Here is a 55,936-nt window from a genome sequence, read left to right on the forward strand (position 1 = left end):
AGTTTTCAAAGAGCAATTTTATTATTCTGCCGCTCAGAAGCGACTTTCATAATATATCATGTGTTCAACTTGATGTCAATCACATTTTTTATTATTTCCACCGCTGTTTAATCGTTTTTTTGATTAGCTCAGCAGCGACGTTTATTAATATATCAGGATAACTCATTTGCGTCAACCATATTTCTAAAAAAAATATTAAAAAGCTTTTGAGAATATGTAATTAGCCTTTATACATACTTTTCTTCGCTGGCATATATTTAAGACACTCCTTAGGAGAAGCTATTCTTTTAAAGAGTGAAAACAGGATTTGGTATCTTTCTTTCATTGATCTTTTCACAACATGGTCAATCCGATCATCCTTTAAATCGAAAAGGATTTCGTCCATTTCTCTTTTGATTAAGTATTCAAGTTCTTTTAATTCTTTTTCATTGATCAGAACACCAAGCATACATACACTCCTGTTCATTTTCTCATAGTGATTGTAGTGTTATCTTTTTTGGGGATTTTTATAATCTTATTTTTTATTATCATATCTTTTGAAAATACGAATAAAAATTAGACAAGGAGTGCATTGGACGAGGTGGTGAGAAAATGAATTTCTTTTTTGTATTAAATGCGAAATCGATTAAACAGATTTTAGTCATCATGATTGCTGCTTTTTTCACAGCATGGTTCTTTTTCATGGAAAATATGATTCAAATCCCCGCTTTCTCTGCGAAAGATGAACCGAAAGCTATTTATAAAGGCGAAAAGGATATAGCCTTGACCTTTAACATTGGCTGGGGGGACGAAAAGGCTGAACCCATTCTGGACATCTTAAAGAAAGAAAAGGCAACAGCTGTAACCTTCTTTTTATCTGGATCCTGGGCTGAAAGGCACCCTGACCTAGTTAGCAGAATGGTAAAAGAGGGATATGAAATTGGGATGCTTGGTTATGAATACAAAGATTATACCGAGTTGGAGGATGACAAAATAAGGCGTGACATCATGAAGGCCCAGGAAGCATTCAAGAAACTCAATGTGAAAAACATTGAATTACTGAGGGCTCCTACTGGACATTTCGACCAGCGCACTTTAAAAATCGCAGAGCGCCTTGGCTACACAGTAGTCCATTGGAGTCTCGATACGAAGGACTGGACTAACCCGGGAACTGCCGTTATAGCTGAAAATGCTGCTAAAGCAAAAAAAGGTGAGATCCTTTTAATGCACGCATCGGATTCTGCCAAACAGACAGCTGATGCACTTCCGCTTGTGTTAAAGGATATTCGTGGGAAAAATTTAAAAATGGTCACCGTTTCTGAAATGATCGCAAACGGAGACTCTAAATCAGCTGAAATAAAATAACCTTCTAATTTGGCATTAAACGGTCAGTGTGTCACAAAAAAATTCGGTTCAAGAATCAGTTAATATACCCTGTTGATTGGAGTGGAAGGCGGCGCGCAGACTCCTCCCGAAAACGCTAACGCATTTCCATCGTGACTGGGTCCATTCGAGGAAGCTCTTCAGTATCCTACGGGCTCACACCCCGCGGAAAGCGATGCGCCTGGAACGAAATCAACAAACCCATTTTACATTCAAACCAGAAAAAAGACTGTAGCCAATTGATCTTGGCTACAGTCTGAACTGTCCAATTAAGCATTGGACGGTTTTTTTTGTGCTTTTTTATTCGCTTTTATGTTCCTATCAAGGGCTTTGCGCTCCTCAATCGATTTTTGATTTAACTTGTGAAGGACCAGCAGCTGATAGGCGTTACAAATTAACAACGGGAAGAGCATAAGGTATAGCCAGCTATGTTCGTTAACCTGCAAAACCGGAACCCATTCTATCACGGTTACAACCACCATGAAAAATAATGCAGGGATAAATGCCTCTTTGTTCGTTTGCTTTGCTTTTATTAAAGCTGTAACAATACCTGCAATTAAAACAATCCCTGCAAGTCCCAAGTATGGCAGGATGTTGTCCCCTTTTTCAGCAAATGAATTAAAACGAAAATAAACAAGATCAAATAATACAAAGGCAATCAGAACTACCTGGACCGCATTCCAAAGAGATTTAAAAACGCCAAGTCCAAAGCGGTGGACAGTCAGATAAGCAAAGAATCCCATTTGGCTAAGAATGCTAAATATAAGTCCTACACCCATTAGCCATAATAAGATTGAAAGTAGCTCCATCATGCTAAAATCACTTAATAACTGCTGGAACTCATCCCAGCGGACAATAAAACCAACCACGCCTGTTGTCACTGCTCCTACAACAAGGGTGGTGAAAAATAAATGAACCCAATTACGGCTTGTCACGATTTTTTCCCCCATAAAAAAAATAACTGCTCTCCTTGATTGTACCAATGCATGTATGAAAAATCTAGGTGCTCGCTTGGTGTATAACATTTTGCCTTTTAACTCATTCTAAGATTAGGGCTTTCTATGTGAAAGGGGAATGAATATGGAGAAGATAATGAAATTTTTAATCCCCGCCGCCTTTTTACTCTTGGCTGCCGGCTGTGCTCCAACAGAGTCAGGCGGGGGACAAGTTGATTACGAAGAAACAAAGAAAATGGTAGTCGACATCCTTAAAACTGATGATGGCAAAAAGGCGATCCAGGAAGTGATGGGCGACGATGGCATGAAACAAAAATTAATAATGGACCAGCCGGTCGTAACCGATACAATCGAAAAGACATTAACATCTGAAAAAGGAATGGATTTTTGGAAGAAGTCCTTAGAAGATCCAAAATTTGCCGAAAGTGTCGCAAAAAGCATGAAGAAAGAAAATGAAAAACTGTTGAAAAACCTGATGAAGGATCCGGAATATAAAGGCATGATGATTGAGGTCATGAAGGATCCGGAACTGGAAAAAGAATTGACTACTCTTTTAAAAAGCAAAGAGTATCGTGAACACTTACAAAAAGTCATGTCAGAAACCTTTGAGAGCCCGCTTTTCAAGGCTAAACTGCAGGCCCTGATTGTAAAAGCAGCTGAGGAACTCCCAACTCAGAAACCTGAAGGCGGCGGAGATGGTGGCGGTGGCGGTGGAGGATCCGGTAGTTCTGGCGGAGGATCTTCTGGAGGACAGTAATTCACAAGAGGACAACACTATAAAAGCAATAATTAACAAGCCTCTCCCTTATGTTTAACGGGAGAGGCTTCATTTTTTAGCATGGATTTATAGCCCATAGAAAGAAAAAGCTTTACTTGTCGAGCATATGGACGATTTCCTGGGCGATGTTCGTATAAATTGCGCCAATCTGATCATCTTCCTGGTAAATTGATGGAGCAAAATCTTCCTCGTTCCAGGTCGGCTGACCTAATGGAAGCTTGCCTAAAAGCTTAGTATTCAGCTCATCAGCTAATTTTTCCCCGCCGCCTTGACCAAAGACATACTCTTTTTCCTCAGTCAGCTTGCTTTCAAAGTAAGACATATTTTCAATAACGCCAAGGATTTCATGTTCAGTTCTTAATGCCATAGCACCTGCTCTGGCAGCGACGAATGCTGCAGTCGGATGCGGTGTTGTAACAATTATTTCTTTACATGTCGGCAGCATAGTATGGACATCCAAAGCTACATCTCCTGTACCTGGCGGCAAATCAAGCAGCAGGTAATCAAGCTCTCCCCATTCAACCTCATTGAAGAAGCTGTTCAACATTTTTCCGAGCATTGGCCCGCGCCAGATAATCGGTGCATTGTCTTCAACAAAGAATCCCATAGAGATTACTTTTACTCCATGTCTTTCAACTGGGATAATCCTTTCTCCTCTTACAACCGGACGCTTCGTGATGCCCATCATGTCCGGAACACTGAAACCGTAAATATCAGCGTCGACTAGTCCAACTTTTTTACCAAGGCGTGCAAGTGAAACGGCAAGGTTCACAGAAACAGTCGACTTACCGACTCCGCCTTTACCGCTGGCGATAGCAATGAACGTCGTTTTGCTATTTGGTGAAAGCAAGCCTTCCTCTTCAGGTGCCGCTGTCTGGAATTTCGAAAGGATCTCGGCAGGAAGTTCAGTGAATCTTAATCCAACCGTTTCAACCCCTGATTCTTTTAAAAGGTTAACGATTTGCGTCTGGAGCTGCAACTGTTCCGCTGTACCCGTTTTAGCAATCCCAATTTTAACGCTTACATGGTTCTTCTCTTCTTTGATCTTAATTTCTTCGATCGCATTTATTTCTTCGAGTGTTTTATGTAAAAATGGTTCCTTAAGGTCTTTTAAAAGTTCACGTACCTTAGCTTCAGATAACATAATGACACCCTCCTCTGTAAATTTTCATTTCAATGACAGTATAACACATTAGAATAATTACTAAGTGTTAAACCTATCACACATTTCTGAAAGATTATTCTTGCCTGATTAATGTAGTATAACCCCCCTACATAAAAAAGAAGGATCCATGACCCTTCTTTAATTGTTCCAGAATTTTTGTTCATCAGTAAAATAGCGAAGCATTCCTTCATAAATAGAGGCTGCAACCTTTTCCTGGTAAGCCTCTTGTCTGAGGTTCGCTTCTTCTTCAGGATTGGACAGGAACCCGATTTCTACTAACACCCCAGGTTTATTCGTATGTTTTAACAGATAGATTTCATTTGCTGGCTTGGCTTTTCGGTCTGTATTTTCCAGGTTCCGGCGCAGTTCATCCTGGATCAATTTCGCCGCCCTTTTGTTTTCTTTAAAATGGGTAGAGTAAAACGTTTGGGCTCCCTTCCATTTAGGCGAAGGGATCGCATTCAAGTGGATGGTCGCAAAAAAGTCTGCCTCTGATTCATTAATCAAATCCAGACGCCTTTTTAAATCCTGGACCTTTCTCTTGCTGTATCCCTTTAGGCCTTTATCGGCAAGATCGACATCTTTTTCACGAGTCATGATGACGAGTGCTCCCTGCTGCTGAAGGTAATCCCGTAATTTGAGAGCCACATTTAAGGCAATATCTTTTTCAAATGCTTCCTCTTCCCCCGCTCCCGGGTCAACGCCGCCATGGCCAGGATCAAGGTAGATGATTTTTCCGGATAAAGGAAGATTCCATGATTCCCAGGAATCGTTTTCAGCAAAATCGTACTGCAATATAAGGAACAGCACGGCCAGGCCGGCTGCAAATAAGATTATTTTGAATTTTTTCAGCATTTCTAAACCATCCTTCCCAGCTAGTCCCTGTTAATACACTATATGGGACAGGACAATGGTTTAGAACTTTAGTCAATTCTCTAATGCAGCCTTAGTTTATATTTCTTTTCACCTTTCATAAAACCCTCCCGCCACCAGCCGTCGACATACTGCTCGCATAAATAATATAGCTCCTCCGATCCTGTACCTTCTTCACCCTTCCCCCAGAATAGGAAAAAGTTATACAAGGTATCAATCAGGTGCCGCTCCTCTTTATCACAGCGGTACTTAACGGATTCAACCGATTCGCCAAAATAACCAAACCGGCTGAATTTCGCGCCAAGCAGGTATGCTTCAATCGCGACGTCGTAGCAGGCTTCTTCTATTCCTGAATTCATCACAAGATTGGAAGTCAGCCTTGATGAACCAAAATATTGTTTCACCCTGTTCTGCAGGATGTTAATTGATAATTCACGAAGCATGGATCGTTCATATTTAATTTGTTTTTCTCTTCTCTTATCTACAAAAGTCGTTACGACGTTCAATGTATTCTCACCCCTTAAGAAATAGTGTTCAACCTTCCCGCAGGTGTAATGCAATAATAAGGGACGTTTCCTTTTCCAGTTTTCTCAGTCGTTTACTGTATAAAAAAAATTAAAATCAAATATAGCAATTAGGATAAAAAGCCCAGAGTCGGATCTAATTGTAAAAGAGGAACTATTAAATAACCCTACTATTGATACTGTTCATTAATATTCTGAATTGTTAGAATATATATTACAACCAGAACTCGCTTCAATTTTATCTCTGAGGAGGGAAAGAAATGGAGCAATATGTTCGCGTTATTCCTTACAAATTAATTGAGGAGAATGAAGAAATCAATGAAGTTCCAAAGGGTGTCGAGTTAATTCAGGCACCTCAGATCTGGAATAAGACGAAAGGGAAAGGCATTAAGGTTGCTGTACTGGACACTGGCTGCGACATTACCCACCCTGACTTGAAGGACCGCATCATTGGCGGTCGGAATTTTACCGATGATGATCGAAGCAACCCTGATATTTTTAATGATTATAACGGGCACGGCACACATGTATCGGGTACGATTGCAGCCACAGAAAACCACGCTGGTGTCATTGGAGTGGCACCTGAGGCTGGATTATTGATCGTAAAAGTCTTGAACAAAGCTGGCTCCGGCAAATATGAATGGATCATTAAAGGGATTCATTATGCTATTGAACAACAAGCAGATATTATCTCGATGTCACTTGGCGGTCCTGCAGATGTCCCTGAACTACATGAAGCCATTCAAGCCGCTGTTGAAAAGGACATTCTGGTCGTTTGCGCTGCAGGCAATGAAGGGGATGGGGACGACGCTACCAATGAATTTGCCTACCCAGGCTGCTATAACGAGGTGGTCAGCGTTGGCGCGATCAACCTTGAACGTGGTTCTTCCGATTTTACAAACTCACACAATCAAATAGATGTTGTCGCACCTGGAGAAGGTATACTTTCAACTTATCTGAACGGAAAATATGCAAAATTGAGCGGGACATCCATGTCAGCTCCGCATGTTTCTGGTGCGCTTGCTCTTATTAAAACATATGCAAATCAGCAATTTGAACGGCCTCTTACCGAACCTGAGTTATATGCCCAATTAATCAGACGGACTGTTCCACTTGGGAATTCACCAAAACTCGAAGGAAACGGCCTGGTTTACTTGACTGTTCCAGAGCATTTAGCCAGCATTTTCGACCAGAACTTCAAAACCATGGTCGCTAATGCACTATGATTAAGCTCAAAACCATTTTAGAGGAATGGATATCGGCGAAGGATACTCATATCGAAAGCATCAATAACAAAGTGTACTATGATTGTGCGCTGGATCAAAAAACGCGAGAGGAGTATTACAGCAATATCCACTTTGAACAGATTAATCTGGCGGATGAGATGAATATTCTTTTAGTGAATTCCCATACCAATCCTTTAAGGTATTCACCCCACCAATATGTGTATCCATGGGTGGACCTGCAGGAGAATCTTCAGTTAAAAAGTTTATACTCCGGACAGAATCTTGATCCGCTAAAAACCATTGAGGAGGATTTAAGGCAGTTAAAAGCATTTCAGGAAGCTGAATTTTTTTCGAACAGGAGAATGATTTATAACTGCGAGCATGTTGTCCCTCAATCATGGTTTGGCGGAAACGAGCCGATGAAAGGAGATTTGCACCATTTGTTTGCGTGTGAACCGGCCTGTAACAGCATGAGAAACAACTTTCCATATCATGATTATCAGTCATATACTCCTGAGCTGGCTGCTAACGGAATTAGAACAGGCTGCGGCATGGCGGAGAATGGAGGCTTTGAACCCGAATATGGCAAGGGCATTTCAGCAAGAGCGGTGTTTTATTTTACGCTTCGATATAAGGGAGTGATCTCACTTGAGGATCTCACGGATTTGGAGCTTTTGCATAAATGGCATCAAGAAAATCCTGTGACACTATACGAAAAGCACAGGAACGCCGCTATTCAAGAGCTGCAGGGAAATCGCAATCCGTTTATTGATTTTCCGGAACACGCCGAAAAAATGCTTTGGATGTAGTAGACCGCCTGTAAACAGGCGGTTTTTTTTGCTTGATGCTTTACCCTGGGTTCCTTCACTCCTGGAAATGCCGCCAGTAAGTTTATCCTTACCGTGCTCATTACCTGTTATTACCTCCTTATGTTACTAAGGAATTTTACCCCAAAGGGCAAACTACTCCAGAATACTGATGAAGGGATGGATAGCTATGTCAATGGAATGGTTTGACCGTGTAGTTGGGGAATTGCAGGATCATCTTGAATCTATATGTGAAAAATATGAGCAGGATGGCCAGATGGCTGTTGAGCGGGGATCCAAGCATCCAAGAATCGAGTTTTTTGTTGACTATGAGGATGGTGAACGAGAGTATTTTTACTCCCTATTCTTCGATCCGCACAATGAAGAATTCTATACCGAAAAGATTGATGATGAACTGGAGCAGCCTGCCCGGGTCATCCTTTCTGATATAGACGATATAGTCGATGCGGTTCATGAAGGGTTTCATGACTACACTAATGATGCCGACGAAGATGTAGATATCTTTTACGCCACCCATGAGGATGAAACAGAATATATGGATGTCTATGATGATGGCGATTTAGAAGAACTGGATGATGCGGACGAATTCTATATCACTGAAATCGCAGATGATGATGATATCCTTGAGCAAATCGATGTGGAATGGGAAACTCCTGAGGTGACTGCATTCTTCCGGGAGGATGAGGTCGAAGTGACATACCAGTTCGGGGTGGTACAGGAAACAGGCGACGGAGTACTTCGCCGGATTAACCGCTTATGGACAGAGGATGACGATATAATTAAGGATGAGACCAACTTTATCTTCACAAAAGAAGAAGCTCCTACCATCATTGCAATGATTGCGAGTCATATGAATTCCATGCAGGGATACGAAGATTAAACAAAAAAAGATGGATGCAACCCATTTCTGTGGTTACCTCCGTCTTTTATTTTTAATTGAGTACAACTAAAGAAATTCGCGCATTGAGGTTTTTATCCCCGCCGATAACGCCCCGAACAACTACGATGCCGCTGTCATGTGGAACGACGTTATGAATCTCCATACTTGCAGCTCCCTGGAACGGTTTCATTTTCCCCTGGATCAATCCTATTTCTGAAATTGAGGCAAACACCTTACTTTCCGAATTCACAATACCTCCCAAATTCAATTTCTTCTCGAACCCTTGATGGTCAACAATGTCAAACGAGAATGCTTCGCTTTTTCGAGATTGACCTGCTTCACGCGGTTCATAAGTTTGCTCGTCTTTTTTATATGCCAGTTTTCTACTGTTATGAGAATATGGATTATAATAAGCCATTTGTACACACTCCCCCTTCTATATTTTCCTTATAGAAGTATTCACAGTGTCCTTACAATATGCCTTTCCGTTTCTAAAATGGATCATAAGTCCTTTTTTGCTAAAGGCTGAGTTAAATTAGACTGTTGATTTCCGCTCCACACACTCGCCTTTCGCTCCAATCAACCGATGCCAGAATCCGCACTTGCCATTAATACAGCATTGTTTAAAAAAGATTATACAAATATGGCATATCATTCTTGCCTGTCTGCTCCCAATACCAACATGATAACCCTTCTTTTAAATATTGAATTTTAAGATGCAGCCTAAAATGGTCAATAGAATGTGGTCAGAAAGCTTTTTTTACATTAAAAAAGACCCCCAACCAAATAGGTTGAGAGCCTTTGAAGCGTAAAAATTAACGCTTTGAGAACTGAGGTGCACGACGAGCGCCTTTAAGACCGTATTTCTTACGTTCTTTCATACGAGCGTCACGAGTTAATAGTCCTGCACGCTTAAGCGTTGGACGGAATTCTGGGTCAGCTTGAAGTAACGCACGAGCGATACCGTGGCGGATTGCGCCAGCTTGACCAGTGTATCCACCGCCATTTACGTTTACAAGGATATCGTAGCTTCCTACAGTTTCAGTAGCAACAAGTGGCTGCTTAACTACTTCACGTAATGCTGCGAATGGGATATAGTTTTCAATTTCACGATCGTTGATTGTAATTTTTCCAGTGCCTGGTACTAAACGAACTCGTGCAACGGAGCTCTTACGACGACCAGTACCGATATATTGAACCTGTGCCAAGTCAATTACCTCCTTATTAATTATCCGCGAAGTTCGTAAACTTCAGGTTGTTGTGCTTGATGTGGATGCTCGTTACCAGCATATACATGAAGCTTTCTAAACATTTGGCGTCCAAGAGAGTTCTTTGGAAGCATACCTTTGATTGCAAGTTCAAGCATCTTTTCAGCGTAGTTCGTACGCATTTCAAGAGCTGTTCTTTGCTTCAATCCACCTGGGTGCATTGTGTGGCGGTAGTAGATTTTGTCAGTAAGTTTCTTACCAGTAAGTTCGATCTGAGAAGCGTTGATGATGATTACGTGATCACCAGTGTCAACATGTGGTGTGAAAGTTGGTTTATGTTTACCACGTAGAATAGCTGCAACTTCAGTTGAAAGGCGACCTAGAGTCTTGCCTGCAGCGTCAACTACGTACCATTTACGCTCGATATTGTTGGCATTTGCCATAAACGTTGTACGCATGAGTTTCCCTCCTAAATAGTCAAAAAAAAATCAATTTCATTTGTGGTATATTTTCAAACACGATAAAGCTCTTCCGGGGCTGATCGTGGGTTTAAAATACATACATATGATATATTAACCTGTGGTTGAGAGATTGTCAACACCAGGAATAGTTGTCATAATGATTTTTTCAAATTTATTTCCTATTTTCTAATGAATCATCTTCATAGAAAACCTTCCAAAGATAGAGTCCGTGCCCAGGTGCTGTCTTGCCCGCGAGTGTGCGGTCTTTTTTTTCAAGGAGCTCAGGAATTGAATCTGCTGCTCTCTTGCCTGTGCCGATCTCCAAAAGTGTACCTACGAGAATCCTTACCATGTTGTAAAGAAAACCGTTCCCGACAAACCTGAAGACAAACTGGCCGTTCTCTTCAAAAAAATCGATTTCCTTCACTGTCCGTACCCTGTCCTCGACTTCTGTTTTAGCCGAGCAAAAACTAGTAAAATCATGAGTCCCTAGCAGGTGACTGCGAGCTTCCTTCATCGCCTCTAAATCAAGGTTAAAAGGAAACTGGTACGCAAAGTTTCTTTGGAACGGATCTCGATGTTTTGAAAGCAGTATAACGTATCGGTATTCTTTGCCGACAGCGTTAAAGCGCGCATGGAAGTCAGGCGCTGCCAATTCAACCGTATTAATGGCAATATCAGAAGGCAGCAAGGAATTTAGCGCAATCTGCCACCTGGCAGGCTCAATTTCGAGCATTGTATCAAAATGGACAACCTGCCCCCGCGCATGCACTCCTGCGTCTGTACGGCCCGATGCGCTTAGCCTGATGCGTGTACCTTTATTAAGCTTCTCAAGAGCCTTTTCAATTTCTCCCTGGACCGTCCTTTTGCCAGGCTGAACCTGGTAGCCGGAAAACATCGTGCCATCGTATGAAACTGTACATTTTAATCGCGGCATTTTATACCCTACCCTCTTAAAACAATCAGTAGAATCGTAACGAGCGCCAGAAATAGAATCATGCTTGAATCTGCAGGTCCCCATTTCAGCTGACGATACTTTGTCCGGCCTTCTCCGCCTTTGTAGCCTCTGGCCTCCATGGCAACAGCAAGCTCCTCAGCACGCTTGAATGAGCTGATGAACAGCGGAATCAATAACGGAACGATTGCTTTGATTCTCTCTTTGACTGGGCCGCTGTTATACTCTACTCCCCTAGCCGTCTGGGCTTTCATGATTTTGTCTGTTTCCTGCATAAGCGTGGGAATGAACCGCAATGAAATGGACATCATCAAAGCCAGCTCATGAACAGGGAAATTCACCTTTTTCAAAGGATTAAGCAACGTTTCCAAGCCATCTGTTATTTCGATCGGAGTCGTTGTCAGTGTCAAAAGTGAAGTGATCAGAATCAGCAGGAAAAAGCGCAAAGAAATAAATATACCTTGTCTGATTCCATTTTCATAGATTTTCAGCCAGCCTAAATCTAAGACGAGCTCTCCACCCTTTGTCATGAAAATATGCAGCAAGAATGTGAAGACTACCAGCAGCAAAATAGGTTTTAACCCTCCGTAGAGGAATCGTACTGGTATTTTTGACATACCTACCATCAAAAGTGTATATATTGCTAAAACGCCATATGTCCATGCATTATTTGCAATGAAAACAACACAGACAAAAAGAAATACAATAATTAGCTTCGAACGGGGATCCATCCGATGCAAAATGGACTCTCCTGGCACATAGCGGCCAAAAATCATATTCTCTATCATTTCCGGCTGCCCCCTTCCAAAAATTCCGCTACCATCTCGGCTAGCTCTTCCTCGGAAAGACTAATCCGGCTGAATTTAGTCTGAAAGGCTTTTTCAATTCTTAACTGCAGACCGACTACCTCAGGAACATCCAAACCTAAATCTATCAGTGCTTGCGGATTTGAAAAAATCTCTTCAGGTGTCCCTTTTGTTAACACCTTCCCCTGATGCATGACAACAATTTTATCGGCATAACGCGCAGCATCTTCCATGCTGTGTGTAACCAGGATCGTCGAAAGGTTTTTCTTTTTATGAAGTGAATAAAATAAGTCCATTATTTCTTTTCGGCCCCTGGGATCAAGTCCTGCGGTCGGCTCGTCCAATACGATAACCTCTGGTTCCATCGCCAATACTCCGGCAATCGCAACGCGGCGCATTTGGCCGCCTGATAGGTCGAACGGGGATTTTTCAAGGATATCTTCAGACAGGCCGACCAATTGGATGGCTGCCCTTGCACGTTCCTTTGCTTCGTCCTCCGAGACACCAAAGTTCATCGGTCCGAAGCAAATATCCTTTTCCACTGTTTCTTCGAATAACTGGTGTTCTGGAAACTGAAAGACAATTCCCACCTTTTCACGGACACCCTTTAAATTCTTTTCTTTACGATTTCCCTTGATCTCCCTGCTGCCAATCACTACAGAACCTTTTGTCGGCTTCAAAAGAGCATTCAGATGCTGCAGCACCGTAGACTTGCCTGAACCAGTATGGCCGATGATGGCTAAATACGTTCCTGAAGGGATGTCGATGGATACATCAGAAACGGCAAGACGTTCGAAGGGAGAATTAGCCTGGTAACGATATTCTACATTTTTGAGTGAGATGTCCATAATTCTGTCACCAGCTCTTCTTCTGTTAAATATGATTTTGATAGGCCAATCCCTTTATCCCGCATAATTTTGCTCATTTTCACGGGAAAAGGAATATCCAGTCCAAGTTTAATAAGTTCTTCATCCATCTGAAAAATTTCTTCGGGTGTTCCTTCACGGTACAGCTTTCCTTTATTCATGACGAGGATTCTGTCAGCTTTGGCTGCTTCCTCAAGATCATGTGTAATTGAAATGACCGTGATATTTTCCCGGCTTTTTAATTCTCGTACAGTTTCAATGACCTCTGCACGGCCTCTAGGGTCCAGCATTGAGGTAGCCTCATCAAGTATGATGATTGAAGGCTGCAGGGCAAGTACACCTGCAATGGCTACACGCTGCTTTTGGCCGCCGGACAGATGGTGCGGCTCTTGATTTAGAAAGGTTCCCATTTTGACTTTTTCAAGTGAATTTTGGACACGCTCTACCATTAATTCTCTCGGCACGCCGTGATTTTCCAGACCAAAAGCCACATCATCCTGAACAGTAGTTCCAACGAACTGGTTATCAGGATTTTGAAAAACCATTCCGACATTTTTTCGTACATCCCAGACTGTGTCCTCCGATAGAGTAATACCGCATACGGATATTGACCCTTCCTGCGGAAATTGCAGTCCGTTTAACAATTTGGCAAGGGTTGATTTGCCTGAACCATTATGTCCCACTATGGCTAGCCATTCACCTTCAAAAATATCAAAGCTGATATTATTTAAGGCAGGAGCATATTGTCCATCATAGCTAAAAGATACATCTTTGATGCTAACAAGGAGCTTTTTCATCTCCGTCCTCCTCTCAACTCTTCTTAACTAGCTCTTCTCTATTTTCATTGTTTCAGGATCAAAAATTTTTGGATATAAAAAAAGCCTGCACCTCTTCCCGGGCGGAAACGTTCCGCTAATTGCCGGGTCCTTAAAGGACTGGGAAGAAGTGCATGAGCTAGACGAGACAGGCAGGAAAAGCTCCGCGAGTGAATCTGGCATCAGATCCCCGCAGCAGGACGTAAAAATGTATCCTGGCGTTCCTGGCCTAATGGACAGTGAGCAATCCCTCTTTTAAAGCCTGCTCATCATAACGCTCGTTTTGGCTTGTGCTGCTTTTTTCATTTTATCGTCAGAGACATGCCCTGAATGTAAGAAAAAAAGGGGATGAAACAAGTTTGTATAAACTGTCCATCGCCCTTGCCCGAGTGTTTAAAGATATTAAACTAACTCGATAATTACCATTGGCGCACCGTCACCGCGGCGTGGTCCAAGTTTCATAATACGAGTGTATCCACCTTGGCGCTCAGCATAGCGTGGAGCGATGTCAGCGAATAATTTTTGAACTGCATCTTGGTTTGTTTCAGCGTTTGCAACTTCGTGGCGAACCCAAGCAGATGCTTGACGGCGAGCATGAAGGTCTCCGCGCTTTCCAAGAGTAATCATTTTTTCAACAACTGAACGAAGCTCTTTCGCACGTGTTTCAGTCGTTTCAATACGCTCATTGATAATCAAGTCTGTTGTTAAGTCACGTAGCATTGCTTTACGCTGGGCACTTGTGCGTCCTAACTTTCTGTATCCCATGAGTGTTTCCCTCCTTTGTTGAAGTCATAAGCTGGCATTTTCAGTCTGACAGCAAAATGCCTAGTTAATCTGCAATTAACTAGTCATCTTTACGTAAGCCTAAGCCTAGCTCTTCTAGTTTTGCTTTTACTTCTTCTAATGATTTTCTGCCTAGGTTACGAACCTTCATCATGTCTTCTTCTGTCTTATGAGCAAGCTCTTGGACAGTGTTGATTCCAGCACGCTTCAAGCAGTTATATGAACGAACAGAAAGGTCTAATTCTTCGATAGTCATCTCAAGAACTTTTTCTTTTTGATCTTCTTCTTTCTCAACCATGATTTCAGCATTTTGAGCTTCGTCAGTCAGACCGACAAAAATATTCAAATGCTCAGTCAGGATTTTAGCACCGAGTGCAATAGCTTCCTTAGGACCAGTGCTGCCATCTGTCCATACGTCAAAGACCAGCTTGTCATAATTCGTCATTTGCCCTACGCGAGTGTTTTCTACCTGATAAGATACACGTGAAACCGGTGTATAGATTGAGTCGATTGGAATAACTCCGATCGGCTGGTCTTCCCGCTTGTTCTGATCAGCAGGAGTATAACCACGGCCTCTGCGGGCAGTCAAACGCATACGCAATGATCCTTTGCTAGAAAGAGTCGCGATGTGAAGATCCGGATTAAGGATTTCAACATCACTGTCATGCGTGATACCAGCTGCAGTAACAGGACCTTCTCCCTGTAAATCGATTTCGAGTGTCTTCTCTTCGTCAGAGTAGATTTTCAATGCTAATTTCTTAACGTTTAAAATGATTGATGTAACATCTTCTACGACGCCTTCAATTGTTGAGAACTCATGAAGTACTCCATCGATTTGAATCGATGTAACAGCTGCACCTGGGAGTGAGGATAATAGGATACGACGTAAGGAGTTACCCAAAGTTGTACCATATCCACGCTCAAGCGGTTCTACGACAAACTTGCCGTACTTGGCATCATCGCTGATCTCAACCGTTTCGATTTTTGGTTTTTCTATTTCGATCATCAAATATACCCTCCTTCAAAACGTCGAAACCCCGGCTGGTTGTTCACCACACCGAAAGTCCCCCATGTATACGTTCCCGTCTGTGCACAACAACTGGATTAATGATTTCTGTATACTAGAAAATATTTGTATCATATCCCATTATAGACAGGACTACAAATTCTATACAGAAAAATTAAACACGGCGACGTTTTGGCGGGCGGCAGCCGTTATGTGGAACTGGAGTTACATCTTTGATCGCTGTAACTTCAAGACCTGCTGCTTGTAGAGCACGGATAGCTGCTTCACGGCCAGCACCTGGTCCTTTAACAGTTACCTCTAAAGTTTTCAAACCATGTTCCATAGAAGTTTTAGCTGCAGTTTCTGCTGCCATTTGTGCTGCGAATGGAGTTGATTTACGTGAACCCTTGAAACCAAGCGCACCAGCACTAGACCATGATAATGCATTACCATGTACGTCTGTAATTGTTACGATAGTATTGTTAAATGTTGAACGAATATGCGCAACTCCACTTTCAATATTCTTTTTGACGCGGCGTTTGCGTGTATTAGTTTTACGAGCCATTTAAATGTTACCCTCCTTTACGGATTATTTTTTCTTGTTAGCTACAGTCTTACGAGGACCTTTACGAGTACGTGCGTTGTTCTTCGTGTTTTGTCCGCGAACAGGCAAGCCACGACGATGACGCAAGCCACGGAATGAACCGATTTCCATTAGACGTTTGATGTTTAATGAAACCTCACGGCGAAGGTCACCTTCAACCTTTAACTTGTCGATAATATCACGGATCTTGTTAAGTTCTTCTTCAGTAAGATCGCGAACACGAGTGTCTTCAGAAACACCAGCTTCAGCAAGAACTTTCTCAGCAGTTGGTCTGCCGATTCCGAAAATGTATGTTAAAGAAATAACTACACGCTTTTCACGTGGAATATCTACACCAGCAATACGTGCCATCTAGATGCGCACCTCCTTTTTTATTAACCTTGTTTTTGTTTATGTTTAGGGTTTTCACAGATCACCATTACTTTGCCTTTTCTGCGGATAACTTTACACTTTTCACAGATTGGCTTAACAGATGGTCTCACTTTCATTACTCTAACCTCCTTGATAGTACGGAGTCACGGTTTATTTAAAGCGGTAAGTAATTCTTCCGCGAGTCAAATCATATGGAGAAAGCTCTACTGTTACTTTATCTCCAGGCAGGATCCGAATGAAGTGCATTCTGATTTTGCCGGAAACATGAGCCAACACTGTATGACCATTCTCTAATTCTACCTTAAACATTGCATTAGGCAAAGTTTCAGTTACTGTGCCTTCAATTTCAATTACATCATCTTTCGCCATAAACTGGTCTCCCTTCTTAATTCAATTACGTATTTAAATCTTATGCCTCGCATTGACGAAGCTTAGCTTTCCATTTTTGACACGGCCTATACAGCAAAACAATTGAGATAATGCTGAGAAAAATACTCAACCTTATGATTATATCATATAGCTGGCATCCCGTCCGCATAGAAATTACATTTTGGCCTATTTTTAGACTAAAAACAGAATCAGGCGTCCGAACACTTTCGATCAGGCTTTCGTTAAAATTTCAAAACCAGTTTCAGTGATCGCGATTGTATGCTCAAAGTGAGCACACACTTTACCGTCAACCGTTACGACAGTCCAATCATCGGCTAACGTGTTAACATAGCGGCTTCCTGCATTCACCATCGGTTCTATACATAGAACCATTCCAGGCTTCAGCCTTGGACCCTTGTTAGGAGGGCCGTAATGAGGAATTTGCGGGTCCTCATGCAATTCTTGCCCAATTCCATGGCCGACATACTCGCGAACAATAGAAAAACCTTCAGATTCCACATACGTTTGAATAGCATGGGAGATGTTCGAAAGACGTTCTCCTGGCTTGGCTTCTTTCAAGCCCCTGAACAAAGACTCTTCGGTCACGTCTAATAGACGCTGAGCTTCTTCATCAATTTTGCCTACCGGATAAGTCCAAGCAGAGTCCCCGTGGTATCCGTTGTACTTCGCACCGATATCGATACTGATGATGTCGCCTTCTTTAAGAACCCGTTCACCAGGAATCCCGTGAACTAGTTCGTTATTGACAGATGCACAGATGCTGCCGCGAAAACCATTATAACCTTTAAAAGAAGGAGTAGCACCTTGTTTGCGGATAAAATCTTCGGCAATGGCATCCAATTCTTTAGTTGTAATGCCAGGAGCAACATGCTTCTTCAACTCCTGGTGAGTTAACGCTACAATGCGACCTGCTTCTCGCATAATTTCTATTTCACGAGGGGTTTTACAAATGATCATTAATTTAAGCCCCCAAGCAAATCTTCGATATCAGCAAACACTTTATCAATGTCCTGCTGACCGTTGATATTGCGTAAGTAACCTTTATCTTCATAGAAGTTTAACAGAGGCTTTGTTTGCTGGATATTGACATCCAGACGATTTTGAACTGTTTCGGCATTATCATCAGCACGCTGATATAGTTCTCCTCCACAACGGTCGCATACGCCTTCCTGAGAAGGTGGATTGAACACGAGGTGGTAAGTAGCTCCACAGTTTTTGCAAATCCTGCGTCCTGTTAAACGCTCCATTAGGATACTTTGATCAACATCGATATTGATGACAAAATCGATTTTTTTATCAAGATCAGCAAGCATAGAGTCCAGTGCTTCAGCCTGAGCAACAGTGCGCGGGAATCCATCTAAAAGGAACCCATTGCCACAGTCATTCTTGCTTAAGCGCTCACGGACGATCCCAATTGTTACTTCATCAGGAACCAGCTCTCCCTTGTCCATAAACGATTTTGCTTTTAATCCTAGTTCCGTCCCTTCTTTGATAGCTGCACGGAACATATCTCCTGTTGAGATATGAGGGATGTTGTATTTCACAACAATTTTATCGGCTTGCGTGCCCTTACCGGCACCCGGAAGCCCCATCAGAACCAAATTCACAAGATTTCCCCCCTCAGTCTCTATTTAAAGATTCAGGGAACAAAGTCCCCTAAATCTTATTTAATAAAGCCTTTATAGTGGCGTTTTACAAGCTGAGCTTCAAGCTGCTTCATTGTTTCAAGCGCAACGCCGACAACAATCAGCAAACTTGTTCCGCCAATCTGTACGGATTGAGGCAGACCAGCAAATTTAATGAAAAATACTGGCAGCACAGAGATAAGTGCAAGGAAGATCGCGCCGACCAATGTCAAGCGATACAATACCTTTGTCAAGTAATCCTGTGTGTTTTTGCCAGGACGGATGCCTGGAACATATCCACCTTGCTTCTTCAAGTTTTCAGCAACCTGTTCAGGATTCACCTGGATGAACGCATAGAAATACGTGAACGCAACGATTAATGCTACATAAACGACCATACCGATCGGCTGAGTATAATCAAACGTCTTCTGAATCCAGAGTGTCACATCGTTGGTGCCGAAGAACTGAGCGATTGTCGGAGGTGTAACGACAAACGAGATTGCGAAGATAACCGGGATAACACCAGCTGCATTCACTTTCAAAGGAAGGTGAGTGTTCTGGCCGCCAACCGAATTATTTCCCGCACTCATGCGTTTAGCGTACTGAATAGGTATTTTACGTGTTGCCTGCTGAATGAAAATAACACCAACGATAATAGCGATAACAGCGATAAGAATTAACAGGACAGTAACGATTCGAAGGAATAGTGCCTCACCTGCATCTTCAAATTGCTGAGCATATATCTGGTTTGCCATAGTCGGAATTCCAGCAGCAATACCTGCAAAGATAATGATTGAGATACCATTGCCTACTCCCTTTGCCGTAATCTGTTCACCTAACCACATTAAGAATGCAGTTCCGGCAGTCAAGACCGTAGCGATCAGCAAGTAAGTTCCGATACCTGAGCTTTGGATTAATAATCCGCCAGCCATATTATTAAAGCCATAAGACATACCGAGTGCCTGGATAAAACCAAGAACGATCGTGAAATAGCGGGTAAACTGAGCTAATTTACGGCGTCCGACTTCTCCTTGTTTGGACCATTCAGTAAACTTAGGCACAACATCCATCTGTAATAGTTGAATGATGATGGAAGCAGTGATGTAAGGCATGATTCCCATTGCGAAAATGGAGAAATTCTTCAGCGCACCGCCGCCAAATGTATTAAGCACTCCGAAAACACTCATGTCATCTTGTGCTCTTAAAATATCTGCATTTACGTTCGGTACAGGAATAAATGAGCCGAGACGAAATACAATCAACATTAAAAGGGTGAAGAAGATTTTATTTCTAATTTCACCCACGCGCATAAAATTGGAGATTGTCTGGAACATTAAATCACCTCAGTTTGACCGCCAGCAGCTTCGATAGCTTCTTTGGCTGTAGAGGAGAACTTATGAGCTTTAACAGTTAGTTTCTTTTCAAGACTTCCTTTAGCAAGTACTTTAATACCTGATAATTCCTTCCTGACAAGACCTGTTTCAATTAAAAGTTCTGGAGTCACTTCAGTTCCATCTTCGAATACGTTTAGAGCATCAAGGTTAACGACTGCATATTCTTTGCGGTTGATGTTCGTGAAACCGCGTTTTGGCAAGCGTCGGAATAAAGGAGTTTGACCACCTTCAAAACCAAGGCGAACACCGCCGCCAGAACGTGCGTTTTGACCTTTATGACCCTTACCAGCAGTTTTACCTTGGCCAGAACCGATACCACGTCCTAGACGTTTACGTTCTTTACGAGAACCTTCTGCAGGCTTTAATTCATGAAGTTTCATGTTGGCACCTCCTTATTTTAAAGAAGAATAAAATTATTTTTCGTTTACTGTAACAAGATGAGAAACTTTGTTGATCATGCCGCGGATTGCTGCATTATCAGCTTGCTCAACTGTTTGGTTCATTTTACGTAGACCAAGAGCCTTAACTGTTTCGCGCTGATCTTGCGGACGGCCGATCAAGCTGCGAGTGAGGGTAATTTCTAATTTGTTAGCCATTTGATTTCCCTCCTTATCCTAACAGTTCTTCCACAGATTTACCGCGTAACTTTGCTACGTCTTCTGCACGCTTAAGTTGCTTTAAGCCGTCAAGAGTTGCACGTACCATGTTAATTGGTGTGTTAGTTCCTAATGATTTAGAAAGGATGTCAGCAACACCAGCTAATTCTAGAACCGCACGAACTGGTCCGCCAGCGATAACTCCTGTACCTTCAGAAGCAGGCTTCAGAAGGATTTCACCAGCACCAAAGTGTCCGATAACCTGGTGTGGAATTGTAGTACCAACCATAGGTACTTGGATTAGGTTCTTCTTCGCATCTTCGATAGCTTTGCGAATCGCTTCAGGTACTTCTTGTGCTTTACCAGTACCCATGCCGACATTACCGTTTTTATCTCCTACTACTACAAGAGCAGAAAAACGGAAACGGCGTCCACCTTTAACAACTTTCGCAACACGGTTAATCGTAACTACGCGTTCTTCAAGTTCAAGTTTGTTTGGATCAATACGACGCATCTTTTTGTGTCCCTCCTTTTTTTATTAAAATTCTAAGCCGTTTTCACGAGCAGCATCAGCAAGTGCCTGAACGCGGCCATGATAGAGGTATCCGCCTCGGTCAAATACTACAGATTTGTAACCTTTTTCAACAGCACGCTTAGCGATAAGTTCACCAATTGTCTTAGCTGCTTCAAGGTTATTGCCTTCAACATTAACTTCTTTATCTAAAGTAGAAGCACTTGCTAAAGTTACTCCCTTTACATCGTCAATTAATTGAGCGTAAATGTGCTTGTTAGAACGGAACACATTTAGACGAGGACGAGCTTCAGTTCCGCTAAGTTTCGCACGAACACGACCATGTCTTTTACGGCGAGTAGCGTTTTTATCAGCCTTCGTAATCATTTACGTCACTCCTTTCGTTAACCTATGCGGCCTTACTTACCTGTTTTACCTTCTTTACGGCGTACAAATTCGCCTTCATAACGAATACCTTTACCTTTGTAAGGCTCTGGCGGACGTACGTCACGGATGTTAGCAGCTAATGCGCCAACACGCTCTTTATCAGTTCCTTTTACAATTACCTTAGTGTTTGCAGGAACTTCGATCTCGATGCCAGTTTCTGGCTCGATTTCTACTGGATGAGAATAACCTACGCTAAGTACAAGCTTGTTGCCTTGCTTAGAAGCACGGTAACCGACACCTACTAGCTCAAGAGTTCTTTCAAATCCTTTAGATACACCTTCAACCATGTTCGCAAGGACCGCGCGAGTCGTTCCGTGCAATGCACGATGTTCTTTTGCGTCAGATGGACGAGAGATGTTGATTACGTTATCTTCAACCTTAATTTCGATATCAGCGTGAAAAGTACGAGACAATTCACCTTTTGGTCCTTTAACTGTTACGTGGTTGTTATCAAGAGTAACAGTTACACCAGCTGGAATTTCAATTGGTTTTTTACCTACGCGTGACATTTGTTGCACCTCCATTCATTCAGAAAATCTATTACCAAACGTATGCTAAAACTTCTCCGCCTACTTGCTTTGCGCGAGCTTCTTTGTCAGTTAAAACGCCGTTTGAAGTTGAAACAAGAGCAATACCTAAACCGTTAAGTACCTTAGGTACTTCGTTTGATTTTGCATAAACGCGAAGACCTGGCTTACTGATTCTCTTAAGACCAGTAATAACACGCTCGTTGTTTGCACCGTACTTCAAGAAGATACGGATGATACCTTGTTTGTTATCTTCGATATATTCAACATCACGTACGAAACCTTCACGCTTAAGGATCTCAGCGATTTCTTTTTTCATGTTAGAAGCAGGTACTTCTAATTTTTCGTGACGTACCATATTCGCATTACGAATACGAGTAAGCAAATCTGCAATCGGATCTGTCATGACCATTTAATTTACCTCCTTCCAGAGCTTTCAGTTTTACCAGCTAGCTTTTTTCACACCAGGAATTTGTCCTTTGTATGCTAATTCACGGAAACAAATACGGCAAAGCTTAAATTTGCGGTATACAGAGTGCGGACGGCCGCAGCGCTCACAGCGAGTGTACTCTTGTACTTTATATTTAGGCGTGCGTTTTTGTTTCGCAATCATTGATTTCTTAGCCACGTTTTCGCCTCCCTCTTATTAGAGATTACTTTTGAAATGGCATTCCGAATTGTGTTAATAGTTCACGAGCTTCTTCATCAGTGTTAGCAGTCGTTACAATAACAATGTCCATGCCACGAACTTTATTTACTTTATCGTAATCAATCTCAGGGAAGATCAATTGTTCTTTAACACCAAGTGTGTAGTTACCGCGTCCGTCGAAAGACTTCTTAGAGATACCGCGGAAGTCACGTACACGTGGTAAAGAAACTGAAATTAACTTGTCGATGAATTCGTACATGCGCTCTCCGCGAAGAGTTACTTTCGCGCCGATTGGCATACCTTCACGAAGGCGGAAACCAGCGATTGATTTCTTAGCGCGAGTCACGACTGGCTTTTGGCCTGTGATCGTTGCTAATTCTTCAACTGCAACATCAAGAGCTTTCGCGTTGGCAACAGCTTCACCAACACCCATGTTGATTACGATCTTTTCAAGCTTTGGTACTTCCATAATTGATTGGTAGTTGAATTTGCTCATAAGAGCAGGAGTAATTTCATTGTTGAACTTTTCTTTTAGGCGGTTCATCGATTGTACCTCCCTTCTTCAATAGACTATTTATCTAGAACTTCACCGGATTTTTTAGCAACGCGTACCTTCTTGCCGTTTTCAACTGTGTAACCAACTCGGGTTGGCTTACCAGACTTCGCATCGATAGGCATTACGTTTGATACATGGATTGGTGCTTCCTGGTTTAAGATTCCACCTTGTGGATTCACTTGTGAAGGCTTAGCGTGCTTTTTCACGATATTGATTCCTTCAACAAGAACACGGCTTTGCTTAGGATAAGCTTCAAGGATGATCCCTGTTTTGCCTTTGTCCTTACCAGAGATGACCATTACTTTGTCACCTTTTTTTACATGCATCTGTGTGCACCTCCTTAAAGGCATTTGAAATAGATTATAGTACTTCTGGTGCTAATGAAACGATTTTCATGAAGTTGTTGTCACGAAGTTCACGTGCAACCGGTCCAAAGATACGAGTTCCACGAGGACCTTTATCATCACGGATGATTACACAAGCATTCTCGTCAAATTTGATGTATGAACCGTCTGTACGGCGCATACCAGTCTTTGTACGAACAATTACTGCTTTAACAACGTCACCTTTTTTAACAACGCCACCTGGTGTTGCTTGTTTCACTGTGCAGACGATAATGTCACCAATATTAGCAGTCTTACGGCCAGAACCGCCTAGAACTTTAATAGTTAGTACTTCACGAGCACCTGAATTATCAGCAACTTTTAAACGTGTTTCCTGTTGGATCATGCGAGTAACCTCCCTTCGGAATAAACCTTAATCCGAACAATTAGATAATAACAGCTTTTTCCACCACTTCTACAAGGCGGAAACGTTTTGTGGCAGATAGCGGACGAGTTTCCATGATACGTACTACGTCGCCGATTTTTGCCTCATTTTGCTCATCATGAGCTTTGAATTTCTTAGAGTATTTAACACGCTTGCCGTATAAAGGATGCTTTTTGTAAGTCTCTACAAGAACAGTGACAGTTTTGTCCATCTTATCAGATACTACGCGTCCAGTATAAACTTTGCGTTGGTTGCGTTCACTCATTGTGAGAACCTCCTCTCAATTATCTGTTAACGCCGATCTCTCGTTCACGAATTACAGTTTTCATGCGAGCAATCGCTTTGCGTACTTCACGAATGCGAGCTGTGTTTTCAAGTTGTCCAGTCGCTAATTGAAAGCGCAGGTTGAAAAGCTCTTCTTTTAAAGATTTAACTTTTTGTTCAATTTCAGCAGTGGTAAGGTCACGAATGTCATTAGCTTTCATTAGATTCACCACCAATTTCTTCTCGTTTAACAAACTTACACTTGATAGGAAGTTTGTGTGCAGCAAGGCGTAATGCTTCGCGTGCGACTTCTTCAGAAACGCCAGCGATTTCGAACATTATTTTGCCTGGTTTAACAACTGCTACCCAGCCTTCAGGTGAACCTTTACCTGAACCCATTCGGACTTCAAGAGGCTTTGCAGTATATGGCTTGTGAGGGAAAATTTTGATCCAAACTTTTCCTCCACGTTTCATGTAACGAGTCATCGCGATACGAGCAGATTCGATTTGGCGGTTTGTGATCCAAGAAGCTTCTAAAGCTTGAAGGCCAAATTCACCAAATGTTACTTCTGCGCCGCCTTTCGCTTTTCCGCGCATTTTTCCGCGGTGCTCACGACGATATTTAACGCGTTTAGGCAATAACATATTATTTGCCTCCTTCCTCAGATTTCTTCTTTGTAGGAAGGACCTCTCCACGGTAAATCCATACTTTTACGCCAAGTTTTCCGTAAGTTGTATCTGCTTCAGCAGTAGCGTAATCGATATCAGCACGAAGAGTATGAAGTGGAACTGTTCCTTCGCTGTAATGTTCAGAACGAGCGATATCTGCTCCGCCAAGACGGCCGGATACCATTGTCTTGATACCTTTAGCGCCTGCACGCATAGCACGTTGGATAACTTGCTTTTGAGCACGACGGAAAGATACACGGTTTTCTAATTGGCGCGCGATGTTTTCAGCAACCAATTTCGCATCGATATCAGCTTTTTTGATTTCAAGAATGTTTATATGAACACGTTTGCCAGTAAGTTGGTTTAACGCTTTGCGAAGAGCTTCAACCTCAGTACCGCCCTTACCGATAACCATTCCTGGCTTAGCAGTGTGGACAGTTACATTTAAACGGTTTGCAGCACGTTCGATCTCTACTTTAGAAAGAGAAGCATCGCGTAAACGCTTTGTGATGTACTCACGAACCTTAAGGTCTTCGTGTAAAAGATCAGCGTAGTCTTTGCCTGCGTACCACTTAGATTCCCAATCACGGATGATCCCGACACGCAAACCGACTGGATTTACTTTTTGACCCACTGATTATCCCTCCTTCTTTTCTGATAAAACGATAGTAATATGGCTAGTACGTTTGTTAATTGCACTTGCACGGCCCATAGCACGTGGACGGAAACGTTTTAACGTTGGTCCTTCGTTTGCATACGCTTCGGACACGACAAGGTTATTAACATCCATTTCATAGTTGTGTTCTGCGTTCGCTAATGCAGATTTCAACACTTTATCTACGATTGGAGAAGCAGCTTTTGGGGTAAGGTTTAAAATAGCTACCGCTTCACCAACTTGCTTTCCTCGAATTAAATCTAAAACTAAGCGAGCTTTACGAGGAGCAATACGAACTGTTCTTGCAACAGCTTTAGCTTGCATTTGGATGCCCTCCTCTCATTAACGTCTTGTTTTCTTATCGTCATTACCATGACCTTTGTAAGTACGAGTTGGAGCGAATTCTCCAAGCTTGTGGCCTACCATGTCTTCAGTGACATAAACAGGTACATGTTTGCGACCATCGTAGACAGCAATAGTGTGTCCGATGAATTGTGGGAAGATCGTAGAACGGCGAGACCAAGTTTTTACAACTTTCTTGCCTTCAGTTTCATTTAACTTTTCGATCTTTGTGATTAAGTGCTCATCAACAAAAGGTCCTTTTTTTAAGCTGCGACCCATGATTGAACCTCCCTTCGTGATTGCCCTACGGTTCCCGCGAACCGTAGCTCAATCCCGTTATTTTTTACGACGACGTACGATAAACTTGTCGGATTTGTTTTTCTTCTTGCGAGTCTTGTAACCAAGAGTCGGCTTGCCCCATGGTGACATAGGTGATTTACGTCCGATTGGTGAACGTCCTTCACCACCACCGTGTGGGTGATCGTTAGGGTTCATTACAGATCCACGAACTGTTGGGCGCTTGCCTAACCAGCGTGAACGACCTGCTTTACCGATGTTGATCAATTCGTGTTGTTCATTACCAACTTGACCAACAGTTGCACGGCACTCAGAAAGGATCATACGCACTTCGCCAGAGTTTAAACGAACTAATACATATTTGCCTTCTTTACCAAGAACCTGTGCTGAAGTTCCTGCAGAACGAACTAATTGTCCGCCTTTACCAGGCTTCAATTCGATGTTGTGTACTACAGTACCAACTGGGATGTTAGTTAGTGGAAGAGCGTTACCTACTTTAATGTCAGCTGTTGGGCCAGACATAACTTCCATACCTACTTCTAGGTTTTTAGGAGCTAGGATATATCTCTTTTCACCATCTACGTAATTAATTAATGCAATGTTTGCAGAACGGTTTGGATCATACTCAATCGTGGCAACGCGTCCAGGAATGCCATCTTTTGTACGTTTAAAGTCGATGATCCTGTATTGACGCTTGTGGCCGCCACCTTGATGACGAACAGTTAACTTACCTTGGTTGTTACGACCGCCTTTTCTGTGCAACGGAGCAAGCAAGGATTTCTCCGGCTTGTCAGTTGTAATCTCAGCAAAATCAGATGCTGTCATATTACGACGACCGTTGGAGGTAGGTTTGTACTTTTTAATCGCCATTTCGTTTCCCTCCTCTTCTATTCAAGTTTTATACTTCGAAGAATTCGATTTCTTTGCTGTCTTGTGTAAGTTTTACGATTGCTTTACGGCGTTTGTTAGTATAACCGCCGAACTTGCCCATACGCTTAAACTTACCTTTGTAGTTCATGATGTTAACTTTTTCAACTTTTACGCCGAAAATAGTTTCGATCGCGTCTTTAACTTGTGTCTTGTTCGCTCTTGTATTAACTTCGAAAGTGTACTTCTTCTCAGTCATAAGATCTGAAGAACGTTCTGTAATAACGGGGCGCTTAATGATATCGCGTGCATCCATTATGCAAGCACCTCCTCTACTTTTTCAACAGCTGCTTTTGTCATGATCAGCTTATCATGGTTTAAAACGTCCAACACGTTGATTCCATCAGCAGCAACAACAGTTACTCCAGGAATGTTACGAGCTGAAAGTGCTACGTTTTCGTCTAAACCTGCTGTTACGATCAAGGCTTTAGTGTTAACTGAAAGACCTTTTAGTACGCTTGTGAATTCCTTTGTCTTTGGAGCATCAAATGCTAGGCTCTCAAGTACCAGGATGTTTTCAGCTTGTACTTTAGATGATAGAGCAGATTTAATCGCTAAACGACGAACCTTTTTAGGCAATTTATAGCTGTAGCTGCGTGGAACTGGTCCGAATACAGTACCGCCTCCGCGCCATTGTGGAGATCTGATTGATCCCTGACGAGCACGACCTGTACCTTTTTGTTTCCAAGGCTTACGTCCGCCGCCCGCTACTTCAGAACGAATTTTAGTTTTATGAGTACCTTGACGTAATGAAGCTCTCTGCATGACAACTGCTTCGAACATTACGTGGTTGTTAGGCTCAATACCAAATACTGATTCGTTTAGTTCGATTTCGCCAACTTGTGAACCAGCTTGGTTAAATAATGCTACTTTCGGCATTCTTGTTTCCTCCTTTCCTGTAAAAATTACTTAGCTTTTACAGCACCTTTAATTTTTAGAAGGGCTTTTCTAGCACCAGGAACGTTTCCTTTAATTAAAAGAAGGTTACGTTCTGCGTCAACTTTAACGATTTGCAGGTTTTGAACAGTGATCTGCTCTCCACCCATGCGTCCAGGCAATAGTTTACCTTTGAATACACGGTTTGGAGCAACAGGACCCATTGAACCAGGGCGGCGGTGGTAACGAGAACCGTGAGCCATTGGTCCGCGAGATTGTCCGTGGCGCTTGATTACACCTTGGAAACCTTTACCCTTAGAGATTCCTGTAACATCTACCATTTCGCCTTCTGCGAAAATATCAACTTTGACTTCTTGACCAACTTCATACTCTGCTAAGTTAACTCCGTTGATTTCTTTCACGAAGCGCTTAGGAGCAGTGTTTGCTTTTGAAACGTGGCCTTTTTCTGGTTTGTTTGAAAGCTTTTCGCGCTTGTCTTCAAAGCCAAGCTGTACTGCTTCGTAACCATCTGTCTCAACAGATTTCACTTGAAGCACTACGTTCGGAGCAGCTTCTACTACTGTTACCGGGATAAGGTCGCCGTTTTCAGCAAATACTTGAGTCATACCAATCTTTCTTCCTAAGATTCCTTTGGTCATTTCAGTCACACCTCCTGTATGTTTTAATATTTATTATTAAAGTTTGATTTCGATATCTACACCTGATGGCAGGTCTAAACGCATTAATGAGTCGACCGTTTGCGGAGTCGGATTGATGATGTCAATCAGACGCTTATGCGTACGCATTTCAAACTGCTCACGAGAATCTTTGTACTTGTGCACCGCACGAAGAATTGTGTAAATCGTCTTTTCAGTAGGTAGTGGGATTGGACCAGACACCGCCGCACCAGAACGCTTTGCTGTTTCAACAATTTTTTCTGCAGATGTATCAAGAATTCTGTGATCATAAGCTTTTAAACGGATACGAATTTTTTGTTTTGCCATTACTTTCCCTCCTTTTCGCCTATTTTTAAAATAGACATTCTCAGCGAAAATTTCCCACACACTCGCCATGGCAAAGCGGCCGGGTGTGTCAGCAACCTTTCGCATCATCGCAGTCAAAGACCAACATTGTCTATTATACATAAAACATAACTCAAACGCAACATTAATTCCGCAATTTCATTATGTTTAACACACTTTTACTATTATAGCGGGCATTCATGAATTTTACAAGTCGTGATGAAGATTTCTAACTATTTAAAATCAGTGCAAATTATTCCTGTTTTATTTAACACGGATTTTATATGAGTTGAGGTATAAGAAACACGGGAGCAACCTTCAATGCTGGTTTCCATTGCAGCAATGTTTCAATAATCCAAAAGGATCTTAAACACAGCCAGTAAGAAAGTATTATATAGAAGAAAGTCGTTCGAAATTTACATGAGGAACATCAATTACAAAGAAGATTATATAGAAGAAACGTGGTTTAAGTACAGAGCATGTGGCTGGAATTAGTGGGAGATAATAGGTTTGAATAAAATTCTGATCTTGATGCTTAATGAAAATAATATTAACTTGATCAAGATCCAGTGAGGATTAAATATCATACAAGAATATATACGGATCTTATATTGAATATTTTTTTACTCAAAAATAATGATAAATAAAAAAAGCAGCCGGATCGTCATCCAGCTGCTTCGTCTTTATTAAAATTACTCTTGGATAGTCGCAACTACGCCAGCGCCTACAGTACGGCCGCCTTCACGAATAGAGAACTTAGTTCCTTCTTCAATAGCTACAGGAGCGATTAGTTCAACAGTCATTTCGATGTTGTCGCCAGGCATAACCATTTCTACGCCTTCAGGAAGGTTACAGATACCTGTAATATCAGAAGTACGGAAATAGAATTGTGGACGGTAGTTTGTGAAGAATGGAGTATGACGTCCACCTTCTTCTTTAGAAAGAACATAAACTTCCGCTTTGAACTTTGTGTGTGGAGTGATTGATTTTGGCTTAGCCAATACCTGTCCACGCTCGATTTCTTCACGTGCTACACCACGAAGAAGTGCACCGATGTTGTCGCCAGCTTCAGCATAGTCAAGAAGCTTACGGAACATTTCTACACCTGTTACAGTTGTAGATTTTGGCTCTTCAGTGAAACCAACGATTTCGATTACGTCACCAACGCGTACTTGTCCACGCTCAACACGGCCAGTAGCAACTGTTCCACGTCCTGTGATTGAGAATACATCCTCAACAGGCATCATGAATGGCTTGTCAGTGTCACGTGTTGGAGTTGGGATGTACTCATCAACAGCGTTCATTAGTTCAACGATCTTCTCTTCCCAAGCAGCTTCACCTTCAAGAGCTTTAAGAGCAGAACCTTTGATTACTGGGATGTCATCGCCAGGGAATTCATATTCAGAAAGAAGGTCACGAACTTCCATTTCTACTAATTCAAGTAGTTCTTCGTCATCAACCATATCACACTTGTTCATGAATACAACAAGGAAAGGTACGCCTACCTGACGAGAAAGAAGGATGTGCTCACGAGTTTGTGGCATTGGGCCGTCAGTTGCAGATACAACTAGGATTCCGCCGTCCATTTGTGCAGCACCAGTGATCATGTTCTTAACATAGTCAGCGTGTCCTGGGCAGTCAACGTGTGCATAGTGACGAGTAGCAGTTTCGTACTCAACGTGTGCAGTAGAGATTGTGATACCACGTTCGCGCTCTTCTGGAGCAGCGTCGATTTGGTCATAACCTTTTGCTTCAGCACCGCCAGCTTTTGCAAGAACAGAAGTGATAGCAGCTGTTAGAGTTGTTTTACCGTGGTCAACGTGACCAATTGTACCAATGTTAACGTGTGGCTTCGAACGATCGAATTTAGCTTTTCCCATTAGAAAAATCCTCCTTTAATATATGAAAATTAAGTATATTTTAAAGTGCTGCGGAACAGGTACACCTATTCCACAGCGGTATGCTTACATTAGTAGTTATACTTGATTAAAAGGCGAAAATCAATTATTCACCTTTATTTTTTTTGATGATTTCTTCTGAAATTGATTTTGGTACTTCTTCATAGTGGTCGAAGTGCATTGAGAATACACCGCGGCCTTGCGTGCTAGAACGCAACGCAGTAGCGTAACCAAACATTTCAGATAGAGGGATCATCGCACGAACTACCTGTGCGTTACCACGAGCATCCATACCTTCTACACGTCCACGACGAGCAGTTACTTGGCCCATGATATCTCCAAGGTATTCTTCAGGAATAACAACTTCAACCCTCATGACAGGCTCAAGGATTACTGGCTTACATTTAGAAGCAGCATTCTTTAGTGCCATTGAAGCAGCGATTTTAAACGCCATTTCAGAGGAGTCAACATCGTGGTAAGAACCGTCAAACAGTCTTGCTTTGATGTCAACTAGTGGGTATCCTGCAAGAACTCCGCGATCAAGTGAATCTTCAAGACCAGCTTGTACAGCAGGGATGTATTCACGAGGAACTACCCCACCAACGATGCCGTTCACGAATTCAAAACCTTTTCCTTCTTCGTTTGGAGAGAATTCAATCCAAACGTGTCCGAACTGACCACGTCCACCAGACTGACGTGCGAATTTACCTTCAACAGAAGCTGATTCGCGGAAAGTTTCACGGTATGCAACCTGAGGTGCACCAACGTTTGCTTCCACTTTAAATTCACGACGCATACGGTCAACGATGATGTCAAGGTGAAGTTCTCCCATTCCAGCGATGATAACTTGGCCAGTTTCCTGGTCAGTGTGAGCGCGGAATGTTGGATCTTCTTCTTGAAGCTTTTGTAGTGCAGTAGTCATCTTGTCCTGGTCAGCTTTTGACTTAGGCTCTACAGATAACTGGATTACTGGCTCAGGGAACTGCATTGATTCAAGAATAACAAGGTTCTTTTCATCACATAGAGTGTCACCTGTAGTAGTATCCTTTAGACCAACAGCTGCAGCGATATCACCCGCGAAAACCTTAGAGATTTCCTGACGGCTGTTTGCGTGCATCTGAAGGATACGTCCGATACGCTCACGCTTTCCTTTAGTTGAGTTCTGTACATAAGAACCAGACTCTAAAGTACCAGAGTAAACGCGGAAGAACGTTAACTTACCAACATAAGGGTCAGTCATAACTTTGAACGCAAGAGCAGAGAATGGCTCTTCGTCACTTGAATGACGCTCAACCTCTTCCTCTGAATCCGGAAGAGTACCTTTGATTGCAGGTACATCTAATGGAGATGGAAGGTAGTCGATAACTGCGTCAAGCATTAGCTGAACACCTTTGTTTTTAAATGCTGAACCACAGATAACTGGGTAGAATTCAACATTTGTAGTACCTTTACGGATAGCAGCTTTGATCTCAGCGATTGTAAGCTCTTCTCCACCAAGGTATTTTTCCATTAATTCTTCATCAAGCTCAGCTACCGCTTCAACTAGCTTTTCGCGGTATTCTTCAGCTTGCGCTTTGTACTCTTCTGGAATTTCACCTTCAGTAATTTCAGTACCAAGGTCATTACCGTAGAAGATAGCTTTCATTTCGACTAAGTCGATGATCGCTTCGAACTCATCTTCAGCGCCGATTGGCAGCTGAATTGGGTGTGCGTTAGCTTGAAGACGGTCATGGATTGTTTTAACAGAATATAAGAAGTCCGCACCTAGCTTATCCATTTTGTTAACGAATACTACGCGTGGTACTCCGTAAGTTGTAGCTTGACGCCAAACTGTTTCTGTTTGCGGCTCAACACCTGACTGTGCATCAAGTACTGCTACTGCTCCATCAAGTACACGAAGTGAACGTTCAACTTCAACTGTGAAGTCTACGTGTCCTGGCGTGTCAATGATGTTAACTCGGTGTTCTTTCCAAGAAGCTGTTGTTGCAGCAGAAGTGATCGTGATTCCACGCTCTTGTTCCTGCTCCATCCAGTCCATTTGAGAAGCACCTTCGTGAGTTTCACCGATTTTATGAATACGGCCTGTATAATATAGAACACGCTCAGTAGTTGTTGTTTTACCAGCATCAATGTGAGCCATGATTCCAATATTACGAGTTTTTTCTAAGGAGAACTCTCTTGCCATTTGGTCTTTCTCCTTCCTAGTATAAGTGTTTTTAGAACGAAGGTAATTCTACCAACGATAGTGAGCGAATGCTTTGTTTGCTTCCGCCATTTTATGCGTATCTTCGCGCTTCTTAACAGAAGCACCAGCGTTGTTGGATGCGTCAAGAATTTCGTTAGCAAGACGCTCTTCCATTGTTTTTTCTCCACGAAGACGTGAGTAGTTTACCAACCAGCGAAGACCAAGAGTTGTACGGCGGTCTGAACGCACCTCGATTGGTACTTGATAGTTAGCTCCACCTACACGGCGTGCTTTTACTTCTAGAACAGGCATGATGTTCTTAAGAGCTGCTTCGAATACTTCCATAGGCTCTTTGCCTGAACGCTCACGAATGATATCAAAAGCTGAATAAAGGATCTTTTGTGATTTACCTCTCTTACCGTCGATCATCATTTTATTGATTAAACGAGTGATAAGCTTTGAGTTGTAAATCGGATCCGGCAATACGTCTCTCTTTGCAACAGGACCTTTACGTGGCATGTTTATTTCCTCCTTTCAAAAAGGCTAATTAGTTTGTTTTATTATTTCTTTGCTGCTTTCGGTCTCTTAGTACCGTACTTTGAACGGCCCTGCATACGGTTGTTTACACCAGCAGTATCAAGAGCACCACGAACGATGTGATAACGCACACCCGGTAAGTCCTTTACACGTCCTCCGCGGATAAGAACAACACTGTGCTCTTGAAGGTTGTGCCCGATACCAGGGATATAAGCTGTTACCTCAATTCCGTTAGTCAAACGTACACGAGCGTATTTACGCAACGCTGAGTTTGGTTTCTTCGGAGTCATTGTACCAACACGAGTACATACACCACGCTTTTGTGGAGATGAAACGTTTGTTTGTGCTTTTTTGAAGCTGTTATAACCTTTGTTAAGCGCAGGAGATTTTGACTTCTCCTCTTTTGAGCTACGTGGCTTGCGCACTAATTGGTTAATTGTAGGCATGATTTTTTCCTCCCTTCACTTTTTTTGTAAGCCCACACATCCAGGTGGTTCATTTTAAAACAAAAAACAAAGTTCTTGCAGGTTTTCCTACAAAAACAGTTTTTACTTGTTTATCGCTACAGCCGCAGCACTAACTGCAATACCGCATGCCTTACCTAATTTTTTCATAGAGTCGACATAGGTGATGGCGGTTTTCATTTCCCTGGCTGTACGCAATAGTTCTGCCGTCACTTTCGCGTCTGCATCCTTTGCAATTACCAGTTCCATTACTTCGCCTGCCTTTAGGGCTTTAACTGTTTGCTTTGATCCTACTATTATCTTATTAGCCTGCGCTACTTTATCATAAGACATAATATCCTCCAAAGTGACAGGTAAATAGGAGCACCTTTGAAATAATAACATTCGTATTGAATGATGTCAACATCATTCCTAAAGTTTTTTTAACATAACAATCATTCTTTATTCATTTTACTTTAAAAACGCGGTACTTCCTATCTTAATAGAAAGCACCGCGTATGAATAAATTTACTCTACAGTAATTGCATCTTCGGCATTCTCTTCTTCCATTACGATCGGTTCAGCTCTTCTGTAGCGCTGCATACCTGTTCCCGCTGGAACCAATTTACCGATGATAACATTTTCCTTCAAGCCAAGAAGCTCATCGCGCTTGCCTTTGATCGCAGCATCTGTAAGCACTCTTGTTGTCTCCTGGAAGGAAGCTGCAGACAAGAATGAATCAGTCTCAAGTGATGCTTTAGTGATACCAAGCAGCACCGGACGTCCTGTTGCCGGCAATTTGCCTTCAAGAAGGGCTTTGCGGTTTGCATCAGTGAACTGATGGATTTCAAGCAATGTGCCTGGCAATACATCCGTTTCACCTGCATCGATTACCCTTACCTTGCGCATCATTTGGCGAACCATTACTTCTACGTGCTTATCGCCGATTTCAACACCCTGCATACGGTATACCTTTTGTACTTCCTTCAATAGGTATTCCTGCACGGATTGAACATCTTTGACTCTCAAGAGTTCCTTAGGGTCGATTGAACCTTCAGTAAGCTCTTGTCCGCGTGCTACATGGTCATTTACAGCAACCTTCAAACGTGCAGTATATGGAGCCGTGTATGTGCGGCTTTCAATTTCACCCTGGACAACAATCTCCTGCTGGCGGTCTTTGCCCTCGTTGATGCCAACTACGACACCTTCAAGTTCAGTGATAATCGCTTGCCCTTTAGGGTTACGTGCTTCAAACAATTCCTGGATACGCGGAAGACCTTGTGTGATATCGTCTCCTGCAACACCGCCGGTATGGAATGTACGCATCGTAAGCTGTGTACCAGGTTCTCCAATAGACTGGGCAGCGATGATGCCGACTGCTTCGCCCACTTCGACTTCCTGGCCAGTAGCTAGGTTGCGTCCATAACATTTCTTACATACGCCGTGGCGAGTATTACATGTGAATGCAGAACGAATCCACACTTCTTCGATTCCTGCTTCAACAACTTCAACTGCCAGGTCTTCAGTAATCAAGCCGTTTTCAGGGACAATCACAGCCTTCGTTTCAGGATGCTTGATTGCCTTTCTTGCATAACGGCCAATTAAACGCTCGTCTAGAGGTTCAATTACTTCAGTGCCATCTTTAAGAGACTTAATGAACAGGCCTCTATCTGTTCCGCAATCGTCTTCGCGGACGATCACATCCTGGGCAACATCTACAAGTCGGCGAGTAAGGTAACCTGAGTCAGCCGTCTTAAGCGCTGTATCCGCCAGACCTTTACGAGCACCGTGAGTGGAAATAAAGTATTCCAATACTGTTAGACCTTCACGGAAACTTGATTTGATTGGCAATTCAATAATTCGTCCAGCCGGGTTGGCCATCAGACCACGCATACCAGCAAGCTGAGTGAAGTTGGACGCGTTACCACGGGCTCCAGAGTCACTCATCATGAAGATTGGGTTTGAGTTATCAAGTGATTTCATCAGTTTGGCCTGGATGACATCCTTAGCCGCACTCCAAATTGAAATTACTCGGTCATAACGTTCATCCTCGGTAATTAAACCGCGTCTGAACTGTTTTAGAACATTATCAACTTTTGTTTGCCCATCAGCGATAATCTCTTGCTTTTCTTTAAGAACCACGATATCAGCCACACCAACCGTAATACCCGCTTTAGTGGAGTATTGGAAGCCAAGGCCTTTCATACGGTCAAGCATTTTTGATGTTTCTGTGATTTTGAAGCGTTTGAAGACTTCAGCAATGATGTTTCCAAGAATCTTCTTCTTGAAAGGATCTACCAATGGCATACCTTTGATAACTTCCTTAATATCTGCGCCTTTTTCAACAAAATATTTCTCAGGAGTTTTCTCCTCAAGGTTTTGCTTTGAAGGCTCATTGATATAAGGGAACGATGCCGGAAGGATTTCGTTGAAAATCAGCTTACCAACAGTCGTGATCAAGAGCTGGCCATTTTGCTCTTCAGTGAATGTCTGGTTGCCAAGAGATGCAGCGGCAACGGCAACACGTGTATGAAGATGAACATAGCCATTTTGGTATGCAATCAATGCTTCATTCGTATCCTTGAAGACCATACCTTCCCCAACGGCGCCTTCTCTTTCCAATGTCAGGTAGTAGTTACCTAAAACCATGTCCTGGGATGGAGTAACAACTGGCTTTCCGTCTTTCGGGTTAAGGATGTTCTGGGCAGCAAGCATCAGTAATCGTGCTTCTGCTTGAGCTTCAGCGGATAGCGGAACGTGAACAGCCATCTGGTCACCGTCAAAGTCAGCGTTATAAGCTGTACATACGAGCGGGTGAAGGCGGATTGCGCGTCCTTCTACTAACGTCGGCTCAAACGCCTGGATTCCCAATCGGTGAAGAGTTGGGGCACGGTTAAGGAGTACTGGGTGCTCTCTGATTACATCTTCAAGAACATCCCAAACCTCAGGGCTTACGCGCTCAATTTTACGTTTAGCAGACTTAATGTTATGTGCTAGACCTTTTTGTACTAATTCTTTCATAACGAAAGGCTTGAACAATTCAAGAGCCATTTCCTTAGGAAGTCCACATTGGTACATTTGCAGGTTTGGACCTACAACGATAACGGAACGGCCAGAGTAGTCAACACGCTTACCAAGAAGGTTTTGACGGAAACGACCTTGCTTACCCTTGAGCATATGCGAAAGTGATTTCAAAGGACGGTTACCTGGTCCTGTTACCGGACGGCCGCGGCGGCCATTATCAATCAGCGCGTCAACAGCTTCCTGAAGCATGCGCTTTTCATTCTGTACGATGATGCTAGGAGCACCAAGGTCAAGAAGACGCTTTAAACGGTTGTTACGGTTGATTACACGACGGTATAGGTCATTCAGGTCGGATGTCGCGAAACGCCCTCCATCTAACTGCACCATCGGACGAAGCTCTGGCGGGATAACAGGAAGGACATCAAGGATCATCCAAGATGGTTCGTTTCCTGATCCGCGGAATGCTTCTACTACTTCAAGGCGCTTGATCGCACGAGTACGACGCTGCCCTTGAGCAGTTCTTAATTCTTCTTTTAACATATCAGCCTCTTTATCAAGGTCGATATCTGAAAGAAGCTTTTTGATTGCTTCAGCACCCATGGATGCCTGGAATTTGTTACCGTATTTTTCACGGTAGGCACGGAATTCTTTCTCTGATAACAGCTGCTTCTTCTCAAGAGCAGTGTCACCCGTTTCCGTTACTACGTATGATGCAAAGTAAATAACTTCTTCAAGTGCACGAGGAGACATGTCAAGAACAAGTCCCATGCGGCTAGGAATACCTTTAAAATACCAAATGTGAGAAACAGGAGCAGCAAGCTCGATGTGACCCATTCTTTCACGACGGACTTTAGCACGTGTTACTTCAACACCGCATCGGTCACAGACTACACCTTTATAGCGAACTCTCTTGTACTTCCCACAATGACATTCCCAGTCTTTTGTTGGTCCGAAGATACGCTCACAGAATAAGCCATCTTTTTCGGGCTTTAAAGTACGGTAGTTGATTGTTTCTGGCTTCTTAACCTCACCGAAAGACCATGAACGGATCTTGTCTGGCGAAGCGAGGCCAATTTTCATGTACTCAAAATTATTAACATCTAGCAAGGGGCCTACCTCCCTTTTAATCTAGGGTTTTACCCTTATGGCCATCCAAAAAGGAACACACGTGGACAATACTGTTATTCAACTGTTTGTACACGTGTGCCAATTAGATGGACCTATTCTTTCATTCCTACTTTTTCAGAATCCATTTCTTCTGGTTCTGGAGCAATTGTCAATGTTTCAGCGTGCTGCAGTTCTTCGTCTTCATCGAAGTCGCGCATTTCGATTTCTTTTTCATCGCCTGACAGGATCTTAACGTCCATACCAAGACTCTGAAGTTCTTTCATCAATACCTTGAATGACTCAGGAACACCTGGTTCAGGTACGTTTTCACCTTTTACAATTGCCTCGTATGTTTTAACACGTCCGACAACATCATCGGATTTGACGGTTAGAATTTCCTGCAATGTGTAAGCAGCGCCGTATGCTTCAAGCGCCCATACCTCCATCTCCCCGAAACGCTGTCCGCCGAACTGGGCTTTACCGCCAAGTGGCTGCTGCGTAACAAGTGAGTATGGTCCAGTAGAACGAGCATGAAGCTTATCGTCTACCATGTGAGCAAGCTTGATCATATACATGACACCGACAGATACACGGTTATCGAAAGGTTCTCCTGTACGTCCATCGTATAGGATAGTTTTCGCATCACGAGCCATGCCAGCTTCCTGAATCGTCGCCCATACGTCTTCCTCACGGGCACCGTCAAATACAGGAGAAGCAACATGGATTCCCAGGTAGCGAGCAGCCATACCAAGGTGGAGTTCAAGCACCTGACCGATATTCATACGTGAAGGTACCCCTAGTGGGTTAAGCATGATATCGACTGGTGTACCATCCGGAAGATAAGGCATATCTTCTTCTGGAAGGATTTTTGAGATAACCCCTTTATTACCGTGACGTCCAGCCATCTTATCACCTTCAGAAATCTTACGTTTCTGAACGATGTAAGCACGCACTAGCTGGTTTACGCCCGGAGGAAGTTCATCGCCATCTTCGCGGTTAAACACTTTGACGTCAAGGACAATCCCGCCGCCGCCGTGTGGAACGCGCAATGAAGTATCACGGACTTCCCTTGCTTTTTCACCGAAGATTGCGTGAAGAAGTCTTTCTTCAGCTGTCAATTCAGTAACCCCTTTAGGTGTTACCTTACCAACAAGAAGGTCACCGTCTTTTACTTCGGCACCAACACGGATGATTCCGCGCTCGTCAAGATTTCTTAAAGCATCTTCCCCGACGTTAGGAATATCACGTGTGATTTCTTCAGGTCCAAGCTTTGTATCACGGGACTCTGATTCATATTCTTCTATATGGATCGATGTATAGACATCGTCTTTAACAAGGCGCTCACTCATGATGATGGCATCCTCATAGTTATAGCCATTCCATGTCATGAATCCGACAAGAACGTTACGTCCAAGTGCCAGTTCACCTTTTTCCATTGATGGTCCGTCAGCAAGGATTTCTCCTTTCACTACACGGTCACCAAGGCTTACGATTGGGCGCTGGTTATAACAAGTACCCTGGTTAGAACGGATGAACTTAAGCATACGGTATTTATCAAGGTCACCCTTAACTTCCTGACCGTCTACTTCAGTCACACGGCGAACCCATACTTGACGCGCTTCAACGTGTTCTACAATTCCTTCATGCTTACAGATTACTGCAGCACCGGAATCCTTTGCATTCACGTGCTCCATTCCCGTACCTACGATTGGTGCTTCCGGCTGCATTAACGGAACAGCCTGACGTTGCATGTTCGCACCCATTAGCGCACGGTTGGAGTCATCGTTTTCCAAGAACGGAATACATGCAGTCGCTGCGGATACAACCTGCTTCGGTGATACGTCCATGTAATCGACGCGGTCACGTTTGACGACAGTGTTTTCACCACGGAAACGGGCAATAACTTCTTCATCAATGAAAGAGCCGTCTTCAGCTAGGCGCGCATTCGCCTGTGCAACAACGTAGTTGTCTTCTTCATCAGCTGTTAAGTAATCAAAGTGAGTTGTCACTTTTCCTGTTTCAGGATCAACACGGCGGTATGGAGTCTCAATGAAACCAAAGCGGTTAACCTTCGCAAAGCTGGAAAGTGAGTTGATCAAACCGATGTTCGGACCTTCCGGCGTTTCAATCGGGCACATACGGCCATAGTGGGAGTAGTGAACGTCACGCACTTCGAATCCAGCACGTTCACGTGTAAGACCACCAGGTCCCAATGCAGAAAGACGCCTTTTATGTGTTAATTCAGCCAGCGGGTTTGTCTGGTCCATGAACTGTGAAAGCTGAGAGCTTCCAAAGAATTCTTTAATGGACGCGATAACCGGACGGATATTGATCAATTGCTGCGGTGTAATTGTGTTAGTGTCCTGGATGGACATTCTTTCTCGGACTACACGCTCCATACGGGATAGACCAATCCTGAATTGATTCTGAAGCAATTCACCTACAGAACGAAGACGTCTGTTACCTAGGTGGTCGATATCATCCGTATCACCAACTCCATGCAGCAAGTTGAAGAAATAGCTGATGGAAGAAATGATGTCAGCAGGCGTGATGTTTTTGATCGGCTCAGGAACATATGCGTTTCCCAGTACACTGATCTCTTTCTCACCTTCATCATTTGGTGAATAAATCTTAATAGATTGCAGAGTTACATCCTCTTCAACCACGCCGCCATATGGGCTGAAATTCTTGAAGCCAACATTCTTCTCTAATGCAGGAATGATCTTATCCAAAGTACGGCGGTCCAATGTCACGCCTTTTTCAGCAATGATCTCACCTGTTTCAGGATCTGCTAATGTTTCAGCAAGCTTTTGCCCGAATAGACGGTTTTTAATATGAAGCTTTTTATTAATTTTATAACGCCCTACATTTGCAAGGTCATAGCGCTTTGGATCAAAAAATCTTGATACCAGAAGGCTCTTTGCATTGTCAACTGTAGGCGGTTCGCCAGGACGTAGACGCTCATAGATTTCCAGAAGCGCTTTTTCCGTGCTTTCCGTATTGTCTTTTTCAAGTGTGTTTCGGATATATTCGTTATCACCGATCAAATCAATGATTTCTTGATCAGAACCGAACCCTAATGCACGCAAAAGAACCGTAACAGGGAGTTTCCTCGTACGATCTATCCTTACATATACAACATCCTTGGCGTCTGTTTCATATTCAAGCCAAGCGCCGCGGTTTGGAATAACGGTTGCGGAGAATCCCTTTTTTCCGTTCTTATCCAGCTTCCCACTGTAGTATACGCTCGGTGAACGCACTAGCTGGGAAACGATAACCCTTTCAGCACCATTGATCACAAACGTTCCAGTTTCTGTCATAAGCGGGAAATCGCCCATAAAGACATCCTGGTCCTTTACTTCACCCGTTTCCTTATTAACAAGGCGGACCTTTACTCTTAATGGAGCGGAGTAAGTGACGTCTCTTTCTTTAGATTCTTCCACTGGATATTTCGGTTCGCCAAGACTGTAATCGATAAACTCTAGCGATAAGTTACCAGTAAAGTCTTCAATCGGTGAAATGTCTTGGAACATTTCCCGGAGGCCCTCATCAAGAAACCACTGATAGGAAGAGGTTTGAATTTCTATTAAATTCGGCAATTCCAAAACTTCACTGATGCGAGCATAACTTCTACGTTGGCGGTGTCGTCCATACTGAACTAGTTGACCTGTCAACTGATTCACCCCTCAAATCAAGCGTTATTATTCATCTATCCCTGTCTTGTCCATGAAGTTACCTCCATTTCAAAAGACAAAAAGAAAAAGGGTTTTCACCTAAAAACCACATTTCCTGCAACGAACAATTATTTTGTTAGTTTTCCCTTAATGCCCAAAATTATACAACTTTTCGATGAAATTAGCAGACGAAAGGAAACTAATATATTGGCATTTTATAATATTAACATAGCGGTTTTCTCGCGTCAACATTTTACAGATTTGAGAATAAAGTAACCTTTACTTTTTGCCACTACTTCAGCTTCACCAAATAATTCTTTCATTTTTTCCATCGCGGAAGGTGCACCCTGTTTCTTTTGGATAACCACCCAAAGCTCACCGCCATCAGTTAAATGAAGGAAGCTTTGTTCAAAAATATCATGTACTACCTTTTTCCCGGCACGGATCGGAGGGTTTGTAAGGATTGCGTTAAAACCTTTCTCTTCCACTCCTAAAAGGCGGTCACTTTCATAGATTTTCACATTATCTACTTTATTTTCCGCTGCATTTTCCTTAGCAAGCGTAATCGCCCTTTCATTTACATCCACCATGTGAACCATTGCATCTGGATACGCCTTCGCAACCGAAAGGCCGATTGGTCCATACCCGCAGCCAACATCCAGAATGAAACCAGCATCTGCATTCAGCTCAAAAGTATCTATTAATAACCGGGAACCAAAGTCGACTTCTTTTTTAGAAAAAACGCCGCTGTCCGTCTTAAAACGGAAGGTGCTTCCTTTTAAATCACTTTGCCATTTTACAGGATTGCTTTCTGTACTGGGTTTGCGGGAGTAATAATGTTCAGTCAAAATCTTTCACCTCCACGGGGATCAATTGAAGAATGCGATCGCGGATTGCATTGCTACTGCGGTATTATAAAATATTTAAAATCAAAAAGCAAAAAAGCAGAAATAAAAAATTAAACAGGTTCTTCAATTTAACTTAAGGTTATGTCCAACAGGCTGTTGATTTCCGCTCCAAACACAGTGCTTAATCTACAACAAACCTAAAGACTAAACGCGAAAAAAAAAGCTCGCTTTAGCAGCGAGCTTTTTATTGTAAGGTTGATTACTTAACTTCGACGTTAGCTCCAACTTCTTCAAGCTTAGCTTTGATTTCTTCAGCTTCTTCTTTAGAAACGCCTTCTTTAAGAGCTTTAGGAGCGTTGTCAACAACTTCCTTCGCTTCTTTAAGACCAAGACCAGTGATTTCACGAACAACTTTGATAACCTTGATCTTCTGGTCGCCAGCAGATGCAAGAATTACGTCAAACTCAGTTTTTTCTTCAACAGCAGCAGCGCCAGCTCCGCCCATCATTGCTACTGGAGCAGCAGCAGTTACGCCGAATTCTTCTTCGATTGCTTTTACTAGGTCGTTAAGCTCTAAAACAGTCATGCTTTTAACTGCTTCAATGATTTGTTCTTTAGTCATGATTTGTTTCCTCCTTGATATTGGTTAGTTTTTTTTATTGTTAAACCGTAAATATTAACTTACGCGCCTTGTTCTTCTTTCTGATCCGCAACTGCTTTTGCAGCAAGAGCAAGATTGCGAATTGGTGCTTGAAGTACGCTGAGTAGCATAGAAAGTAGACCTTCGCGAGACGGTAGGTCTGCAAGTGCCTTGATTTCTTCTACTGTAACGATGTTGCCTTCAACCACGCCCGCCTTGATTTCAAGAGCGTCATGCTTCTTAGCGAATTCGCTAAGAATCTTAGCTGGTGCTATTACATCTTCAGTACTGAACGCAATTGCGTTAGGACCTGTTAAAGATGTGTTTAGGTCAGCAAGTTCAGCAGCTTCAGCAGCACGGCGTGTCATAGAGTTTTTATAAACTTTGAATTCAACGCCAGCTTCACGAAGTTGCTTACGAAGTTCAGTAACTTCAGAAACTGTAAGTCCGCGGTAATCAACAACTACTGTTGATTTGCTTTCTTTAAGTTTGCCAGCAATCTCGTCAACGATTTGCTTTTTCACTTCAATTACTTTGCTCATCATTACACCTCCTGTAGATTTGTCATTCATACCGTTCAAATAAAAACCTCCGCATCAAGACAGACACGGAGGAAGTATACAATAGCAAAGGATGTTGCTCTATCGTATGACCTCGGCAGGTTATTAAGCTAAGAGCCCCTGCTGTCTGCGGTACAAATGTTATTTTATTATCACAACAAGAAACATTATAAGTGAATGCCTCTTAGATTGTCAAATACTATTATTTAACAGTTGAAGGATCTACTTTTACGCCAGGTCCCATAGTAGTGGAAACTGTAACGTTCTTCATGTAAGTTCCTTTAGCTGCAGATGGCTTTACCTTCATCATAGTTTCGAAGATTGTGTTGAAGTTTTCAACAAGCTTTTGGTCTTCGAAAGAAACTTTTCCGATAGGTACGTGGATGTTACCAGACTTATCAACGCGGTATTCTACTTTACCAGCTTTGATTTCGTTAACAGCTTTCGTTACGTCGAAAGTAACTGTTCCTGTCTTAGGGTTTGGCATTAAGCCTTTAGGTCCCAATACGCGACCAAGCTTACCAACTTCACCCATCATGTCTGGTGTAGCAACGATTACGTCAAAGTCGAACCAGCCTTGCTGGATCTTGTTGATGTATTCTGCATCGCCAACATAATCTGCGCCAGCAGCTTCTGCTTCTTTCATTTTTTCGCCTTTAGCGAATACTAGTACGCGCTGAGTTTTACCAGTTCCGTTTGGAAGCACAACTGCTCCACGGATTTGCTGGTCAGCTTTCTTAGGGTCTACGCCCAAACGGAAAGCAGCTTCAACAGTCGCATCGAATTTCACAGTGCTTGTCTTTTTAGCAAGCTCAACTGCTTCTTGGATTGTATATGCTTGAGAGCGATCTACAAGCTTAGCAGCTTCTAGATACTTTTTGCCTTTTTTAGCCATTTTTATTTCCTCCTAAATTGTGGTTTTAACGGAATAACCTCCCACGATGAAAGGCAAGCAGCCTAACAACGAAAAAGCAAAGGCGCTTCAGGAGCGCCATATCGGACAGATAAAAGGTTGCGAGTGACATCATCAGCTTCGCAACCCCATCAATCTACTGTAGCAGAATTAGTCTTCGATCGTGATACCCATGCTGCGAGCAGTACCTTCAACCATGCGCATTGCTGCTTCAACGCTAGCTGCGTTAAGGTCAGGCATTTTCTGTTCAGCAATTTCACGTACTTTATCACGCTTAACTGTTGCTACTTTATTACGGTTTGGTTCACCAGAACCAGACTGGATTCCAGCTGCTACTTTCAAAAGAACTGCAGCAGGAGGAGTTTTCGTAATAAATGTAAATGAACGGTCTTCAAAAACCGTAATTTCAACAGGAATGATTAATCCAGCTTGATCAGCTGTACGAGCGTTGAACTCCTTACAGAATCCCATGATATTAACACCGGCTTGACCTAGTGCAGGTCCAACTGGTGGTGCCGGATTGGCTTTACCAGCAGGGATTTGCAATTTAACCATCTTAATTACTTTTTTAGCCACGAGACACACCTCCTTAAAGTCCGTGATGTGGTAATAGGGGATTACCCCTCCCACTCATAACAAAAGTCTTTATATGAAAATAAAGAACTTGACATATATCTGTCAATCGTCCAAGACATACTGACCTATGAAATAGTAACACTTTTTGAATTTGATTTCAAGCTATTTCAAATTATAATTTTTGAATCTGTGAAAATTCAAGCTCTACTGGTGTGTCACGACCAAACATATTGACGAGAACTTTAAGCTTTGCTTTGTCCTTGTCGATCTCTTCGATTGTGCCAGTAAAGTTAGTGAACGGTCCTTCGCTGACCTGGACAGTTTCACCAAGCTCAAAGTTGATGTCAATCTTCTTTTCTTCAACACCCATGCGCTTAAGGATAAATGCTACTTCCTCATCCAATAGCGGAGTAGGTTTTGAACCTGCACCTGCAGAGCCGACAAAACCTGTTACGCCCGGCGTGTTACGCACAACATACCATGAATCGTCAGTCATGACCAATTCGACCAGAACATACCCTGGGAACGTTTTGCGTTTAACTACTTTCTTTTTGCCATTTTTGAAATCCGTCTCTTCTTCTTCAGGTACGATCACGCGGAAGATCTTATCTTGCATGCCCATTGTTTCAACACGCTTTTCAAGATTCATCTTTACCTTATTCTCGTAACCTGAGTAAGTATGAACTACATACCAGTTTTTTTCCATTATCGAGGACTAATTCGTCCGTCCCTCCCCACTTCAAAATGCATAGACGCATCGTTAAACGAAACACTGCAGCCAGAACAGAAAAGCGCAGCGGCCGCGAGCCGAGGCTAGACAATCTGAATGCGATTTTTTCAACCAAATAAAAAACCCGTTATCCGGGCTTTTAACTTGTCCTGCGTTTTATATTCTCCATTATACCATGAGTGCTTAGTGGTTATTCAAGAATTAAGCGAATCAATTCAGAAATACCAAGGTCTAACACTGCAAAGAAAAGAGCAGCAAAAGCAACAGTAGACAAAACCGTAATTGTATAACGAGTCAGCTCTTTGCGCTTTGGCCAGCTGACCTTTCTCATTTCACGTCCAACTTCACTGAAAAAATTAGTGATGCGCTGCATTTTGTAACCTCCAACTTATCGGAATTCCATATGATGATGATCTATCTGAAAACCTTATTTAGTTTCCTTATGAACTGTGTGGGCACCGCAATTGCTGCAGTACTTTTTCAGCTCCAAACGTTCTGTTTGCGTTTGTTTATTGCTCGTAGTAGAATAATTTCGCGAGCCGCATTCTACACAAGCAAGAGTCACTTTTTTATTCATATCGACACCTGCTGACTAGCTCTTACCGTACATTTAATGCTATACAGACTGATAGCATTATGGAACTATACTTACGGAACAGCCATCTATTATATCTTTAAAAATGTAACACGGCTGCTAGATTGTGTCAATAAGTGGTTGGGAGATTAAAAGTCAGTTTTGCGGCTATTTTTTGGCAATTCAGCCTACACTGACAGCTCTCTCAGCTCAAGATACCTCTCAAGCTTCCGCTTTACTCTCTGGAGAGCGTTATCAATTGATTTGACATGCCTGTTAAGTTCTTCAGAAATTTCCTGATAGGATTGTCCGTCCAGATATAGGGCCAGAACCTTTCTCTCCAGGTCACTCAGCAGCTCCGACATTTTCACTTCTATTTGGTCAAATTCTTCCTGGTTAATAAATAATTCCTCGGGGTCCATCACTTTCGCGCCAGATAAAACATCCATCAGTGTCCTGTCCGATTCCTCATCGTAAATCGGCTTGTCCAATGAAACATACGAATTCAAAGGAATATGTTTTTGCCTCGTGGCGGTCTTGATTGCCGTAATGATCTGACGAGTGATGCATAGCTCGGCAAAAGCCTTGAAAGACGTCAGCTTGTCCTCTCGGAAGTCACGAATCGCCTTATATAAGCCGATCATTCCTTCTTGCACGATATCCTCTTTGTCGGCACCAATCAAAAAGTAGGAACGTGCCTTTGCCCGAACAAAATTCCTGTATTTGTGAATCAGATAATCAAGCGCGTCACTTTCTCCTCTGTGCACCGCTTCTACAATCTCTTCATCCTCTAACAATAAATAGGCTTCATTCAAACGATTACCGATGTCAGCACTCATCTTGATCCCCCCGCCCCGCACATACAGATAGAAATATTATACAGCAGGCTTTTTTAAGGCGTCAACAGGTCATTGCTCTCCTCTGCGCCATTTTTCAAAAATTTCTGCCACTTCTTCCGTAAGCGGTATCTTGGAACTGGGTTTTCTTTCTTGAATGATCTTCACGCTTTTTTCTATTTTTTTCTCAATCAGGTTTGTCTCAGTCAGCAGATCCCTTGCTGATTTCCTTAGAGCCCCTTGTCCAAAAATCGCCCATTGCTCCGTAAAATCCGAGGTCGCTACATGAATTTGCGTTTTTCGGTTGCTGAGTGCGATTGCTAATTTCTCTATGCGTTCATCAGCCGTTTCACTTTCTTTTGTAAAAATGACTTCAACCTTGTAGTTTTGATATTTTTTTTGTGTCCCTGAAACAAAATATGCGTCGAACACAATGATAACCCGATAGCCTGTATAGGCTTGATACTCAGCCATGATTTCCACCAGCCGGTCCCTGGCGGCAGAAAGCTCTTTCTTCTTCAAGCTGTTCAATTCCGGCCAGGCACCGATAATGTTGTAGCCGTCAACAAGCAGGATGTCCATGCCTATTCCCCTAGCGGGTGCCGTTTACGGTATACTTCATACATCAGCAGCGATGCAGCTACAGATGCGTTCAAGGACGTTACCTGCCCTACCATCGGAAGACTTAACAGGAAATCACACTTATCGCGGATGAGTCTGCCCATACCTTTTCCTTCACTGCCGATCACGAGGCCAAGAGGCAGTGTCCCATCCAAATCTCGGTAATCTTGTTTCGCCGAAGCATCTGTCCCGGCAATCCAGACACCTTTTTCTTTTAATTCATCGATTGTCCTTGCCATATTCGTCACTCTCACAACCGGTATATACTCGATCGCTCCAGTGGAGGCCTTGGCAACCGTTGCAGTCAGGCCAACCGCTCTTCTTTTTGGAATAATAATTCCATGAGCTCCTGACGCATCCGCAGTTCTCATGATCGATCCAAGGTTATGAGGATCCTCAATTTCATCTAAAAGCAAAAAGAACGGCGCCTCATTTTTCTTTTCTGCTGCTGCAAATAAATCCTCGATCTCCGCATATTCATAGGCTGCCACCTGGGCAATAACACCTTGATGAATACCATCGGCAATTTGGTCTATTTTCTTCTTTGGAACGAATTGGACCATGACATTTGCTTCCTTTGCCATCCCAATAACCTGCTGCATTTGTCCGCCCTGGGAACCTTCAGCGATGAGGATTTTATTAATATCCCGTTCAGATTTCAGCGCTTCAATGACTGGGTTTTTCCCGATAATGTAATCCTGGTTCGGGTCCTGGGTTTCAATTGGGTTTTGGTCATGCTTCTGCCTAGTGCCCTTGTCTGGTCTCTGCCCTTTATATGCATCCTGTTTTTGATATGGCTTCTTGTCCCGTTCCTGGCTTTGCTTCTGATTTTGTTCCTGAGTTTTTTTCGTGCTGCGGTTCCGGTCCTGTTTTTGGGCCTGGAACGGTTCCTGTTTCTTATTCGGTCTCGGGTTCCGGCTCTGTTTCTGTTTCTGGCTCATGTGGAATGTTCCTCCCATCTATTCTTCAGCAAGTGCAAATACCGTAGTAATCAGTTCTTCGATCCGTTCCTCATTGCCTGCAAGATACAGAGAACCGATCAATGCCTCAAATGCTGTGCTGTAACGGTAAGTTTGGACATCGGTGTTTTTTGGGACAGATCCTGATTTCGCATTGCGTCCTCTTTTTACAATCGTTATTTCTGATTCGGACAAAGCCTCCATTTCAAACAGCTTATGGAGAAATTTTGCCTGTGATTTTGCCGATACATATGCTGTCGCTTCTTTATGCAGCTGGTTTGGCCTTACCTTGCCGCTTTGCAGCAGGTGATGCCGGACATATAGTTCAAATACGGCATCACCCATATAGGCTAGAGCAAGACTGTTCAATTGTTTTTCATCCACTTTTTGTTCATAATGCAGCATCATCTAGCCTCTTTTCCATCTGATGCCTTGCGGAGTATCTTCAATGATGATGTTCATTTCCTTCAGCTGATCGCGAATCTCATCCGCAAGCTTGAAGTCTCTGTCTTTTCGGGCCTGTGTACGCTTTTCGATCAGCGCTTCAATCTCTTCATCAAGCAGTTCTTCGTCCTTTAATGACAGGCCAAGGACACCGAAGAGTGTTTCAAATTCATCCATGAATGCTTTTATTACTTCTACAGAAGTATTTTTCTCCATCAAATACAGATTCGATAACTTGGAAAGTTCAAAGAGGTTTGACACCCCGTTTGCCGTATTGAAATCATCATCCATATCCTTGATGAATTGCTCATGGAGCGATGCAATTTTATCAAGCCATTCCTGATTATTCTCGGTCAGGTTTGCACTGGCTTCCATACGGTGTTTCAAATTCTGGTAAGATGTTTTCAAGCGTTCAAAGGCAGCCTTTGTATTTTCGAGCAGCTCTTCGCTGTAGTTAATCGGATTGCGGTAATGCACGGAAAGCATGAAGAATCTTAATACTTGTGGATCATGCTTTTTGATGATGTCATGCACTGTGACAAAATTGCCAAGTGATTTTGACATTTTTTCATTGTCGATATTGATATAGCCATTGTGCATCCAATAGCGGGCAAATGTTTTGCCAGTTAAAGCCTCTGACTGGGCAATCTCATTTTCGTGGTGAGGGAACGCTAAATCCTGTCCGCCAGCATGGATATCGATTGTATCCCCTAGATATTCCCGAGCCATAGCCGAGCATTCGATGTGCCAGCCTGGACGGCCTTTGCCCCACGGGCTCTCCCAGGAGATTTCTCCTTCCTTCGCTGTTTTCCAAAGCACGAAATCGAGGGCATCCTGCTTCTTTTCACCAACCTGGATTCTTGCTCCTACCTTCAATTCATCAATCGATTGGTGTGAAAGCTTCCCATACTCATCGAATTTCTTCGTGCGGTAATAGACGTCACCGCCTGATTCATATGCAAAGCCTTTCTCGACCAATGCACTGATAAAATCAATGATCAGGTCCATCGTTTCGGTTACCCTTGGATGAACATCTGCTTTTTTGCAGCCAAGGGCGTGAACATCTTCAAAATAGGCATTGATGAAACGTTGTGCGATTGCCGGAACGTCTTCACCCAATTCGTTTGCAGCCTTGATCAGCTTATCATCCACATCTGTAAAATTTGATACAAAACGAACATCATAGCCACGGAATTCCAGATAGCGCCGAACTGTATCGAATACTATAGCCGGACGGGCATTTCCAATATGAATGTAGTTATAGACAGTAGGTCCGCAAACATACATTTTAACTTTTCCCTCTTCTAGAGGGATAAACTCGTCTTTATTTCTAGTTAATGTGTTATAGATTTTAATACCCATTTCCCATGCCCCTTCCTTGCTTCGCTTCTTCCAGTTCTTTTCTCAGTCTAGACAGCTCTTCCTCGATATCCTTGCATCTGTCAGATACAGGATCCGGCAAATCCCGGTGATTCAGGTCCTTTTTGATCCTGACGCCATCCTGGATGACGATTTTGCCTGGTATTCCGACAACGGTTGAATTTGGCGGGACATCCTTGAGAACGACAGATCCAGCACCCACCTTAGAATTTTCTCCAATCGTGATCGAACCTAATACCTTTGCACCTGTCGCGATCAGCGCATTGTCTTTTACTGTCGGGTGTCGTTTGCCTTTTTCCTTCCCCGTTCCACCAAGTGTGACTCCCTGGAATACTGTTACATTATCGCCAATTTCACATGTTTCCCCGATGACGACTCCCATCCCGTGATCGATAAAGAAACGCCTGCCTATCTTGGCTCCCGGGTGGATCTCAATCCCCGTGAAAAAGCGGCTAATTTGCGAAATGACTCTCGCGATAAAATAAAATTTCCGTTTGTAGAATGCATGTGCTAATCGATGAGACCAAATGGCATGCAACCCGGAATAAGTAAGAATCACTTCGAGAGCGCTTCTGGCTGAAGGATCCTGGTCAAAGACCACATCTATATCTTCTTTGATCATTTTAAACACGGTGAAATCCCCCTTTTCCAATGAATTTTTTAATCAATCGGCCTCAGCGTTTGGCCAACTGCTGACCTAGCAGCAAAATAAAAAGCGCCCCTGTCGTAAACGACAGAGACGCTTGGATGCGCGGTTCCACTCTGTTTAGGTCTGCAACATAATATGCAGCCTCAACTTTAGCCTGTTAACGGGAGGTCCCGCCCAATACTACTATGACAGCTGCTGTCTGTTCGTAAAGGGACTCAGAGGCGCATTTCAAACAATGAGAGGCCTGAACCACTTTCAGCCGGTGATGGTTCTCTCTAATAAGCGTCATTCTTCTACTTTTCCTCTTCAACACTTTAAATGTATGGAATTACTCTTACTATATTATATTTTTGTTCATCTGTTAACTAAAAGAACTTAAAAAAGTTATTGGCCCAAGCTTAATGCTAAAAAGTCAATTAGCCCAACAGCTTTGTGACTCTTTCCATCACTTTTTCTTTTCCGATCAATTCCATTGCTAGCATCAGATCTGGACCATGAGTCTGGCCTGTTGCAGCAGCCCTGACAGGCATGAACAGCTTTTGGCCTTTTTGGCCAGTCGCTTTTTGGACAGCCTTAACTGCTGCTTTGATTGCATCAGCCTTGAATTCCTCGAGCTGCTCGATTTCTGCAAGGAAAGCTCTCAAAACCTCTGGAACCTGCTCACCAGCAAGGACTTCTTTTGCTTCCTCATCATAGTTTACCTCATCGCGGAAAAATAAATCCGACATCTGGACGATTTCTGCTCCGAAGCTCATTTTATCGTGATAAAGGGAAATCAGGCCGCGAACCCATGCATTCTCTTCCTCAGTGCGGTTTTCATTGACCTTTCCAGCTTTCACTAGGTGTGGAAGTGCAAGTTCTACTACGCGGTCCAAATCAGCTTTTTTCATATACTGGTTGTTCATCCACGCAAGCTTTTGCTGATCAAACAAGGCAGGAGATTTTGAAAGTCTTGCCGGGTCAAAAATCTCAATGAATTCTTCTTTCGAGAAGATTTCCTCTTCACCTGATGGAGACCATCCAAGTAATGTGATGAAATTGAATAATGCTTCAGGAAGGTACCCAAGATCTTCGTACTGCTCAATGAACTGGATGATCGATTCGTCACGCTTGCTAAGCTTCTTGCGGCTTTCATTGACAATCAGCGTCATATGGCCGAACACAGGCGGCTCCCAGCCAAATGCTTCATAGATCACCAGCTGCTTCGGTGTGTTTGAAATATGGTCATCTCCGCGAAGAACGTGAGAGATCTTCATCAAATGGTCATCAAGGACAACAGCATAGTTATAAGTAGGCGTGCCATCCTTCTTCACGATGACAAAGTCGCCCATACCATCAGATTCAAAGCTTACCTGGCCTTTAACCATATCTTCAAATGCGATAATTTTGCCTGCAGGCACCTTGAAGCGGAGGCTAGGCTGGCGTCCTTCTTTTTCAAACTGCTCCTGCTGCTCTTTAGTCAAATGGCGGCACTTGCCAGAATAATGAGGAGTCTCATTGCGGGCAGCCTGCTCTTCACGTTCTGCCTCCAGCTCTTCTTCTGTGCAGTAACATTTATAAGCAAGACCTTTTTCAAAAAGCTCCTGATTGTATGTTTCATAAATATGGTTACGTTCTGATTGGCGGTATGGGCCGTATTCTCCGCCAACATCCACGCTCTCATCCCAGTCGATGCCAAGCCATTTAAGGTACTTAAGCTGGCTTTGCTCCCCGCCTTCGATATTGCGTTTCTTGTCTGTATCTTCAATGCGGATGATGAACTTTCCGCCTCTGTTCCGTGCGAATAAATAATTAAAAAGTGCTGTACGGGCGTTCCCGATATGTAAATGCCCCGTCGGACTCGGCGCATAACGCACTCGAATATCTGATGACATAGTGAATCCTCCTCTAATATTGCTGTCCATTATTGTATCATTTCCAATGGGAAAAGCGGAAGTAGCTCAGATGATTGGTTTTACACTTTTTTTAGTAAAACAACAGCCTGGGCGGCTATGCCTTCTTCCCTGCCTGCGAAACCTAGCTTTTCTGTCGTTGTCGCCTTCACATTCACCTGGTCAGGAGCCCCCTCTAATAGAGCAGCAATCCTTTGGCGCATCGGCTCGATATGCGGCGCCATCTTTGGTTTTTGGGCGATGATTGTGCAGTCGATATTCACAAGCTCATATCCTTTTTCCTTAACGATACCCCACACATGCTCAAGCAATTTGGCGGAATCCGCATCCTTGAATTCAGGGTCAGTATCCGGGAAATGCCTGCCGATATCCCCTTCCCCAATCGCTCCAAGGACTGCATCTGCCACTGTATGTAAAAGCACATCCGCATCAGAGTGCCCTAATAGCCCCTTTTCATAGGGAATTGTTATTCCGCCAATAATCAGCGGCCGTCCTTCCGTCAGCTGGTGTACATCGAATCCTTGTCCTATACGAAACATATAAATAACTCCTTTTAAGGCTTTATTTTTTTACGTTAATCCTGCTATGAAGCTATTTCATTCCTGCATCTTTGCGTTTGCGCAAAATGGCTTCAGCAAAATATAAATCCTCAGGTGTGGTCAGCTTAATATTATCATAGTCACCTTCAATGATGGCGACTTGATGTGGAAGCCTTTCGACAAGACTGGATTCGTCCGTCCCAATAAATTGTTCGCTCAAAGCCTTCTTTTGCGCTTTAAGCAAAATGGAAACGCGAAAAGCCTGCGGGGTCTGGACTGCCCACAAGCTTGAGCGCTCAACCGTTTCGATTACCTGGCTGTTCACCGCTTTTTTGATCGTATCTTTAACCGGTACCGCAACGATTGCGCCGCCCTCATTGCTGGCTGCTTCCACTAGCGCATGGATCGTTTCTGCTTTTATAAAAGGCCGAGCTGCATCATGCACAAGCACAACACCCTCAAATGATCCGAGCGCATTCAGCCCGTTATATACACTGTCCTGCCGTTCCTTACCGCCGATGACGAGCGAAGATACTTTATGAATCCCGTATTCTTTCAATAATCGCTTAAATTCAGCCTCATCATCCGGATGGATGGGGAGAATGATACCCGCGCATTCCGGATCAGCTTCAAAAACCTTTAATGTATGGATGAGAACTGGTACTCCTTCAAGTGTTAAAAGAAGCTTGTTTTTCCCTGCTCCCATTCTCTTGCCTTGCCCCGCTGCCGGGATAATGACCTGATAAGGCATACGAAAACTCCAATCTATTTTTTACAGATGAACGGGCAGCTAAGACCCCAGCTTCAGTCCTTCAAGAAGGCAAGCGGGGCATAACTGCCCATAAATGCTGACTCATCCATTTAGTCATGAATGGGAGAAACCCCAAACGATAAATGGATGAACCAAATTATAATGCTTTTTCCAATAATTTTGGCTTCGCAAAAATCATCCTGCCTGCAGATGTCTGCAGCACACTCGTTACAAGCACATCAATTCGCTTCCCGATATAGTCGCGACCTTCCTCGACAACGATCATCGTGCCGTCGTCAAGATATGCAACACCCTGATTGTGTTCTTTTCCATCCTTGATTACCTGGATGTTCATTTCTTCCCCTGGAAGGACCACCGGTTTAACCGCATTTGCAAGGTCATTGATATTCAGCACCGCAACTTTCTGCAATTCACAAACTTTGTTCAAATTGAAATCATTCGTTACTACAACACCGTTTGTCAGCTTCGCAAGTTTCACAAGCTTGCTGTCAACTTCCTGAATATCATCAAAGTCGCCTTCATAAATCTCTACCTTAATCCTAAGCTCCTTTTGGATACGGTTAAGGATGTCCAATCCGCGGCGGCCGCGATTTCGCTTTAGCACGTCGGATGAATCAGCAATATGCTGCAGCTCTTCAAGGACAAATTGCGGGATTACGATGATACCTTCAAGAAAACCAGTTTGACAGATATCAGCAATCCTTCCATCAATAATCACACTTGTATCAAGAATTTTCCATTCTCTTGCACGCTCTTCTTTTTCAACCTCTTCTTCATTGCCTTTTTTCTTCGATTTGGAAAATAAACCAAGCAGCTCATCACGTTTCTTGAATCCCACCTGGAATCCAAGATAACCAAATAAAAGAGTAAGGAGCGTTGGGGCAACTGTATTTACAATCGGAACCTGGATTGCATTAAGGGCAAAGCCAACTAAAAACGCTACTAGCAAACCAAAGAAAAGACCCACACTGCCAAAAATAACATCAGTGATTGGCGCCTTGAGCAGCGATTCTTCAGCCCACTTCACAAAATTGGTCACATGGTCAACAGCCCAAAAAGTAAGAAGATAAAAAATAAGTGCGCCCAAAATAGCTGTAACATAAGGATTATTGATGAGAGTCATGTCTCCCATTTTCATTAACGATAATAAATC

The 55,936-nt window shown here is 43.0% G+C and carries 72 protein-coding genes and 2 other annotated features (1 of these 74 cut by a window edge); of the genes, 5 read left to right on the forward strand and 67 right to left on the reverse strand.

What is annotated here, in order from left to right:
* Positions 1-220: 220 nt before the first annotated feature.
* A complete protein-coding gene (locus V7201_RS10250) occupies positions 221-448 on the reverse strand; it encodes a hypothetical protein (RefSeq protein WP_335376657.1) in 228 nt (75 codons plus the stop codon).
* Positions 449-591: 143 nt separating this feature from the next.
* On the opposite strand from V7201_RS10250, the gene pdaB reads away from it, so the two are divergent.
* A complete protein-coding gene (gene pdaB, locus V7201_RS10255; protein ID WP_335376658.1) occupies positions 592-1,344 on the forward strand; it encodes a polysaccharide deacetylase family sporulation protein PdaB in 753 nt (250 codons plus the stop codon).
* Between the two features lie 287 nt (positions 1,345-1,631).
* On the opposite strand, the gene V7201_RS10260 is transcribed toward pdaB, so the two are convergent.
* Entirely contained in the window at positions 1,632-2,297 is a 666-nt protein-coding gene (locus tag V7201_RS10260) for a KinB-signaling pathway activation protein (protein ID WP_335376659.1), read from the reverse strand.
* A gap of 145 nt (positions 2,298-2,442) precedes the next feature.
* On the opposite strand from V7201_RS10260, the gene gerD reads away from it, so the two are divergent.
* Entirely contained in the window at positions 2,443-3,075 is a 633-nt protein-coding gene (gerD, locus tag V7201_RS10265; protein ID WP_335376660.1) for a spore germination lipoprotein GerD, read from the forward strand.
* 112 nt (positions 3,076-3,187) lie between these two features.
* Here the strand turns inward: gerD and V7201_RS10270 are convergent, their stop codons facing one another.
* From V7201_RS10270 to V7201_RS10280, 3 genes are all read right to left on the reverse strand, one after another.
* A complete protein-coding gene (locus V7201_RS10270; RefSeq protein ID WP_335376661.1) occupies positions 3,188-4,240 on the reverse strand; it encodes an Mrp/NBP35 family ATP-binding protein in 1,053 nt (350 codons plus the stop codon).
* Between the two features lie 159 nt (positions 4,241-4,399).
* Positions 4,400-5,116 carry an N-acetylmuramoyl-L-alanine amidase CwlD gene (gene cwlD / locus V7201_RS10275; RefSeq protein ID WP_335376662.1) on the reverse strand — a complete coding sequence of 239 codons (717 nt, stop codon included), beginning with the start codon at positions 5,114-5,116 and terminating at the stop codon, positions 4,400-4,402.
* 80 nt (positions 5,117-5,196) lie between these two features.
* Entirely contained in the window at positions 5,197-5,640 is a 444-nt protein-coding gene (locus tag V7201_RS10280) for a YbaK family protein (RefSeq protein WP_335376663.1), read from the reverse strand.
* Positions 5,641-5,918: 278 nt separating this feature from the next.
* Between V7201_RS10280 and V7201_RS10285 the strand changes: the two genes are divergently transcribed.
* The 3 genes from V7201_RS10285 (at position 5,919) to V7201_RS10295 (ending at position 8,591) form a co-directional block, all read left to right on the forward strand.
* On the forward strand, positions 5,919-6,884 hold the full coding sequence (locus tag V7201_RS10285) for a S8 family peptidase (protein ID WP_335376664.1): 966 nt from the start codon (positions 5,919-5,921) through the stop codon (positions 6,882-6,884).
* Positions 6,881-7,693, forward strand: coding sequence for an endonuclease I family protein (locus tag V7201_RS10290; protein WP_335376665.1), 813 nt, complete (start codon positions 6,881-6,883; stop codon positions 7,691-7,693). The genes V7201_RS10285 and V7201_RS10290 overlap by 4 nt, the downstream gene beginning before the upstream one ends.
* Positions 7,694-7,880: 187 nt before the next feature.
* Complete coding sequence (locus V7201_RS10295) at positions 7,881-8,591, forward strand: hypothetical protein (protein ID WP_335376666.1); 711 nt, start codon at positions 7,881-7,883, stop codon at positions 8,589-8,591.
* Between the two features lie 52 nt (positions 8,592-8,643).
* On the opposite strand, the gene V7201_RS10300 is transcribed toward V7201_RS10295, so the two are convergent.
* From V7201_RS10300 to V7201_RS10605, 62 genes are all read right to left on the reverse strand, one after another.
* Complete coding sequence (locus V7201_RS10300) at positions 8,644-9,009, reverse strand: hypothetical protein (protein WP_335376667.1); 366 nt, start codon at positions 9,007-9,009, stop codon at positions 8,644-8,646.
* Between the two features lie 397 nt (positions 9,010-9,406).
* Positions 9,407-9,799 (reverse strand): 30S ribosomal protein S9, encoded by a 393-nt coding sequence (gene rpsI, locus V7201_RS10305; protein ID WP_125482115.1) that lies wholly within the window; start codon positions 9,797-9,799, stop codon positions 9,407-9,409.
* A gap of 20 nt (positions 9,800-9,819) precedes the next feature.
* A complete protein-coding gene (gene rplM / locus V7201_RS10310) occupies positions 9,820-10,257 on the reverse strand; it encodes a 50S ribosomal protein L13 (RefSeq protein ID WP_251487446.1) in 438 nt (145 codons plus the stop codon).
* 175 nt (positions 10,258-10,432) lie between these two features.
* A complete protein-coding gene (gene truA, locus V7201_RS10315; protein WP_335376668.1) occupies positions 10,433-11,197 on the reverse strand; it encodes a tRNA pseudouridine(38-40) synthase TruA in 765 nt (254 codons plus the stop codon).
* Between the two features lie 8 nt (positions 11,198-11,205).
* A complete protein-coding gene (locus tag V7201_RS10320) occupies positions 11,206-12,003 on the reverse strand; it encodes an energy-coupling factor transporter transmembrane component T family protein (protein WP_335376669.1) in 798 nt (265 codons plus the stop codon).
* Positions 12,000-12,869: an energy-coupling factor ABC transporter ATP-binding protein gene (locus tag V7201_RS10325; RefSeq protein ID WP_335376670.1), complete on the reverse strand. Its 870-nt coding sequence runs from the start codon at positions 12,867-12,869 to the stop codon at positions 12,000-12,002. The genes V7201_RS10320 and V7201_RS10325 overlap by 4 nt, the downstream gene beginning before the upstream one ends.
* Positions 12,845-13,684, reverse strand: coding sequence for an energy-coupling factor ABC transporter ATP-binding protein (locus V7201_RS10330; RefSeq protein ID WP_335376671.1), 840 nt, complete (start codon positions 13,682-13,684; stop codon positions 12,845-12,847). Before V7201_RS10330 ends, V7201_RS10325 begins: the two co-directional genes overlap by 25 nt.
* 420 nt (positions 13,685-14,104) lie before the next feature.
* A complete protein-coding gene (rplQ, locus tag V7201_RS10335; protein ID WP_144481247.1) occupies positions 14,105-14,467 on the reverse strand; it encodes a 50S ribosomal protein L17 in 363 nt (120 codons plus the stop codon).
* 79 nt (positions 14,468-14,546) lie between these two features.
* Positions 14,547-15,491 (reverse strand): DNA-directed RNA polymerase subunit alpha, encoded by a 945-nt coding sequence (locus tag V7201_RS10340; RefSeq protein WP_207503064.1) that lies wholly within the window; start codon positions 15,489-15,491, stop codon positions 14,547-14,549.
* Between the two features lie 175 nt (positions 15,492-15,666).
* On the reverse strand, positions 15,667-16,056 hold the full coding sequence (gene rpsK, locus V7201_RS10345; RefSeq protein ID WP_023626407.1) for a 30S ribosomal protein S11: 390 nt from the start codon (positions 16,054-16,056) through the stop codon (positions 15,667-15,669).
* A gap of 24 nt (positions 16,057-16,080) precedes the next feature.
* Positions 16,081-16,446, reverse strand: a complete 366-nt coding sequence (rpsM, locus tag V7201_RS10350; protein WP_335376672.1) for a 30S ribosomal protein S13 — start codon at positions 16,444-16,446, stop codon at positions 16,081-16,083.
* 23 nt (positions 16,447-16,469) lie between these two features.
* Positions 16,470-16,583, reverse strand: coding sequence for a 50S ribosomal protein L36 (gene rpmJ, locus V7201_RS10355; RefSeq protein WP_003156543.1), 114 nt, complete (start codon positions 16,581-16,583; stop codon positions 16,470-16,472).
* A gap of 34 nt (positions 16,584-16,617) precedes the next feature.
* Entirely contained in the window at positions 16,618-16,836 is a 219-nt protein-coding gene (infA, locus tag V7201_RS10360; RefSeq protein ID WP_075980338.1) for a translation initiation factor IF-1, read from the reverse strand.
* Between the two features lie 231 nt (positions 16,837-17,067).
* Complete coding sequence (gene map / locus V7201_RS10365) at positions 17,068-17,814, reverse strand: type I methionyl aminopeptidase (protein WP_335376673.1); 747 nt, start codon at positions 17,812-17,814, stop codon at positions 17,068-17,070.
* Positions 17,814-18,464 (reverse strand): adenylate kinase, encoded by a 651-nt coding sequence (locus V7201_RS10370; RefSeq protein ID WP_335376674.1) that lies wholly within the window; start codon positions 18,462-18,464, stop codon positions 17,814-17,816. The genes map and V7201_RS10370 overlap by 1 nt, the downstream gene beginning before the upstream one ends.
* 56 nt (positions 18,465-18,520) lie before the next feature.
* Positions 18,521-19,816 (reverse strand): preprotein translocase subunit SecY, encoded by a 1,296-nt coding sequence (gene secY / locus V7201_RS10375; protein ID WP_335376675.1) that lies wholly within the window; start codon positions 19,814-19,816, stop codon positions 18,521-18,523.
* Positions 19,816-20,256, reverse strand: coding sequence for a 50S ribosomal protein L15 (gene rplO / locus V7201_RS10380; protein WP_335376676.1), 441 nt, complete (start codon positions 20,254-20,256; stop codon positions 19,816-19,818). Before rplO ends, secY begins: the two co-directional genes overlap by 1 nt.
* A 33-nt stretch (positions 20,257-20,289) precedes the next feature.
* Positions 20,290-20,472, reverse strand: coding sequence for a 50S ribosomal protein L30 (gene rpmD / locus V7201_RS10385; RefSeq protein ID WP_335376677.1), 183 nt, complete (start codon positions 20,470-20,472; stop codon positions 20,290-20,292).
* A gap of 13 nt (positions 20,473-20,485) precedes the next feature.
* Complete coding sequence (gene rpsE / locus V7201_RS10390; protein WP_335376678.1) at positions 20,486-20,986, reverse strand: 30S ribosomal protein S5; 501 nt, start codon at positions 20,984-20,986, stop codon at positions 20,486-20,488.
* Between the two features lie 24 nt (positions 20,987-21,010).
* Entirely contained in the window at positions 21,011-21,370 is a 360-nt protein-coding gene (gene rplR, locus V7201_RS10395; protein ID WP_335376679.1) for a 50S ribosomal protein L18, read from the reverse strand.
* Positions 21,371-21,402: 32 nt separating this feature from the next.
* Entirely contained in the window at positions 21,403-21,939 is a 537-nt protein-coding gene (gene rplF / locus V7201_RS10400) for a 50S ribosomal protein L6 (protein ID WP_335376680.1), read from the reverse strand.
* Between the two features lie 31 nt (positions 21,940-21,970).
* A complete protein-coding gene (gene rpsH, locus V7201_RS10405) occupies positions 21,971-22,369 on the reverse strand; it encodes a 30S ribosomal protein S8 (RefSeq protein ID WP_079504257.1) in 399 nt (132 codons plus the stop codon).
* A gap of 30 nt (positions 22,370-22,399) precedes the next feature.
* On the reverse strand, positions 22,400-22,585 hold the full coding sequence (gene rpsN / locus V7201_RS10410; RefSeq protein ID WP_009499044.1) for a 30S ribosomal protein S14: 186 nt from the start codon (positions 22,583-22,585) through the stop codon (positions 22,400-22,402).
* A 25-nt stretch (positions 22,586-22,610) separates the two neighbouring features.
* On the reverse strand, positions 22,611-23,150 hold the full coding sequence (rplE, locus tag V7201_RS10415; RefSeq protein ID WP_335376681.1) for a 50S ribosomal protein L5: 540 nt from the start codon (positions 23,148-23,150) through the stop codon (positions 22,611-22,613).
* 26 nt (positions 23,151-23,176) lie between these two features.
* Complete coding sequence (gene rplX / locus V7201_RS10420) at positions 23,177-23,488, reverse strand: 50S ribosomal protein L24 (RefSeq protein ID WP_207503075.1); 312 nt, start codon at positions 23,486-23,488, stop codon at positions 23,177-23,179.
* 34 nt (positions 23,489-23,522) lie between these two features.
* Complete coding sequence (gene rplN / locus V7201_RS10425; RefSeq protein WP_207503076.1) at positions 23,523-23,891, reverse strand: 50S ribosomal protein L14; 369 nt, start codon at positions 23,889-23,891, stop codon at positions 23,523-23,525.
* A gap of 40 nt (positions 23,892-23,931) precedes the next feature.
* Complete coding sequence (gene rpsQ / locus V7201_RS10430) at positions 23,932-24,195, reverse strand: 30S ribosomal protein S17 (RefSeq protein ID WP_023626421.1); 264 nt, start codon at positions 24,193-24,195, stop codon at positions 23,932-23,934.
* A gap of 19 nt (positions 24,196-24,214) precedes the next feature.
* Positions 24,215-24,415, reverse strand: a complete 201-nt coding sequence (gene rpmC, locus V7201_RS10435; protein ID WP_023626422.1) for a 50S ribosomal protein L29 — start codon at positions 24,413-24,415, stop codon at positions 24,215-24,217.
* On the reverse strand, positions 24,405-24,839 hold the full coding sequence (rplP, locus tag V7201_RS10440; RefSeq protein ID WP_207503077.1) for a 50S ribosomal protein L16: 435 nt from the start codon (positions 24,837-24,839) through the stop codon (positions 24,405-24,407). Before rplP ends, rpmC begins: the two co-directional genes overlap by 11 nt.
* A gap of 1 nt (position 24,840) precedes the next feature.
* Positions 24,841-25,497: a 30S ribosomal protein S3 gene (gene rpsC / locus V7201_RS10445; RefSeq protein ID WP_207503078.1), complete on the reverse strand. Its 657-nt coding sequence runs from the start codon at positions 25,495-25,497 to the stop codon at positions 24,841-24,843.
* A gap of 3 nt (positions 25,498-25,500) precedes the next feature.
* Complete coding sequence (gene rplV / locus V7201_RS10450; RefSeq protein WP_023626425.1) at positions 25,501-25,842, reverse strand: 50S ribosomal protein L22; 342 nt, start codon at positions 25,840-25,842, stop codon at positions 25,501-25,503.
* A gap of 18 nt (positions 25,843-25,860) precedes the next feature.
* Positions 25,861-26,139 carry a 30S ribosomal protein S19 gene (rpsS, locus tag V7201_RS10455; protein ID WP_044393904.1) on the reverse strand — a complete coding sequence of 93 codons (279 nt, stop codon included), beginning with the start codon at positions 26,137-26,139 and terminating at the stop codon, positions 25,861-25,863.
* Between the two features lie 57 nt (positions 26,140-26,196).
* Positions 26,197-27,027 (reverse strand): 50S ribosomal protein L2, encoded by an 831-nt coding sequence (gene rplB, locus V7201_RS10460; protein WP_207503079.1) that lies wholly within the window; start codon positions 27,025-27,027, stop codon positions 26,197-26,199.
* Between the two features lie 28 nt (positions 27,028-27,055).
* Positions 27,056-27,343: a 50S ribosomal protein L23 gene (gene rplW, locus V7201_RS10465; protein ID WP_335376706.1), complete on the reverse strand. Its 288-nt coding sequence runs from the start codon at positions 27,341-27,343 to the stop codon at positions 27,056-27,058.
* Positions 27,340-27,963 (reverse strand): 50S ribosomal protein L4, encoded by a 624-nt coding sequence (gene rplD / locus V7201_RS10470; protein WP_335376682.1) that lies wholly within the window; start codon positions 27,961-27,963, stop codon positions 27,340-27,342. The genes rplW and rplD overlap by 4 nt, the downstream gene beginning before the upstream one ends.
* Before the next feature lie 26 nt (positions 27,964-27,989).
* Complete coding sequence (gene rplC, locus V7201_RS10475) at positions 27,990-28,619, reverse strand: 50S ribosomal protein L3 (RefSeq protein ID WP_335376683.1); 630 nt, start codon at positions 28,617-28,619, stop codon at positions 27,990-27,992.
* A gap of 36 nt (positions 28,620-28,655) precedes the next feature.
* Complete coding sequence (gene rpsJ, locus V7201_RS10480) at positions 28,656-28,964, reverse strand: 30S ribosomal protein S10 (RefSeq protein WP_207503082.1); 309 nt, start codon at positions 28,962-28,964, stop codon at positions 28,656-28,658.
* A 710-nt stretch (positions 28,965-29,674) separates the two neighbouring features.
* Complete coding sequence (gene tuf, locus V7201_RS10485; protein ID WP_335376684.1) at positions 29,675-30,862, reverse strand: elongation factor Tu; 1,188 nt, start codon at positions 30,860-30,862, stop codon at positions 29,675-29,677.
* A 124-nt stretch (positions 30,863-30,986) separates the two neighbouring features.
* A complete protein-coding gene (fusA, locus tag V7201_RS10490; protein ID WP_335376685.1) occupies positions 30,987-33,065 on the reverse strand; it encodes an elongation factor G in 2,079 nt (692 codons plus the stop codon).
* Positions 33,066-33,113: 48 nt separating this feature from the next.
* Entirely contained in the window at positions 33,114-33,584 is a 471-nt protein-coding gene (gene rpsG / locus V7201_RS10495; protein WP_335376686.1) for a 30S ribosomal protein S7, read from the reverse strand.
* A gap of 41 nt (positions 33,585-33,625) precedes the next feature.
* A complete protein-coding gene (gene rpsL / locus V7201_RS10500) occupies positions 33,626-34,048 on the reverse strand; it encodes a 30S ribosomal protein S12 (RefSeq protein WP_023626436.1) in 423 nt (140 codons plus the stop codon).
* 102 nt (positions 34,049-34,150) lie between these two features.
* Entirely contained in the window at positions 34,151-34,399 is a 249-nt protein-coding gene (locus tag V7201_RS10505) for a 50S ribosomal protein L7ae-like protein (protein ID WP_335376687.1), read from the reverse strand.
* A gap of 174 nt (positions 34,400-34,573) precedes the next feature.
* Positions 34,574-38,176: a DNA-directed RNA polymerase subunit beta' gene (gene rpoC, locus V7201_RS10510; protein WP_335376688.1), complete on the reverse strand. Its 3,603-nt coding sequence runs from the start codon at positions 38,174-38,176 to the stop codon at positions 34,574-34,576.
* A gap of 113 nt (positions 38,177-38,289) precedes the next feature.
* Entirely contained in the window at positions 38,290-41,850 is a 3,561-nt protein-coding gene (rpoB, locus tag V7201_RS10515; RefSeq protein ID WP_335376689.1) for a DNA-directed RNA polymerase subunit beta, read from the reverse strand.
* A gap of 245 nt (positions 41,851-42,095) precedes the next feature.
* A complete protein-coding gene (locus V7201_RS10520) occupies positions 42,096-42,698 on the reverse strand; it encodes a class I SAM-dependent methyltransferase (protein ID WP_335376690.1) in 603 nt (200 codons plus the stop codon).
* A gap of 259 nt (positions 42,699-42,957) precedes the next feature.
* Entirely contained in the window at positions 42,958-43,320 is a 363-nt protein-coding gene (gene rplL, locus V7201_RS10525; protein WP_335376691.1) for a 50S ribosomal protein L7/L12, read from the reverse strand.
* Between the two features lie 59 nt (positions 43,321-43,379).
* Positions 43,380-43,880, reverse strand: coding sequence for a 50S ribosomal protein L10 (gene rplJ, locus V7201_RS10530; RefSeq protein WP_335376707.1), 501 nt, complete (start codon positions 43,878-43,880; stop codon positions 43,380-43,382).
* Between the two features lie 31 nt (positions 43,881-43,911).
* Positions 43,912-44,049 (reverse strand) — a sequence feature (ribosomal protein L10 leader region).
* 51 nt (positions 44,050-44,100) lie between these two features.
* Positions 44,101-44,793 carry a 50S ribosomal protein L1 gene (gene rplA / locus V7201_RS10535; protein WP_207503090.1) on the reverse strand — a complete coding sequence of 231 codons (693 nt, stop codon included), beginning with the start codon at positions 44,791-44,793 and terminating at the stop codon, positions 44,101-44,103.
* A 168-nt stretch (positions 44,794-44,961) separates the two neighbouring features.
* Positions 44,962-45,387: a 50S ribosomal protein L11 gene (gene rplK / locus V7201_RS10540; protein ID WP_023626445.1), complete on the reverse strand. Its 426-nt coding sequence runs from the start codon at positions 45,385-45,387 to the stop codon at positions 44,962-44,964.
* 172 nt (positions 45,388-45,559) lie between these two features.
* Positions 45,560-46,093, reverse strand: coding sequence for a transcription termination/antitermination protein NusG (nusG, locus tag V7201_RS10545; RefSeq protein WP_335376692.1), 534 nt, complete (start codon positions 46,091-46,093; stop codon positions 45,560-45,562).
* 214 nt (positions 46,094-46,307) lie between these two features.
* The gene (gene secE / locus V7201_RS10550; protein ID WP_207503091.1) at positions 46,308-46,490 is read right to left on the reverse strand and encodes a preprotein translocase subunit SecE; all 183 of its coding nucleotides are present in this window, start codon (positions 46,488-46,490) and stop codon (positions 46,308-46,310) included.
* A gap of 54 nt (positions 46,491-46,544) precedes the next feature.
* Positions 46,545-46,694 (reverse strand): 50S ribosomal protein L33, encoded by a 150-nt coding sequence (gene rpmG / locus V7201_RS10555; RefSeq protein WP_207503092.1) that lies wholly within the window; start codon positions 46,692-46,694, stop codon positions 46,545-46,547.
* A 185-nt stretch (positions 46,695-46,879) separates the two neighbouring features.
* Positions 46,880-47,530 carry an RNA polymerase sporulation sigma factor SigH gene (gene sigH / locus V7201_RS10560; RefSeq protein WP_335376693.1) on the reverse strand — a complete coding sequence of 217 codons (651 nt, stop codon included), beginning with the start codon at positions 47,528-47,530 and terminating at the stop codon, positions 46,880-46,882.
* Positions 47,531-47,599: 69 nt separating this feature from the next.
* A complete protein-coding gene (locus tag V7201_RS10565) occupies positions 47,600-48,109 on the reverse strand; it encodes an NYN domain-containing protein (RefSeq protein ID WP_335376694.1) in 510 nt (169 codons plus the stop codon).
* Positions 48,110-48,111: 2 nt separating this feature from the next.
* Positions 48,112-48,870, reverse strand: coding sequence for a 23S rRNA (guanosine(2251)-2'-O)-methyltransferase RlmB (gene rlmB / locus V7201_RS10570; RefSeq protein WP_335376708.1), 759 nt, complete (start codon positions 48,868-48,870; stop codon positions 48,112-48,114).
* A 237-nt stretch (positions 48,871-49,107) separates the two neighbouring features.
* On the reverse strand, positions 49,108-49,512 hold the full coding sequence (locus tag V7201_RS10575; protein ID WP_335376709.1) for a Mini-ribonuclease 3: 405 nt from the start codon (positions 49,510-49,512) through the stop codon (positions 49,108-49,110).
* Between the two features lie 3 nt (positions 49,513-49,515).
* Entirely contained in the window at positions 49,516-50,913 is a 1,398-nt protein-coding gene (gene cysS / locus V7201_RS10580; RefSeq protein ID WP_335376695.1) for a cysteine--tRNA ligase, read from the reverse strand.
* Entirely contained in the window at positions 50,903-51,553 is a 651-nt protein-coding gene (cysE, locus tag V7201_RS10585) for a serine O-acetyltransferase (protein WP_335376710.1), read from the reverse strand. Before cysE ends, cysS begins: the two co-directional genes overlap by 11 nt.
* A 110-nt stretch (positions 51,554-51,663) precedes the next feature.
* Positions 51,664-51,899, reverse strand: a binding site (T-box leader).
* A gap of 97 nt (positions 51,900-51,996) precedes the next feature.
* The gene (gene gltX / locus V7201_RS10590; RefSeq protein ID WP_335376696.1) at positions 51,997-53,454 is read right to left on the reverse strand and encodes a glutamate--tRNA ligase; all 1,458 of its coding nucleotides are present in this window, start codon (positions 53,452-53,454) and stop codon (positions 51,997-51,999) included.
* An 80-nt stretch (positions 53,455-53,534) separates the two neighbouring features.
* Positions 53,535-54,011 (reverse strand): 2-C-methyl-D-erythritol 2,4-cyclodiphosphate synthase, encoded by a 477-nt coding sequence (gene ispF, locus V7201_RS10595; RefSeq protein ID WP_335376697.1) that lies wholly within the window; start codon positions 54,009-54,011, stop codon positions 53,535-53,537.
* 52 nt (positions 54,012-54,063) lie between these two features.
* Positions 54,064-54,762: a 2-C-methyl-D-erythritol 4-phosphate cytidylyltransferase gene (gene ispD, locus V7201_RS10600; protein WP_335376698.1), complete on the reverse strand. Its 699-nt coding sequence runs from the start codon at positions 54,760-54,762 to the stop codon at positions 54,064-54,066.
* Positions 54,763-54,919: 157 nt separating this feature from the next.
* A protein-coding gene (locus V7201_RS10605; protein ID WP_335376699.1) for a PIN/TRAM domain-containing protein crosses the window boundary here: on the reverse strand, positions 54,920-55,936 show its 3' portion. The gene runs 69 nt beyond the window's last position; 1,017 of the gene's 1,086 nt are visible here — the last part of the coding sequence; its start codon lies beyond the right edge, outside the window — the gene reads right to left on this strand; the stop codon is at positions 54,920-54,922.

The sequence above is a fragment of the Bacillus sp. JJ1122 genome, from assembly GCF_036964885.1.
Taxonomy (GTDB): domain Bacteria; phylum Bacillota; class Bacilli; order Bacillales; family Cytobacillaceae; genus Mesobacillus.

Bases quoted from the DNA above. Each gene is read 5' to 3' on its own strand.
- rpmD (WP_335376677.1), bottom strand. From the start codon at position 20,472: ATGGCTAACAAATTAGAAATTACCCTCACTCGCAGCTTGATCGGCCGT.
- rplC (WP_335376683.1), bottom strand. From the start codon at position 28,619: ATGACCAAAGGAATCTTAGGAAGAAAGATTGGTATGACTCAAGTATTT.
- tuf (WP_335376684.1), bottom strand. From the start codon at position 30,862: ATGGGAAAAGCTAAATTCGATCGTTCGAAGCCACACGTTAACATTGGT.
- V7201_RS10285 (WP_335376664.1), top strand. From the start codon at position 5,919: ATGGAGCAATATGTTCGCGTTATTCCTTACAAATTAATTGAGGAGAAT.
- rpsS (WP_044393904.1), bottom strand. From the start codon at position 26,139: ATGGGTCGCAGCTTAAAAAAAGGACCTTTTGTTGATGAGCACTTAATC.
- rpmC (WP_023626422.1), bottom strand. From the start codon at position 24,415: ATGAAAGCTAATGACATTCGTGACCTTACCACTGCTGAAATTGAACAA.
- rplL (WP_335376691.1), bottom strand. From the start codon at position 43,320: ATGACTAAAGAACAAATCATTGAAGCAGTTAAAAGCATGACTGTTTTA.
- rpsE (WP_335376678.1), bottom strand. From the start codon at position 20,986: ATGCGTCGTATTGATCCAAACAAACTTGAACTTGAAGAACGCGTAGTT.
- rpsG (WP_335376686.1), bottom strand. From the start codon at position 33,584: ATGCCACGTAAAGGTCCTGTTGCAAAGAGAGACGTATTGCCGGATCCG.
- V7201_RS10325 (WP_335376670.1), bottom strand. From the start codon at position 12,869: ATGGACATCTCACTCAAAAATGTAGAATATCGTTACCAGGCTAATTCT.
- fusA (WP_335376685.1), bottom strand. From the start codon at position 33,065: ATGGCAAGAGAGTTCTCCTTAGAAAAAACTCGTAATATTGGAATCATG.
- rplX (WP_207503075.1), bottom strand. From the start codon at position 23,488: ATGCATGTAAAAAAAGGTGACAAAGTAATGGTCATCTCTGGTAAGGAC.
- cysE (WP_335376710.1), bottom strand. From the start codon at position 51,553: ATGATCAAAGAAGATATAGATGTGGTCTTTGACCAGGATCCTTCAGCC.
- rplD (WP_335376682.1), bottom strand. From the start codon at position 27,963: ATGCCGAAAGTAGCATTATTTAACCAAGCTGGTTCACAAGTTGGCGAA.
- V7201_RS10575 (WP_335376709.1), bottom strand. From the start codon at position 49,512: ATGCTGCATTATGAACAAAAAGTGGATGAAAAACAATTGAACAGTCTT.
- rplA (WP_207503090.1), bottom strand. From the start codon at position 44,793: ATGGCTAAAAAAGGCAAAAAGTATCTAGAAGCTGCTAAGCTTGTAGAT.
- gltX (WP_335376696.1), bottom strand. From the start codon at position 53,454: ATGTCATCAGATATTCGAGTGCGTTATGCGCCGAGTCCGACGGGGCAT.
- V7201_RS10295 (WP_335376666.1), top strand. From the start codon at position 7,881: ATGTCAATGGAATGGTTTGACCGTGTAGTTGGGGAATTGCAGGATCAT.
- rpsK (WP_023626407.1), bottom strand. From the start codon at position 16,056: ATGGCTCGTAAAACTAATACACGCAAACGCCGCGTCAAAAAGAATATT.
- rplM (WP_251487446.1), bottom strand. From the start codon at position 10,257: ATGCGTACAACGTTTATGGCAAATGCCAACAATATCGAGCGTAAATGG.
- rplO (WP_335376676.1), bottom strand. From the start codon at position 20,256: ATGAAACTTCATGAATTAAAGCCTGCAGAAGGTTCTCGTAAAGAACGT.
- cysS (WP_335376695.1), bottom strand. From the start codon at position 50,913: ATGGGTATTAAAATCTATAACACATTAACTAGAAATAAAGACGAGTTT.
- rplP (WP_207503077.1), bottom strand. From the start codon at position 24,839: ATGTTATTGCCTAAACGCGTTAAATATCGTCGTGAGCACCGCGGAAAA.
- rplF (WP_335376680.1), bottom strand. From the start codon at position 21,939: ATGTCACGCGTAGGTAAAAAACCAATTGAAATTCCAGCTGGTGTAACT.
- V7201_RS10250 (WP_335376657.1), bottom strand. From the start codon at position 448: ATGCTTGGTGTTCTGATCAATGAAAAAGAATTAAAAGAACTTGAATAC.
- V7201_RS10330 (WP_335376671.1), bottom strand. From the start codon at position 13,684: ATGAAAAAGCTCCTTGTTAGCATCAAAGATGTATCTTTTAGCTATGAT.
- rpsQ (WP_023626421.1), bottom strand. From the start codon at position 24,195: ATGAGTGAACGCAACCAACGCAAAGTTTATACTGGACGCGTAGTATCT.
- cwlD (WP_335376662.1), bottom strand. From the start codon at position 5,116: ATGCTGAAAAAATTCAAAATAATCTTATTTGCAGCCGGCCTGGCCGTG.
- V7201_RS10320 (WP_335376669.1), bottom strand. From the start codon at position 12,003: ATGATAGAGAATATGATTTTTGGCCGCTATGTGCCAGGAGAGTCCATT.
- rpsM (WP_335376672.1), bottom strand. From the start codon at position 16,446: ATGGCACGTATTGCTGGTGTAGATATTCCACGTGAAAAGCGTGTAGTT.
- V7201_RS10565 (WP_335376694.1), bottom strand. From the start codon at position 48,109: ATGGACATCCTGCTTGTTGACGGCTACAACATTATCGGTGCCTGGCCG.
- V7201_RS10300 (WP_335376667.1), bottom strand. From the start codon at position 9,009: ATGGCTTATTATAATCCATATTCTCATAACAGTAGAAAACTGGCATAT.
- truA (WP_335376668.1), bottom strand. From the start codon at position 11,197: ATGCCGCGATTAAAATGTACAGTTTCATACGATGGCACGATGTTTTCC.
- rplJ (WP_335376707.1), bottom strand. From the start codon at position 43,880: ATGAGCAAAGTAATTGAAGTGAAAAAGCAAATCGTTGACGAGATTGCT.
- gerD (WP_335376660.1), top strand. From the start codon at position 2,443: ATGGAGAAGATAATGAAATTTTTAATCCCCGCCGCCTTTTTACTCTTG.
- sigH (WP_335376693.1), bottom strand. From the start codon at position 47,530: ATGAGTGCTGACATCGGTAATCGTTTGAATGAAGCCTATTTATTGTTA.
- secY (WP_335376675.1), bottom strand. From the start codon at position 19,816: ATGTTCCAGACAATCTCCAATTTTATGCGCGTGGGTGAAATTAGAAAT.
- V7201_RS10270 (WP_335376661.1), bottom strand. From the start codon at position 4,240: ATGTTATCTGAAGCTAAGGTACGTGAACTTTTAAAAGACCTTAAGGAA.
- rplE (WP_335376681.1), bottom strand. From the start codon at position 23,150: ATGAACCGCCTAAAAGAAAAGTTCAACAATGAAATTACTCCTGCTCTT.
- ispD (WP_335376698.1), bottom strand. From the start codon at position 54,762: ATGCCTTATCAGGTCATTATCCCGGCAGCGGGGCAAGGCAAGAGAATG.
- rpmG (WP_207503092.1), bottom strand. From the start codon at position 46,694: ATGAATAAAAAAGTGACTCTTGCTTGTGTAGAATGCGGCTCGCGAAAT.
- map (WP_335376673.1), bottom strand. From the start codon at position 17,814: ATGATCATTTGTAAAACCCCTCGTGAAATAGAAATTATGCGAGAAGCA.
- rplB (WP_207503079.1), bottom strand. From the start codon at position 27,027: ATGGCGATTAAAAAGTACAAACCTACCTCCAACGGTCGTCGTAATATG.
- rpsL (WP_023626436.1), bottom strand. From the start codon at position 34,048: ATGCCTACAATTAACCAATTAGTGCGCAAGCCACGTAGCTCAAAAGAG.
- nusG (WP_335376692.1), bottom strand. From the start codon at position 46,093: ATGGAAAAAAACTGGTATGTAGTTCATACTTACTCAGGTTACGAGAAT.
- pdaB (WP_335376658.1), top strand. From the start codon at position 592: ATGAATTTCTTTTTTGTATTAAATGCGAAATCGATTAAACAGATTTTA.
- ispF (WP_335376697.1), bottom strand. From the start codon at position 54,011: ATGTTTCGTATAGGACAAGGATTCGATGTACACCAGCTGACGGAAGGA.
- secE (WP_207503091.1), bottom strand. From the start codon at position 46,490: ATGCAGCGCATCACTAATTTTTTCAGTGAAGTTGGACGTGAAATGAGA.
- rpsH (WP_079504257.1), bottom strand. From the start codon at position 22,369: ATGGTCATGACAGATCCGATTGCAGATTTGCTTACTCGTATTCGTAAT.
- V7201_RS10505 (WP_335376687.1), bottom strand. From the start codon at position 34,399: ATGTCTTATGATAAAGTAGCGCAGGCTAATAAGATAATAGTAGGATCA.
- rplN (WP_207503076.1), bottom strand. From the start codon at position 23,891: ATGATCCAACAGGAAACACGTTTAAAAGTTGCTGATAATTCAGGTGCT.
- rpmJ (WP_003156543.1), bottom strand. From the start codon at position 16,583: ATGAAAGTGAGACCATCTGTTAAGCCAATCTGTGAAAAGTGTAAAGTT.
- V7201_RS10340 (WP_207503064.1), bottom strand. From the start codon at position 15,491: ATGATCGAAATAGAAAAACCAAAAATCGAAACGGTTGAGATCAGCGAT.
- rplV (WP_023626425.1), bottom strand. From the start codon at position 25,842: ATGCAAGCTAAAGCTGTTGCAAGAACAGTTCGTATTGCTCCTCGTAAA.
- rplQ (WP_144481247.1), bottom strand. From the start codon at position 14,467: ATGGGATACAGAAAGTTAGGACGCACAAGTGCCCAGCGTAAAGCAATG.
- rplR (WP_335376679.1), bottom strand. From the start codon at position 21,370: ATGATTACGAAGGCTGATAAAAACGCTACTCGCCGTAAAAGACATGGT.
- infA (WP_075980338.1), bottom strand. From the start codon at position 16,836: ATGGCGAAAGATGATGTAATTGAAATTGAAGGCACAGTAACTGAAACT.
- rpsJ (WP_207503082.1), bottom strand. From the start codon at position 28,964: ATGGCAAAACAAAAAATTCGTATCCGTTTAAAAGCTTATGATCACAGA.
- V7201_RS10290 (WP_335376665.1), top strand. From the start codon at position 6,881: ATGATTAAGCTCAAAACCATTTTAGAGGAATGGATATCGGCGAAGGAT.